52 protein-coding genes and 2 pseudogenes are annotated in these 51,377 nt (G+C 40.4%); 15 read left to right on the top strand and 39 right to left on the bottom strand.

Going from position 1 to position 51,377, the window contains the following annotated elements:
• Positions 1–42 precede the first annotated feature (42 nt).
• From OCV67_RS10005 to OCV67_RS09975, 7 genes are all read right to left on the bottom strand, one after another.
• Positions 43–255: a hypothetical protein gene (locus OCV67_RS10005; protein ID WP_147643842.1), complete on the bottom strand. Its 213-nt coding sequence runs from the start codon at positions 253–255 to the stop codon at positions 43–45.
• 467 nt (positions 256–722) lie between these two features.
• Positions 723–932: a response regulator gene (locus OCV67_RS10000; protein WP_178085088.1), complete on the bottom strand. Its 210-nt coding sequence runs from the start codon at positions 930–932 to the stop codon at positions 723–725.
• 184 nt (positions 933–1,116) lie between these two features.
• Positions 1,117–1,617, bottom strand: coding sequence for a hypothetical protein (locus OCV67_RS09995; RefSeq protein ID WP_147643840.1), 501 nt, complete (start codon positions 1,615–1,617; stop codon positions 1,117–1,119).
• Positions 1,618–1,633: 16 nt separating this feature from the next.
• Positions 1,634–1,918, bottom strand: a complete 285-nt coding sequence (locus OCV67_RS09990) for a hypothetical protein (RefSeq protein WP_147643839.1) — start codon at positions 1,916–1,918, stop codon at positions 1,634–1,636.
• Positions 1,919–1,923: 5 nt separating this feature from the next.
• Positions 1,924–2,694, bottom strand: a complete 771-nt coding sequence (locus OCV67_RS09985; protein ID WP_147643838.1) for an ABC transporter permease — start codon at positions 2,692–2,694, stop codon at positions 1,924–1,926.
• Positions 2,691–3,413: an ABC transporter permease gene (locus OCV67_RS09980; RefSeq protein WP_147643837.1), complete on the bottom strand. Its 723-nt coding sequence runs from the start codon at positions 3,411–3,413 to the stop codon at positions 2,691–2,693. Before OCV67_RS09980 ends, OCV67_RS09985 begins: the two co-directional genes overlap by 4 nt.
• A complete protein-coding gene (locus tag OCV67_RS09975; RefSeq protein ID WP_147643836.1) occupies positions 3,410–4,165 on the bottom strand; it encodes an ABC transporter ATP-binding protein in 756 nt (251 codons plus the stop codon). The genes OCV67_RS09980 and OCV67_RS09975 overlap by 4 nt, the downstream gene beginning before the upstream one ends.
• 155 nt (positions 4,166–4,320) lie before the next feature.
• Between OCV67_RS09975 and OCV67_RS09970 the strand changes: the two genes are divergently transcribed.
• Positions 4,321–5,025, top strand: coding sequence for a response regulator transcription factor (locus OCV67_RS09970; protein WP_147643835.1), 705 nt, complete (start codon positions 4,321–4,323; stop codon positions 5,023–5,025).
• A 1-nt stretch (position 5,026) separates the two neighbouring features.
• A complete protein-coding gene (locus OCV67_RS09965; protein WP_147643834.1) occupies positions 5,027–6,421 on the top strand; it encodes a sensor histidine kinase in 1,395 nt (464 codons plus the stop codon).
• A gap of 46 nt (positions 6,422–6,467) precedes the next feature.
• Here the strand turns inward: OCV67_RS09965 and OCV67_RS09960 are convergent, their stop codons facing one another.
• The 4 genes from OCV67_RS09960 to OCV67_RS09945 all read right to left on the bottom strand — a co-directional run bounded on the left by OCV67_RS09960 (position 6,468) and on the right by OCV67_RS09945 (position 9,649).
• Positions 6,468–8,042, bottom strand: a complete 1,575-nt coding sequence (locus OCV67_RS09960; RefSeq protein ID WP_147643833.1) for a hypothetical protein — start codon at positions 8,040–8,042, stop codon at positions 6,468–6,470.
• Positions 8,032–8,757, bottom strand: coding sequence for an ABC transporter ATP-binding protein (locus tag OCV67_RS09955; protein WP_147643832.1), 726 nt, complete (start codon positions 8,755–8,757; stop codon positions 8,032–8,034). The genes OCV67_RS09960 and OCV67_RS09955 overlap by 11 nt, the downstream gene beginning before the upstream one ends.
• A gap of 14 nt (positions 8,758–8,771) precedes the next feature.
• Positions 8,772–8,978 (bottom strand): DUF1648 domain-containing protein, encoded by a 207-nt coding sequence (locus tag OCV67_RS09950; RefSeq protein WP_147643831.1) that lies wholly within the window; start codon positions 8,976–8,978, stop codon positions 8,772–8,774.
• Between the two features lie 131 nt (positions 8,979–9,109).
• Positions 9,110–9,649, bottom strand: coding sequence for a helix-turn-helix domain-containing protein (locus OCV67_RS09945; protein ID WP_147643830.1), 540 nt, complete (start codon positions 9,647–9,649; stop codon positions 9,110–9,112).
• A gap of 86 nt (positions 9,650–9,735) precedes the next feature.
• Between OCV67_RS09945 and OCV67_RS09940 the strand changes: the two genes are divergently transcribed.
• Positions 9,736–9,891, top strand: a complete 156-nt coding sequence (locus OCV67_RS09940; RefSeq protein ID WP_178085087.1) for a hypothetical protein — start codon at positions 9,736–9,738, stop codon at positions 9,889–9,891.
• A gap of 112 nt (positions 9,892–10,003) precedes the next feature.
• On the opposite strand, the gene OCV67_RS09935 is transcribed toward OCV67_RS09940, so the two are convergent.
• The 5 genes from OCV67_RS09935 to OCV67_RS09915 form a co-directional block, all read right to left on the bottom strand.
• On the bottom strand, positions 10,004–10,558 hold the full coding sequence (locus tag OCV67_RS09935) for a hypothetical protein (RefSeq protein WP_147643829.1): 555 nt from the start codon (positions 10,556–10,558) through the stop codon (positions 10,004–10,006).
• 33 nt (positions 10,559–10,591) lie between these two features.
• Positions 10,592–12,403: an ABC transporter permease gene (locus OCV67_RS09930; protein ID WP_147643846.1), complete on the bottom strand. Its 1,812-nt coding sequence runs from the start codon at positions 12,401–12,403 to the stop codon at positions 10,592–10,594.
• An 11-nt stretch (positions 12,404–12,414) separates the two neighbouring features.
• Entirely contained in the window at positions 12,415–13,098 is a 684-nt protein-coding gene (locus OCV67_RS09925; protein WP_147643828.1) for an ABC transporter ATP-binding protein, read from the bottom strand.
• Positions 13,099–13,221: 123 nt separating this feature from the next.
• Positions 13,222–14,247 carry a sensor histidine kinase gene (locus OCV67_RS09920; RefSeq protein WP_147643827.1) on the bottom strand — a complete coding sequence of 342 codons (1,026 nt, stop codon included), beginning with the start codon at positions 14,245–14,247 and terminating at the stop codon, positions 13,222–13,224.
• Between the two features lie 8 nt (positions 14,248–14,255).
• The gene (locus tag OCV67_RS09915) at positions 14,256–14,942 is read right to left on the bottom strand and encodes a response regulator transcription factor (protein ID WP_147643826.1); all 687 of its coding nucleotides are present in this window, start codon (positions 14,940–14,942) and stop codon (positions 14,256–14,258) included.
• Between the two features lie 490 nt (positions 14,943–15,432).
• On the opposite strand from OCV67_RS09915, the gene OCV67_RS13730 reads away from it, so the two are divergent.
• Positions 15,433–15,624, top strand: coding sequence for a transposase (locus tag OCV67_RS13730; protein WP_147643825.1), 192 nt, complete (start codon positions 15,433–15,435; stop codon positions 15,622–15,624).
• Here OCV67_RS13730 and OCV67_RS09910 read toward each other — a convergent pair.
• From OCV67_RS09910 to OCV67_RS09865, 10 genes are all read right to left on the bottom strand, one after another.
• The gene (locus OCV67_RS09910; RefSeq protein WP_262644510.1) at positions 15,557–16,270 is read right to left on the bottom strand and encodes a zinc-ribbon domain-containing protein; all 714 of its coding nucleotides are present in this window, start codon (positions 16,268–16,270) and stop codon (positions 15,557–15,559) included. The two genes, OCV67_RS13730 and OCV67_RS09910, sit on opposite strands and share 68 nt — an antisense overlap.
• 142 nt (positions 16,271–16,412) lie before the next feature.
• Complete coding sequence (locus tag OCV67_RS09905; RefSeq protein ID WP_147643824.1) at positions 16,413–16,925, bottom strand: GNAT family N-acetyltransferase; 513 nt, start codon at positions 16,923–16,925, stop codon at positions 16,413–16,415.
• Positions 16,926–17,516: 591 nt separating this feature from the next.
• Positions 17,517–18,764: a tyrosine-type recombinase/integrase gene (locus OCV67_RS09900; protein ID WP_147643823.1), complete on the bottom strand. Its 1,248-nt coding sequence runs from the start codon at positions 18,762–18,764 to the stop codon at positions 17,517–17,519.
• Positions 18,765–18,850: 86 nt separating this feature from the next.
• Entirely contained in the window at positions 18,851–19,045 is a 195-nt protein-coding gene (locus OCV67_RS09895; RefSeq protein WP_178085086.1) for an excisionase, read from the bottom strand.
• Between the two features lie 380 nt (positions 19,046–19,425).
• The gene (locus OCV67_RS09890) at positions 19,426–20,322 is read right to left on the bottom strand and encodes a hypothetical protein (RefSeq protein ID WP_147643821.1); all 897 of its coding nucleotides are present in this window, start codon (positions 20,320–20,322) and stop codon (positions 19,426–19,428) included.
• 96 nt (positions 20,323–20,418) lie between these two features.
• On the bottom strand, positions 20,419–21,153 hold the full coding sequence (locus tag OCV67_RS09885; protein ID WP_147643820.1) for a hypothetical protein: 735 nt from the start codon (positions 21,151–21,153) through the stop codon (positions 20,419–20,421).
• 355 nt (positions 21,154–21,508) lie between these two features.
• The gene (locus OCV67_RS09880; RefSeq protein WP_147643819.1) at positions 21,509–22,483 is read right to left on the bottom strand and encodes a zinc ribbon domain-containing protein; all 975 of its coding nucleotides are present in this window, start codon (positions 22,481–22,483) and stop codon (positions 21,509–21,511) included.
• A gap of 62 nt (positions 22,484–22,545) precedes the next feature.
• Entirely contained in the window at positions 22,546–23,499 is a 954-nt protein-coding gene (locus tag OCV67_RS09875) for a zinc ribbon domain-containing protein (RefSeq protein WP_147643818.1), read from the bottom strand.
• 57 nt (positions 23,500–23,556) lie between these two features.
• A complete protein-coding gene (locus OCV67_RS09870) occupies positions 23,557–25,455 on the bottom strand; it encodes an RNA polymerase sigma factor (RefSeq protein WP_262644517.1) in 1,899 nt (632 codons plus the stop codon).
• A gap of 167 nt (positions 25,456–25,622) precedes the next feature.
• On the bottom strand, positions 25,623–25,796 hold the full coding sequence (locus tag OCV67_RS09865) for a hypothetical protein (RefSeq protein WP_178085085.1): 174 nt from the start codon (positions 25,794–25,796) through the stop codon (positions 25,623–25,625).
• 239 nt (positions 25,797–26,035) lie between these two features.
• Between OCV67_RS09865 and OCV67_RS09860 the strand changes: the two genes are divergently transcribed.
• Both OCV67_RS09860 and OCV67_RS09855 read left to right on the top strand, forming a co-directional pair.
• On the top strand, positions 26,036–26,395 hold the full coding sequence (locus tag OCV67_RS09860; RefSeq protein WP_147643816.1) for a helix-turn-helix domain-containing protein: 360 nt from the start codon (positions 26,036–26,038) through the stop codon (positions 26,393–26,395).
• 1,481 nt (positions 26,396–27,876) lie between these two features.
• Positions 27,877–28,104, top strand: coding sequence for a helix-turn-helix domain-containing protein (locus tag OCV67_RS09855; protein WP_178085084.1), 228 nt, complete (start codon positions 27,877–27,879; stop codon positions 28,102–28,104).
• Positions 28,105–28,942: 838 nt separating this feature from the next.
• Here OCV67_RS09855 and OCV67_RS09850 read toward each other — a convergent pair.
• From OCV67_RS09850 to OCV67_RS09830, 5 genes are read right to left on the bottom strand one after another with little or no spacing between them, the layout of a single operon-like run.
• The gene (locus tag OCV67_RS09850; RefSeq protein WP_178085083.1) at positions 28,943–29,611 is read right to left on the bottom strand and encodes an MAE_28990/MAE_18760 family HEPN-like nuclease; all 669 of its coding nucleotides are present in this window, start codon (positions 29,609–29,611) and stop codon (positions 28,943–28,945) included.
• Entirely contained in the window at positions 29,608–30,708 is a 1,101-nt protein-coding gene (locus tag OCV67_RS09845; RefSeq protein WP_147643814.1) for a DUF262 domain-containing protein, read from the bottom strand. Before OCV67_RS09845 ends, OCV67_RS09850 begins: the two co-directional genes overlap by 4 nt.
• 30 nt (positions 30,709–30,738) lie before the next feature.
• On the bottom strand, positions 30,739–31,398 hold the full coding sequence (locus OCV67_RS09840) for a GIY-YIG nuclease family protein (protein ID WP_147643813.1): 660 nt from the start codon (positions 31,396–31,398) through the stop codon (positions 30,739–30,741).
• A gap of 5 nt (positions 31,399–31,403) precedes the next feature.
• The gene (locus tag OCV67_RS09835; protein ID WP_147643812.1) at positions 31,404–33,032 is read right to left on the bottom strand and encodes an N-6 DNA methylase; all 1,629 of its coding nucleotides are present in this window, start codon (positions 33,030–33,032) and stop codon (positions 31,404–31,406) included.
• A 14-nt stretch (positions 33,033–33,046) separates the two neighbouring features.
• The gene (locus OCV67_RS09830; RefSeq protein WP_147643811.1) at positions 33,047–36,034 is read right to left on the bottom strand and encodes an Eco57I restriction-modification methylase domain-containing protein; all 2,988 of its coding nucleotides are present in this window, start codon (positions 36,032–36,034) and stop codon (positions 33,047–33,049) included.
• 102 nt (positions 36,035–36,136) lie between these two features.
• Between OCV67_RS09830 and OCV67_RS09825 the strand changes: the two genes are divergently transcribed.
• The 7 genes from OCV67_RS09825 to OCV67_RS09795 all read left to right on the top strand — a co-directional run bounded on the left by OCV67_RS09825 (position 36,137) and on the right by OCV67_RS09795 (position 45,165).
• On the top strand, positions 36,137–36,562 hold the full coding sequence (locus OCV67_RS09825) for a hypothetical protein (protein ID WP_147643810.1): 426 nt from the start codon (positions 36,137–36,139) through the stop codon (positions 36,560–36,562).
• 16 nt (positions 36,563–36,578) lie between these two features.
• The gene (locus tag OCV67_RS09820) at positions 36,579–37,319 is read left to right on the top strand and encodes a prolipoprotein diacylglyceryl transferase (RefSeq protein ID WP_147643809.1); all 741 of its coding nucleotides are present in this window, start codon (positions 36,579–36,581) and stop codon (positions 37,317–37,319) included.
• Positions 37,316–37,435: a DnaJ domain-containing protein gene (locus tag OCV67_RS09815; RefSeq protein ID WP_147643808.1), complete on the top strand. Its 120-nt coding sequence runs from the start codon at positions 37,316–37,318 to the stop codon at positions 37,433–37,435. The genes OCV67_RS09820 and OCV67_RS09815 overlap by 4 nt, the downstream gene beginning before the upstream one ends.
• A 211-nt stretch (positions 37,436–37,646) precedes the next feature.
• Entirely contained in the window at positions 37,647–38,669 is a 1,023-nt protein-coding gene (locus OCV67_RS09810) for a Wadjet anti-phage system protein JetD domain-containing protein (RefSeq protein ID WP_147643807.1), read from the top strand.
• Between the two features lie 4 nt (positions 38,670–38,673).
• Positions 38,674–40,200 (top strand): hypothetical protein, encoded by a 1,527-nt coding sequence (locus OCV67_RS09805; RefSeq protein ID WP_147643806.1) that lies wholly within the window; start codon positions 38,674–38,676, stop codon positions 40,198–40,200.
• Positions 40,197–40,889: a DUF6063 family protein gene (locus tag OCV67_RS09800; protein WP_147643805.1), complete on the top strand. Its 693-nt coding sequence runs from the start codon at positions 40,197–40,199 to the stop codon at positions 40,887–40,889. Before OCV67_RS09805 ends, OCV67_RS09800 begins: the two co-directional genes overlap by 4 nt.
• A complete protein-coding gene (locus OCV67_RS09795; protein WP_147643804.1) occupies positions 40,873–45,165 on the top strand; it encodes a coiled-coil domain-containing protein in 4,293 nt (1,430 codons plus the stop codon). Before OCV67_RS09800 ends, OCV67_RS09795 begins: the two co-directional genes overlap by 17 nt.
• Positions 45,166–45,212: 47 nt before the next feature.
• Here the strand turns inward: OCV67_RS09795 and OCV67_RS09790 are convergent, their stop codons facing one another.
• On the bottom strand, positions 45,213–45,425 hold the full coding sequence (locus OCV67_RS09790) for a hypothetical protein (RefSeq protein ID WP_147643803.1): 213 nt from the start codon (positions 45,423–45,425) through the stop codon (positions 45,213–45,215).
• A 102-nt stretch (positions 45,426–45,527) separates the two neighbouring features.
• On the opposite strand from OCV67_RS09790, the pseudogene OCV67_RS09785 reads away from it, so the two are divergent.
• Positions 45,528–45,986: pseudogene (locus OCV67_RS09785) on the top strand (DUF4368 domain-containing protein); the annotation flags it as partial.
• Between the two features lie 83 nt (positions 45,987–46,069).
• Positions 46,070–46,948, top strand: a pseudogene (locus OCV67_RS13725) (hypothetical protein); the annotation flags it as partial.
• A gap of 32 nt (positions 46,949–46,980) precedes the next feature.
• Here OCV67_RS13725 and OCV67_RS09775 read toward each other — a convergent pair.
• The 7 genes from OCV67_RS09775 to OCV67_RS09745 form a co-directional block, all read right to left on the bottom strand.
• On the bottom strand, positions 46,981–47,259 hold the full coding sequence (locus OCV67_RS09775) for a hypothetical protein (protein WP_147643801.1): 279 nt from the start codon (positions 47,257–47,259) through the stop codon (positions 46,981–46,983).
• Positions 47,260–47,278: 19 nt separating this feature from the next.
• On the bottom strand, positions 47,279–47,644 hold the full coding sequence (locus OCV67_RS09770) for a hypothetical protein (protein WP_147643800.1): 366 nt from the start codon (positions 47,642–47,644) through the stop codon (positions 47,279–47,281).
• Positions 47,645–47,890: 246 nt separating this feature from the next.
• On the bottom strand, positions 47,891–48,010 hold the full coding sequence (locus OCV67_RS09765; RefSeq protein ID WP_449580834.1) for a helix-turn-helix domain-containing protein: 120 nt from the start codon (positions 48,008–48,010) through the stop codon (positions 47,891–47,893).
• 894 nt (positions 48,011–48,904) lie between these two features.
• Complete coding sequence (locus tag OCV67_RS09760; protein WP_147643799.1) at positions 48,905–50,173, bottom strand: integrase DNA-binding domain-containing protein; 1,269 nt, start codon at positions 50,171–50,173, stop codon at positions 48,905–48,907.
• Between the two features lie 15 nt (positions 50,174–50,188).
• Entirely contained in the window at positions 50,189–50,452 is a 264-nt protein-coding gene (locus tag OCV67_RS09755; protein ID WP_262644506.1) for an excisionase, read from the bottom strand.
• A gap of 13 nt (positions 50,453–50,465) precedes the next feature.
• Positions 50,466–50,834 (bottom strand): excisionase, encoded by a 369-nt coding sequence (locus tag OCV67_RS09750; RefSeq protein ID WP_262644505.1) that lies wholly within the window; start codon positions 50,832–50,834, stop codon positions 50,466–50,468.
• A gap of 106 nt (positions 50,835–50,940) precedes the next feature.
• Positions 50,941–51,159 (bottom strand): excisionase, encoded by a 219-nt coding sequence (locus OCV67_RS09745; RefSeq protein WP_147643798.1) that lies wholly within the window; start codon positions 51,157–51,159, stop codon positions 50,941–50,943.
• Between the last annotated feature and the right edge of the window lie 218 nt (positions 51,160–51,377).

Here is a 51,377-nt window from a genome sequence, read left to right as displayed (position 1 = left end):
TATACTTGGTGTTTTCCATGTGTTTCTCTCCTTTTTTTATTATTATACCATCTTTCGCTTTTTGCTGTCCACTTTTTTAGTATAGCACCATACATCTTTCAATATATTATTATCGGGATCATAGACCGTATCAGCCATATCCTCGAATATTCTGCCATAATAGGTGTAACCAAGCCTTGTCAGATGAACAAGCGCAGGCATCTGAACACGAGTCATCTCATTAAAAAGGCTTTTGCCGTTACTTGCTTTTTTCATAGATACACTACTTTCTGCTAAATGCTTTATCTTAGCAATCAGCAAATATACTCCATAATATTATGCAACATTTTGCACAAATAGTCAATGATTCGATACGTGAATTTTTAAACATTTCACCGATATAGGCAAAAAAATAAGGCTACTGCACATACAGTAGCCTTATTTTGTTTTCATGATTGTTTTTCATCTCCTATTCGTATTTAGAAACAATGATATCAGATACTTATTTTTCAAACGTCTCATCAGACGTGCCATCCTGATAATAAGTGTTGATGCGGCATCGGTTATTATGCTGCACCGTGGTTATCTTGTAAGCGTGTTCTCCAGACGTATAATCGTCTTCGATAATCATATCTTCGCCGTTCTCGTTGACTGCATTTAAGGGCAGTTTTTTTCCGTATTTTTTTAATGAATTCTTTGATTGTTTGATAATTCATAATATAGTTTCATCTTTCTCTTTGTATTTAGAAATAATGCAGAACAACAGGGATTAACCTGTTGGTTCCATCCTGCATATTATAATCAGAACAAATCAGATCAACAGAAGTCGTTTCCAGCTTTTTCAATGCATCGCTAACGCCAGATGATTCCAAAACCTCAAATTCTTTGCTCAACAATTTCGATAAAGCATATCTAATGGCTTTGTCATCATCTACAAGTAAAATTCTTTTCAAAATAACACCTCACTTTCTGCGTAATCATAGATTTTCATATTTGTCACACCAACTAACAATTCGATCTATAATTCTATAAATGCAATAAATAAGTATTATGAAAATGCCTGTGGGTATCAGTAATATCCCTATAAGGATACCGTCGATACCTATTACGGCATATACTACAAATTTTCTGTACTTTTTAGTTTTCTGCATCTTTGACAGTCAGTTCAAGGCTTCCGCTGAAATTTTCACCTATGAGAACAATATAATTATCGCCAGATGAAATGGTGTACTCTTTCGTATCTTCTGAATCGACATTCGTAACCGAATATTCATCGTTACCTGCAATCCAATTCAGTTCCGCACTTCCATTCTCTATGGTAAGTTTATAGGTTACTTGTAGGTGATTACCATTTTCACGCTCCAAAGCAGTTCCGCCAAAGATAAATTCTTTTCCGTTAAATCCGTCATAGGTAGCCACATAAGTACCCGTATAGGCGTCATCATCTTTCGTTTTTTCTCCCTGCAAATCTTTTTCTTTTGTCAATGCGTGCTTGCTGAAAGACTGAATCCAACTGTCCCAACCATCAATAAGATTGTCTTTAAAACTGTCTTTATCGTGATTGGAACTACAGCCCGCAAAAGAAACTGTCAAACATAAAACCAAGAGCAGGGAAATAAATGCTTTTGTTCTTTTCATAGTCTGTATGACCTCCTTACATAATTTTCGGTAAAATCATCATCCCGAATACTGCAACACCGCCAACCGCATAAAGACCATTCACAATCAAGCAAATCTTCATCAAATTGTTTTGGGCTTTTGCCTTAACATAGGAAACGATTGTAAACACACCGCTGAAAATCATAAACGCCGCATAGCAGGAAATCATAATTTCAGTAACGGGCGACTCTAACGCCCAATCGAAAGTCCGAAGCGGTAGGATTGTCCATGGCACAAAAAGCATAATCGTGCTAATAGCAGTTAAAATTTTGTTTTTCATAATAATTATCTCCTTTCAGCCTGCCCGAAACGAAGGCAGGAAAAGCTTAAAGCTAAGATTGTTATAAGGATAGCGACAGGTATCCACGGTATTAGCTCAACCTGCGCTGTATCAAGATTTGCTGCAAGTTTTCCATATTCGGATGTGATAACGAAAAACGGATACGACATGGGATAAGCAAACCATGCTTTTGTATTGATCATCAATACGGACGGTACAATCGAAGCCAATCCGATACCGATAGAAAAAATCGGTGTCTGAATACATACTGACAAAAGCCAGAAAAATGCAAGCATTGGAATTGCTGCAACAAATATCAAGCCTGCCTCCTTAAAAACAAACAACGGCTGCAAAATGAAATTATAGTTCTGCGTACTGGAGGCTATTGCTGCACCTACATAATACATACCAACTGCCATACCGATTTGGAGGGCTGCCAGCGAAAGCAAAACGACGAACTTTGCCATACAGAGCTTCGCTGTACTGATTGGCAGGGAAAGCATTTTCAAAATTCCCTTGTTTGCTCTTTCTGTTTGGCTTAAAAGAACTGTCCCGACTACCATACTTGCTGGGAACATAAACCATGACATCCCCATAAAGCCCTGAATAAAGAAATTGTTTTCCGGAGAAATTCCCTCTGCCTGCATATCAAAATTCATTTGAGCATTCAAAATGGACGGTACCCATAAGATAACTGTCGCAACAAGGAGGATCAGTAGTATTTTTGAGCGTTTAATTTTCTTAAATTCCACGCCAACAAGTGATAAAAAGCTCATTCAAACGACCTCCTCACCTTTATAAATATCAGCTCTGCAAAGGCAAGAACTACAAGCTCTGCGGCTATCGCATAGATATAATGTATTGACTGTGTTACATCGCTACTCACAAATACCTGAAAAGGCATTGCAAAGGGGAAAAGCGAAAGGGCAAAGTTAGTTGTCGGCAACATTGTTGCGGTAAACACGCAGACGACACCGATCCCAAGAGATACCCACATATTCTTGCAGGCTTCCGCAATAAGAAGTGACAGGATAATGCAGGGTAACATCAGCAAAAATGAATACCCGAAGTATTTGCACAGTTCACCGAAAAAACCATTTCCGATTTCAAACCAATGATAGGTACAAAATGTGACTGCACCTGCTTCTATTACAAGCACAAAAAGGCTCATAAAGATTGTCAAAACTGTTTTGCCTAAGAAAATGGAACTTTCTCTAATGGGCAAAGACTTCATTTTTTGCATGGCATTGTCAGCGTATTCAGTATGATATAAAAGACATGCTCCGGCTACAACGAGCAGCACATTCAGCATTGTCATCATCTGCCAATTTGCGTCAAGCAAAATTTGTATTGGGTTTCCCGGCAGATTAAGATACATTTCCGAACGGACAGCCATATTGATAACAGGAACAACTGCGGCTAAAATACCACCGCCGAAAAACGCCGGTAAAAAGCCAGTTCGTTTTGCTTTTTTACATTCCAAAGAAACGCTCATCGTACCCCACCTCTTTGTCCGTTGTCAGCATCTATCAAGGCAAGGAATGTATCCTCCAAATTATCCGTAGGGTAGCCCTGTGACGCTGCACTGAATTTAAGCTGATCGAGTGTTCCCTCAAACAGCAAATGCCCGTGATTCAGGATACCAATGGTATCAGCCATTAGTTCTATTTCGGACAGCAAATGCGACGATACCAAAACGGTACAATCAAACTTTTCAGGTAAAGAACGGATCAGCGTTCGGATTTCGTGGATACCGACAGGGTCAAGTCCGTTTGTCGGCTCATCTAAAATGAGGATTGGCGGTTTTCCAATCAAGGCGCTTGCAAGACCTAACCTCTGTTTCATTCCAAGGGAATATTTTTTTACAAGCCGCTTCTTAAATTGCGTCAGCCCCACAATTTCAAGAGCTTCCGCTACGGAGGATTTGGGAAGTCCCAATATTTTACGGATAATTTCGAGATTTTCTTCACCGCTTAGGTTTCCGTAAAAGGCGGGAGCTTCAATAAACGAGCCTATTTCTTTCAGAATTTGCACTCTGTTATCGGGATACTTTTTTCCGTCAATCGTAAACGAGCCGCTTGTCGGTTTGGTAAGCCCCAAAAACATTTTCATAGTAGTGGACTTTCCGGCTCCGTTCGGACCGAGAAAGCCATAGACAGCACCTTTCGGAATATGCAGATTGATACCTGAAACCGCTGTAAAATCCGCATACGATTTCGTTAAGTTTTGAGTTTCAATGATATTCATTGTTTTTTTGCTCCTTTCTCATCATTGCAAGTACATTATAATTTATCAACCTTGTGCTAACCTTCTCGTGTCCTTACATTTGCCTTACATTTCATCGTATATTAGAAAATGACACATTTCTATGGTATAATAAGAAATATAAAGGAGGTAGACCTATGGACTTTGATTACTTGAAGCAAAAACGCATTTTGCTTGTCGATGATGAGCAGGAGCTTTTAGATATGGTTATTTCTATCTTAAATGAGGACGGATTTCAAAATATCAAAACGGCAAAAACGGTGGCTGAAGCGATTGTTATTTCTGAAACTTACCAACCTGAGCTTGCCATTCTTGATGTAATGCTCCCTGACGGGAGTGGATTTGATCTGATGGAACGGATTAAAAAAACGGCTGATTATCCTGTGTTGTTTTTAACTGCCCGTGGCGAGGATGACGATAAATTCCGTGGCTTTGGTCTTGGTGCAGACGATTATATTGTAAAGCCGTTTTTGCCAAAAGAGCTTTTGTTTCGTGTGAGCGCCATTCTTCGCAGGAGTTATAAAGCCGATAATCCCCTTGTGAAACTACATGACAGCGAAATTGATTTTGAGCGTGCAGAGATCATAAAAAACGGAGAGTATATTCCTCTTACGGCAAAAGAACACGACATCCTCTCTGCTTTATATCGAAACGCAGGACGAATCGTTACGATCGACGCACTGTGTGAAGCAGCTTGGGGCGATAATCCTTTCGGCTATGAAAATTCGCTGATGGCACATATTCGCCGTATCAGAGAAAAAATTGAAGCGAATCCCTCCCAGCCTGTTTCTTTAATAACGGTTAAAGGACTTGGGTACAAACTCATTGTGGAGGGCAAATAATATGAAAAGCGTACCGAAACTAATCCGGCGCTTTGTCGGTATTATGCTCTTGTCCTCGGTGCTGCTCATTATTCTAAACCTTGCTTTATTGGTGATATATACGCTCAACCAAGCACCAAACAGTTCCCCTTGGATGACAGCACAAAAAGTTGCCGATAATTTGTTGCAGGATGATAATGGATATGTTTTGACCGAAGATATAGAAATTGAACTCCAAAATACGAATGGTTGGGCAATTTTTATTGATAACGCAACAATGAATGTTGTATGGCAAACGGATAATCTTCCCGAAACCGTACCTATGTCATACACCGTTTCAGATATAGCGAACCTTACCCGTGGCTATATAGACGGATACCCCACATTTACAGGCGAGGCAGAAAATGGACTTGTGGTTCTCGGTTATCCGAAAGACAGTTTTTGGAAACATATGTGGCCGAGTTGGGATTATAATTTAATTGCCAACTTGCCCAAAACGGTTCTTTCTGTTTTAGCAATCAATATAGCCTTGATTTTTATAATCTATGTGATTGCCAATTCCAAGCTGTTAAAATCCGTGAAACCGATAGTCAGCGGAATACAGGCTTTGTCTACGAATGAAGAAGTCCATCTCCGAGAAAAAGGGCTTTTATCCGAGCTTGCGGTAAACATTAACAAGACCTCAGATATTTTGCAAACGCAAAACAGACAGCTCCGCAAAAAAGAAACCGCAAGAGCAAATTGGATTGCAGGGGTATCCCACGACATACGAACACCGCTGTCAATGGTAATGGGATATGCCGGACAGTTAGAAAACGATATGCAGCTATCAGAAGATAACCGCAAAAAAGCCACGGTTATTGTACGGCAAAGTGAGCGAATGAGAAACCTAATTAACGACTTGAATCTTGCCTCCAAGCTGGAATATAATATGCAGCCAATTAACCCTAAAAAGCAAAATTTAATTGCTGTTATCCGTCAGGTTGTGGTCGATTTCATCAATATGAATATTGATGAAAAGTACACGATTGAATGGGAAACGGACGAAAACTTAACCTCCTGTCCTGTGTGTATTGATAAAGACTTAATTAAGCGAGCAGTAAGCAATCTGATTCAGAACAGCATGAATCATAATGAACAAGGCTGTCATATCTTCGTTCGTGTTATATCTGAAGATAATGTTTGTACTGTCGTTGTTGCCGATGATGGTATAGGTGCAACAGATGAACAAATTGAAAAACTGAACAATACTCCGCATTATATGGTATGCGATGAAAAAACAACTGAACAACGCCACGGTTTAGGCTTACTCATTGTTAAGCAAATCATGGCGGCTCATAACGGCAAAGTAATCATAAGTCACAGTGAATACAATGGTTTTAAGGTAGAGTTATGCCTGCCAGCGGAATCATTTTAGTGCTACCCGCAGGGAATAAAATCTCTGCGGGTAGTTTTCTCATATCTCATAAAGCTGATATTGCTTGCAGCTTCCGGTATAGCAGGAAAGAAACTGTCAATAACAAAACAGAAGTTACCGCCATGAGCAAACTGCTTATATTCCGAAAAGCAATGCAAACAAACAGAGGTATTAAACTGCTTAACATACCTGATCCCATTGTTGCCAGAACAGAAATGGCACCCCCCTTTACCGCATAATATTCACTCGTCCAGTCATACTTTGGAAATTTCACATTCATATACATTCCCAAAACGGATATGAAGCAAGCATAGACCGCCGGAACGATGAACAAAAGAACTGCCTGCAGGAAAGAAACCTCCATTTTGAAGCCTAATAAAATAGCGCTTATCAGCACAAAGGGGCAAATAACCGTCAGATTGACCGCTATTTTAGAGTTAAATATATCAATGGCCCGTACAGGAACAGAACACATGATCCAACGGTTTTTCCCCTCTAAGGACAAGGACGCGGATGTGGTAGACGTCATAGTAACAAATACCGCAATGACCAACGGAAGCACCTGCCGCACTATTTGACCAAGACCAACAATGCCGCTCTGCTGTTCCACCAGCTCAGGGCTGACGAACATCAGTAACAGAGATACAACAAGCAGCAACACCATTCCAATCGTAGAATTAAGTGCGTAAATGGTGCAGGAAAAGTATCGGTCAAATTCCCGTTTATACATGGCTCTAAGCGGAGAGGAAACCTGTAAAAGTTTTTCATCCATTTTTGCAGAAGAATGATGATGCGCCGATGTATTCATCTTCTGGTAAAAATGCGCCACTATAACTGTATAGATGACGCTGATGAAAACAGACATTCCGACGAAGGCTAAAAAGTACAGCCCATTTTGTTGTTCTACTGCTTTTGAGATAAGCGCAACCGGAGGATAGAGTTTGTTTGCCATATTAGAAAACAAAATCCCTATATTCAAAATTTCACCCGTATCCATGCTCTGCGCTTTGGCAGAAGCAGCCACGATCAACAGTACAACAAGCGTGCTTAATACCAATGAAAAGATATTTTTGTGCTTTGACCGGGAAGATACAGCAAAAATCAAAACACCAAGCCCAAGGGAAATAATCATAGGAATTACAGGCAGAAAGAAAAAGGACAGAAAAAACATAATGGTTCCGAAAATTCCCGCTTCTGCATTTATTCCATAAATTACAACAGAGGGAAGCACTACAATCATGCTTATTAAAAGGTTGGTCAGATAAACCATTGTCAACCGGCTTAATACCACTTGCGAATTTTTTACTGGAAGCGACATGACCATATCGTAATCGCGTAGCCCAGTCAGGACGCCAGAACATTTCAGAAAAGTAAGTATCAACGTGATTAACGAGCATATCAGCGTTGAAATGGTCGGAAGGATATTTACGGCCCCCATACCCGCCAGACCGACGCTGATTGTTGTACTGTATGTAATCATCAATCCCACAGCGAATATGGCAAACAGCCCCAAAGCCGCACCACGCTGCTTTTCCTTTTTATTATGGGAATGAAGAATACGGTTCATGCCAAACAGATTGTAAAGCTGCATTTTCAAAAGAAGCAAATATCTATTTTTCATGTTCCACAACCTCCATGAAAACATCCTCCAGGCTCCCGGAACCACGCACCGCTTCCATGTTTCCGCTTATGATCAATTTCCCCTGCTTGATGATAGAAACTTTATCGCATAGCTTTTCCGCAACATCCAAAACATGCGTTGAGAAGAATATGGCGCTTCCCCCACTGCACAAGTCCCTCATGATTTCTTTCAGATGAAAAGCAGCTTCAGGGTCAAGCCCCACAAAGGGTTCGTCCAATACAAGCAGCTTCGGCTCATGTAAAAAAGCTCCGATTAAAGCCAGTTTCTGTTTCATGCCATGGGAATAAGAGCTGACCAGATTTCCCAAACTGTCAGTGATACCGAAAAGCTCCGCGTACTTTCTTATCCGCTCTTCCCGATCCTTTCTGCCAACGGAAAACATATCCGCCATATAGGTCAGATATTGAATTCCCGTGACATAATCGTACAGATCTGGGTTGTCGGGAATGTAGGCGGTCAGAAGCTTGCAGGTGACCGGTTCCTGTTTTACAGAGTGTCCGGCAATCGAAATCTCGCCCTCGTCAAAGCCCATGACACCGACAACAGCCCGGATGGTTGTAGTTTTTCCGGCTCCGTTATGCCCGATAAAGCCATGAATTTCTCCGGGCATAACGGATAGGGAAAGGTTATCCACCGCTTTCTTGCCCTGGTAATATTCTTTTGTAAAATTCTTGATTTCCAATACGGATTGCATAGTAGTCCTCCCCATTATTTCATTTTGCGGCAGATTGCCCAATACAGGATAGCCGGAACAGGCACAAAGGCCAGCAAAAAATACTTACTTGCGACGCTGCTCGCTCCCTTTACTCCAAAATGCAGCGGTATCTCGTCCGGAAGAAAGAAAAACACCGCCAGCACGCCAATCAACGTGACCAAAGTAAGGACCAGCATCATGATTTTTTGTTTTTTGCTCATAGGAAAGCTCCTCTCTGTTTTATCGTTTTGAGGACAATATGACCTATATCCTCATATAGATAATATTATCATAATGATAATATAAAGTCAATAGAAATCCGCTTCCATTTTGAGGGGAAGCAGAAAATCATTTATTTTGAGTTTTCCGGCGGGGATACAATCAACCCAAGCGTCCGTAATTTCCGCCCTAATTTTGGTTCATTCTTTTCCGCAGCGTGGATTATATTTGAAATGCTTTTTATAAGTTCCGTCAATTCTTCGTCTGATAAATAAAGATGTGAAAGAGAAAAGCCCGACATGTCTTTTTTGATATTGATATTCGGAGATTTACAATATTCCCGAAATTGTTTTGCAAATCCAAGAAAATATTGCGTGAACACCTGCATATAAACTGTCCCGGAGTTTTCGGCTAATATCGCTTCAAAATCTTCATTGAAGTTAAAAGCAAGCGCATATGTTTTTTCTACTGTACCGCGTATCTGAGTTTCTTCGACCACCTTCAAAATCCCATCGCTCAGCATCTTTTTCAAATTACGATACAAAGTAGCTTGCGGAATATCTCCAAGAGTATCTGATAAATGCTTTGCAGTTACCTGTTCCTTTGAATATATTTCAAGCAGTAATTTACATTTTACCGGGTTTGTAATACACTCCATAATTTTATCCGTCATGATCGATCCTCCCACTTAAATATATGATAATATTATCATAACGATAGTAAAAAGTCAATCGACGGTTTTCTGTTGGTGCTTTCAGAATGGAAATACGAATGAAAGCCCTCAAAAAAGCTGCTATTAAGGGTGGATCAATAAAACAGCATGATCAAAAATGTTTTTGGGAAACGGCATGGCTTGCAGGCTATGCCGTTTCCCTGATATCTTTTATCTTCTTTTTAGCAGTTTTAGAATTATAAGAAAGACTATAAATCCCAATATCCATTTTATGTCAACAAAAAATATAAGTATAATAAGCGGCAAAAGCAGCAGGGACAGTAATATAAGAAGAATCAGTTTTATCATTTGGCTTTAATCTCCTTTGGGGCTGTTCTCTTCGACATTCAGAGTCAGGATTCCTGTAAAATTTTCACCCTTCAGTACAATAAAATTTTTTCCCGCATGTATGGTAAATTCATATGTGCCAGCATCGGAAACCTCTGCGATCACAAACTCGTTATCCCCTTCCATCCAGCACAGGGTTGCTTTTCCGGACTGAATGGCAAGGGAATAAGTTGCTTTTAAATCGCTCCCTTCCTGGCGTTTGAGAGATGTCCCGCCAAAAATATACTCTTCTCCGTCAAAGTCCTTATAATCAGCTTTATACGTCCCAACATAATTATCAATACCTTTTTCCCGACTTCCAACTAAATCATGGTCATTTGTTATAGAATGGGTAGCAAATGACTCTGACCATTCATTGGCTTCCTCTAAGAAGCCGTTCCACAATTCACCCAGTTCCTGGCGGATGCCATCTTCATTATCTTTCAGCTCTTTTATCATTCCGGTTCCTAAATCAGTACCGCATCCGGCAAGGGTGACTATCAGCAAGACAAACGCCGTTGCAACAATTAACTTTCGTATCATATTGCATTCTCCTTTGCACTTACATTGTTCCTTTTACAATTCATTAATTGTTTCTGTCACTGCCATATGACGCATTCTCTTGGACGGCGCGTAAATCGCAGCAAATGTCGCCGCCAGGACGAATCCTACTACAATCAGAAGCCGTGAAACGGGCAATGACCAGACGGCATAGGCAAAATGACCCTGGATCAGAATATCAAAAAGCATTTTTTCAATCAGCAGTCCCATAATGCATCCAATCACACAGCCATACAGCGCATAGGTAACCGCCTCGGCGGAAATCATTTTTGTGATCTGTCTGGTGTCCATTCCTACGGCCCGCATCGCCCCATACTGCTTTGTTCTCGCAGTTACGCTTAACGAAATACTGTTCATAATATTCAACACGGTAACCAGCGCAATGATCGCCAGAAAACCATAAACACATGATACAAATGCGACATAAGTACCCGTAGTTTTCTGATCTCTCTGATCCTTCAATACACCGTTTTCACCCAACTTATCCTGAATGGAAGCTATGTCCACATCCGTCATATCTGACGACGCCTGTACCAAAACCATATAATAACCGGTGATGCCAGTAAGGCGTGTAAAGGTTTCATCTGATACAATAACTGAGATTTTGCCATGGGAAAGTCCGTCTCCACTAAAAATATCATATTTCAACATCCCTGCTATGGTCAGATTTTCTTCCTGCAGCCGTATGGAGTCGCCAACTGCAAGGGGCGTATTCTCATCACAAATAATCAGAGCGCCATCGTTATTCCCACAGACTTTGGAAAGGTCGCTGCCTTTTTTCAGCAAATTGTCTTTTTTCAATGCTTCAAGGTCAAAATCACCGTAAGAAATCAAATCAACCGACGCCGAGATGCTTTCCTGGCCCACCTGGACCGGGACATCAAATAAACTGCGTCGCCCAAATAGATTGTCAACACCGTTACTATCCCGAACGGTATCCATGAATTCACTTGGAATACTATTACCACTGTCTGCGCTGATAATCGTGATATCCGGAGCGCTGGCAGACTGAGGGAGCAGATAACCCACAAAATCCAATAGGACAGTAAATGTCAGAAACAGAATGATACTCAGGGCAAAAGATCCGGTCATCAGGAAAAGGTTCTTTTTCCCAGATTTGGCATGATGGACCCCAAGAGCCGTGTCGATAGAAAAGAGTCCTGTCTTAACACTCCGGCGAACCTCCTTTGTTTCATTTCCGTTCCCTGAAACTGCCATGATTGGGGATACCTTGCCCGCACGTTTCGCAGGAGCCCTTGCCGCAAGCAGCACCGTGACCGTTCCCATCAGGACGCCGCTGATCATACCGATCAGGCTGATTCCAAAAAGGGGAATGGCGGTAAATTCCTCCTTGACAATAAACCTTAGAACCGCACACAGAATCCATGTGCTGACGGTTCCCAATAGAATGCCGACCGGGATCGCCGTCTTACACCAGTTAAGGGCTTCCAGTTTCACAAAGCGAGCAAGCTGTTTACGGCTCATACCGATACAGCGCATCATTCCGAAAAATTTTGTCCGCTGCGCCACCGTACTATTGATGCTACCTGAAATCATCAGCACGCCGGCAATGAGAATCAATAAAAACAGCGCTCCGGCAATCAGGAACAGATTTTGCCCCATATCCGTATCCAGAATGGTTTGAAAGGTAAATATCTGGTCGTGCTTTTCCGAAAGCCTTGCCATCTCCATACGCATGAACATATCTGCCATACTGAATATGGTAGTCACTAAGAATACGGCAAGGATAATGCATAGAAGCGTCATACGGTTCTGGCGGCGGCGCACTTTGGCAGAGATGGGAATCAGGCTCAGATAGCTTTTCATGGTATGATGTTTCATTCCACGCACCTCCCCAAATCTTCCAACACTCCGTCCGATACTTTCAAAACCCTGTCTGCGGTTTGCGCAATGGCAGGACTGTGGGTAATCATAACGATTGTTTGTTCATATTTCCTTGACGCCTCTTTTAACAGGGCAATAACTTCGCCGCTGTTCTGTGTGTCAAGATTTCCCGTAGGCTCATCGGCAAGAATCAGGGAAGGGCGGGTAATCAGGGCACGTCCGATTGCCACACGCTGCTGCTGACCTCCCGACAGTTGGCTGGGCAAATGGTTCCGCCGTTCTTTCAGATTTAGAACAGCCAACAGTTCTTCCAGATATTTTTTATCTGGCTTTTGATAGTCTAACAGCACGGGGAAAATGATGTTCTGCTCAACGGTCAGTTCCGGAATCAGGTTAAACGCCTGAAAGATAAAACCAATATTCCGGCGCCTGAAAATGGTGAGTTTGCGGTCATTCATGGAAAATATTTCTTTACCGCCAATCGTCACCTTGCCGGAAGTTGGCACGTCAAGGGCTCCAATCATATTGAGCAGTGTGCTTTTACCGGAACCGGATTCCCCTACGATTGCCACATACTCTCCCTTTGGAACGGAAAAGCTGACGTTTCTTAAAGCGTGTACCGCCGCTTCGCCGCTTCCATATGTTTTGCTGATATGATTAACTTCTAATAAATTCATTTGTAAAATGCCTCCTTTTTTTATCATCTCAAGTATAACAGAGGAATCCTACAGCAGCATTACACTTTTCCTACAATTCTGTAGGGAAAGCAAAACATAAGAGGTTCTGCATCCCGGTAAAAACTACATTAAGAAATTTATTGTGAAAACAGTACCTCTGCCCAATTCGCTTCGGACGCCTATTGTCCCGCCATGCGCCTCTACAATCATTTTTGTCAGGGACAGGCCAAGTCCGATACCTTGTGTATCTTTCGAGAAACGGCTCCGGTAAAACCGTTTAAAAATATGGTATAAATCTTCCGGATGAATACCGCTGCCATTGTCTTTTATGTCAATCTGTACACCGGAAGCAAATGCCCGCCATTCTATGGAAACCGTGTCGCCTCTCCCTGTATGGTCAAGGGCATTTTTCACAAGGTTGCTAATTGCTTCTATTATCCAGTTCCGGTCGCATAAAAAATAGATTTCCTTATCCCCCGATAAATGGATTTCCTTCTCTTCCAGCTCGGCACGGAACTGAAAATGTTTTTTGATATCCTCTGCAATCTCAGATACATTTTCCGATGATTTTTCTAATACAATCGTACCTGCGTCCAGTTTTGTAATTTTCAAAAGGTTTTGCACCAGTGTTTCGATACGGTCAAGCTCCTGCTCAGAAAGGCGGCTCAGTTCCCCAATCGCCGGCAGCTCTTTTGCTTCGTCCTGTATCAGTCCATTATAAATATTAAGGGCGGCAAGCGGCGTCTTTAACTGGTGTGATATATCCGATATGGTATTACGCAAAAATTTCTTTGCGCTTTTTTCTTTCTCCGCATGGGCATTCAAAATAGTGATCAACGAATTGACTTCATGGAACAGACGATATAATTCACCCTCATCGTTGCACGCAATAGAAGCTTCTTTGTTGCCGGCTATATATTCTGAAATCTGCCTTATGGCATTTTCCATCATTTTATGCTGATCCCTGAAATATCCATAGCAGAACAGCAGGATGGCAGCCGCCATACACAGACCGCAGATGAAGATGTAAAAGGATGCATTTTTCACTTTAAATACTGCCATCAGAGCTGAAATCAGTGTAAAACCAGCAGCACACGATAAGATACTGCCAAAAAGGATTTTGATTTTTCGGTTTATAAATAGTTTCATCTGATACCTCAATCTGCCGTATTCCATTTATAGCCCATGCCGCGTACCGTGACAATCCGTTTGGGTTCTCCCGGATGATCCTCAATCTTTGTGCGGAGCCTGCGGATATATACGGTAAGGGAATTGTTGTCTATATAGCTTTCATTACAATCCCATAACCTTCCTAAAATCTGTTCGGGGGAAAGGATCTGATCCGGGTTTTCCAGAAATAAACACAGCAGTTTATATTCACTGGCTGTCAGGTCAATCTGCCGGCCTTGTTTATAAACCTCGCCTTTCAGAAGTTTTATATTGATATCGTTAGAGTTCAATTCCGTGACAGCGGTACTGAAATTTTCGCTCCTGCGTAGCAATGCGTTAATCCTCGACAGGAATACGGCTAATTTGAATGGCTTTGTAATATAATCGTCTCCGCCAATATCAAGCCCCATAATAATATCCGTTTCTTCATCAGCCGCAGTAAGGAACATGATCGGTATTTTTGAAGTCCGGCGTATCTTCCTGCAGAAATCAAAGCCGGAGCCATCGGGAAGCGATACATCCAAAATAACCAGATCGTATTTTCCGTCAGCCCATAACGTATCCGCTTCCAATGTGGTGCGGGCAATGTCTATTTCATACCCCTGCTTTTTCAGAGCAAAAGAGAGTCCGTTAATTAAACTCAGATCATCTTCCAGTAAAAATAATCGTTTCATTTGTTATTTTTCTCCTTTTTATGATTCACAAGGTTTTTTGACTCTTTCTATTAAAAAATCCAAACCAGAATAATGCACATGATATTTTAAAGAGGAATCGCAAGCGTAGCAAAAGATAGGAACCCTCTGCGTATGTGATAATATTATCACTTTGATAGAAAAAAGTCAACTAACGACCCTCTGCTGTTCCTATTGTTTACTTTTAAAGCAGTATAACAACAGGTAAAGACAGCTACCAAGGAAAAATAACTGCCCCTAATCAAATGAGTATGGCGACCTGATTTATCTGGAAGATAGAAACCGACATTCGTCTCCGAAATCTCATAAAAGAAACTCCGACGCTCAGTATAAAAACGGGTATCGGAGTTTTTTGATTATTCATGCTTTCTGAACAGGCTGCCAGTTATTCAGTTTTTTGGTGCTATACTAAAAAAGTGGACAGCAAAAAGTGAAAGATGGTATAATAATAATAAAAAAAGGAGAGAAACACATGGAAAACACCAAGTATACAGAGGAATTCAAGCAAAGCATAGTAAGCTTGTATGAATCCGGAAAAAGCAGTACGCAGATATGCAAAGAATACGGAATGAGCAGTTCCACGCTGCATAAATGGATCAAAAAATATACAAAAGTCCAGGTTTCAGAAAATTGGACCATTCATCTGCAAGCTGCGAGTGGGTAGTGGCAAAATCATTAAAACCTTTCAACAGAATTTGTCCGCTGCAATAGGGACATTTACTGCCGCCGGAGCGAGTGGAAATCAGCGTGTGCCACTCGTTGCCGCACTTCTTACATTTCCACCACGCCTTATGGTTGGCAAACGCTGTAACCTGATTAGGCAGCAAGGGAGCGTTCTTTTCCGACCATTCCTCCGCTATCTCCGGCATTTGTGAAGCAAGGTCATTGAAGCCTTCTAAGATTGCATTGTGTGAGCAATACGGACAGCCTGTGCCGCTTATCGCTCTGCTTTTAACAGTAGCTATCCACTCGTGACCGCATTTTCCTTTCCAAATCACTTTCTTATGAGAGCCGACCGTTAACATTGTTGGCTTTAAGTCTTTGTTTTTTCTAGACCACTCTGCCGCAAGCTCCGGCTTTACCGTCGCCAAATCATTTATACCCTCCACGACTCTTGCGCCTGAACAGATGAGACATTTTTCGCCGCTGGATCGAGCCTTAACGCTTGTCTGCCACTCGTGACCGCAGGCAGCTTTCCACCATACCAGCTTATTTGAACCATATGTAATCTTGTCCGGCGTTAAAGGCAGGTTCTTCTCCGACCATTCCGAAACCAGCTCAGGGTGGACTGCCGATAAACTGTTATTCATACCAAAACCTCCACTTCTTCTCTGATTAAATTATATGAAGTTTCGGCTTTTATTTGTAGTTTGCGAATGTATATGGAAACAGAAAAAGCCCTTTGAGAAAAGATTTCTTCTCTCTCAAAGGGCTTGATAAACTGGATTTTTATTAACGCATTTGTTTTTCAAACTCAAACATTCCCTCGTTGCCATCACCAACAAAATCATCCGGGGTGTCAGGCATAGGGTGCTTCTCATTGAAAAACTCCGTGATATGAAAGCCACAGACATTCACATAAAAATGAATGTTACGCCTATCAAAGTAAGGCGTACAGGTTTCCCATACTTTTGTGTTCGGATATATCTGCTCCAATTCAAACCATATCTTTTTTCCAATCCCCTTGCCCTGAATTCCGTTTTTTACAAACAGTAGGTCAAGATGGTTGTGTTGTGTATTCTCATTTATGACAACAACAGCACCACCCACCATTTCTCCGTCAACAACGGCTTTATAGGCGGCAGCACCCTCGGCATTAAGCGACTGTTCAATGTCCTTCTCAGGCAAAATGACGGCATCTGTTTTCCCGAATACATCTTCAAATCCCTTTTGAAAGGCTTCCTGCATATCCGACTTATATTGCTTTATTTCTTCCGGTTCTACCGGAACTAATTGAAATGACATCTTATATCTCCTCAAAATTTTGAATTTAACGGCTCCATATCATTGTAAATTCTTTTTCTGCTGTATTATCATCTATACCTTCGGATTGAATTTTAAATTTCTCTCTCAGGTAAAATCAGCTTCTTCTGAAAATGGGCAATCCCGCTATAGGACTGCCCATTCATACTATAAATTATGCGATTTTTTTGCCTCTGCACATTTTCCTGCACCGATTGGTGTAAGGTGTAAGATTTTCGGCTTCGTCGAACCTCGCAAACCCGCATAAATACGGGCTTTTTAGCCTTTTTCGCTCGGTAAAGGTTTCATCGTCGGGATTTCAAAAATATTAAATTCACATCTCTGCTCAAGTGCATAAAAGCCTTTTTTTCAGGGGGTTTTTATAAGCTTGTAAAAATATAATTCTTTACAGATTTTTATGAATCTTGTTTCGATTGGCTTAAGTTTAGGCGTAAGTGGCTTAAGCCGTTAAACCCGATGAACCCTTAAGAAATTCGTCTTTTTCAGGGGGTTTTTATAAGCTTGTAAAAATATAATTCTTTACAGATTTTTATGAATCTTGTTTCGATTGGCTTAAGTTTAGGCGTAAGTGGCTTAAGCCGTTAAACCCGATGAACCCTTAAGAAATTCGTCTAATTCTTTAAATTCATTTTTCTTGTGTTCGTTTGTTACGTCAGCATAAATACCCAGTGTTGTCGAAATATCCGCATGTCCGAGAGCGTCCTGAACCACTTTAACGTCAACGCCAGCTTCTACCATTCTGGTTGTAAACGTGTGTCTAAGCGTATGACATGAGAAATTCGGGAGCAGTACAGGATTTTTTTCTTCACGTAAAAGCACTTCGTCATTGCAGTCTCTTATAATGCGTTTTATTGCTTTATTCAGAGTTCCCTGATGCTGAACGTTTCCAAATCTGTTCACAAAGATAAAATCCGTGTATCCGTCGATTTCTGAGACGCATTTAATGTTCATCGTTTCCTGATAACTACGTTCGTCCATAAATGCTTTTTTCACAAAATCCAGCATGGGTACTGAACGTTTGCCTGCCTCGGTTTTCGGCGAATGCACATTAAAATAGCAGCCGTTTTCGGCATGATTATAGTAAACAAGCGTATGCGTAACATTTATTACGGAGTTTTCCAAATCAATGTCGCACCACCTTAGTCCCGTAACCTCGCCTACACGCAGTCCTGTGCCGAGCATGACTGCAAATATCGGATACCAGTGACTATACGTATGATTTTTTCTGAGAAAATTCAAAAACAAGTCCTGCTCTTTGACCGTCAAAGCTCGTCTCTTTTCCGTCTTGAAAATATGAGACTGCTTTAGTTCTTTAAGCACGTTATCCGCAACGTTATTTCTGAGAAGACAATCGTCAACAGCTAGTGTTAATACCTGATGTAATACTGTATGAACGCCGTCAATCGTAGAAGCCTGTAACCCGCGTTCGTCTGCCAAGTAATTATAAAAGCGTTTAACATCGCTTTTCTTTAATGCAGATATGCGTTTTTGGCCTAAGTTATTGTAAACGAAGGTCTTATACAGATACTTGTAATTACAAAACGTATTGTCTTTAAGACCGCGTTTCAACTCTATCCACATCTCGTAAACATCGTTGACGGTCATTGTCCTTGCTTCGGACTTTACGCCATCTATCCGGTCTTTGAGAATGTCTTGCTCTTTTTCTCTCAATTCGTCGAGAGTTTTGGCATAAACGCTCTTTCGCCCGCCTGTCTTGTCAGTCCACCTATATTGGTAAGTACCGTTAGGTCTTTCAATTTCGCCTTTGCGAAGAACTACTCTGTTTTTATCTTTTCTCTTTGTATGTCCTTTTTCTGCCATGTAAAATACTCCTTTCATAAACAGAAAAAGGGGCATTGTTCTAATGTGATAATTATATCAGATTGCCGCCCCTTTGTCAAGAATTATCAAATCGAATAAGCTTTTGCGATGTATTCGTCCAACAGCCTGCGCTTTATCAGTCGTTTGCTTCCTATCCAGAGGACAAAAGGACAATTTTCCTTATTGGTCATAGTTCTCAGTTTGTTGATTCCTATGCCTGAATATGCCGCCGCTTCTTCCAAAGTCAAATTTGATTTTTCCCAAATCGGAACTGTTTTCATAATTTATCAGCCTTTCTTTTATATTAATTTCTGATATTGATGTTTTTTATTGACCAAAGTCTGATTTTTCTTATTTCATAGCTGTAAAGTATCAACCCTCTTTTTTTATAATTTCAGAAAATTTCTTTTCCTGCTATTTATTTTATCAAAAAAGACCGGCTGTGCCAAGTCGATATTTACGTTCAAAACACAAAAATCCTTTCCGATTCTCCATAAAAACAGTTCATTTATGAGACTTTTTTTATTTACATGAGCAGGATTTTTTCTGTGAAAGCCTGCTTCTTCAGAGTTTTCAGCTTGTTGTTCTGAGATATAAAAATAACAGCAGCATCAGATATATCCGATGTTGCTGTTATTTATTTGCAATGACGCAACAGGCGTTAACCTGTTGCGCCGCATTCTGTGCATTCCTTGTGGTCATAGACCTGCTTTGTGCCGACTTTGACTTTTTCTGTTCCAACTTGTACTTTTTCAGTTCCGGTCTGGACTTTCTTTGTACCTGTCTGTACTTTTTCGGTTCCGACCTGTACTTTTTCATAGTGGTCAATGACATCTCTGGTTTTGAATCCGCCACAGTTAACATAATGGTCGGGGTCCCAGAATATATAGTCTGCCCAGTCCGACCATGAGTATGTTCCGCCTGATGCGATGTACTCTCTGTATTCAACTGTCATATCTCTGCCACAGTAGCAGAAGTCGTGTCTTTGATATATAGGTTCTTCTTCATATACAGGCTTGTTTTCATACACAGGTTCTTCTTTGTATACAGGTCTGTTCTCGTAGACAGGTCTTTCTTCATATACGTCCTCAGTTCTGTAGACGTTCTTCCAGTGGTGCTGATGTTTAGTCGTTTCAGGCTGTGACGGAGCAGGCGTAGGCGTCTGCGTTGCAGGTTTCTCTGTTGCAGGAGCAGGGGACTGCGTCTCAGGCTTTTTCGTTTCCGAGCTGTCTGATTTTGAGCTGTCGGAGTCAACAGGAGCGATAACAGGAACGTCGCCGGGCTTCTTAGTGGTAGTCGTCTTGGAATCAGACTGACTGCCGCTGTCGCTCTCAGAGGTTGTCTTCGTGGTCGTAGACGTTTTAGAGCTGCTGTCTGACGATGTGCTTGTGGACTCTGTTTCATCGTCTGTGGTTGTGCTCTCAGCGACATAGCTTGAGTTGTCGTCGGGCAGTGTGTAGCTGTCATTGTTATCTACATTGCCGCAGCCTGTGAACGCTGCCATCACAGTCGTACAGGCGACTGCGATGACTAAAATTTTTCTTGTAGTTTCTTTCATGATAAGTTCCTTCTTTCTGTTAATATTTTTATTTATTTCGTTCAGTTCGGGGTCGTGATTATAATATTCTGTTGTCAAGATGCCAAATAAGTATTTTTATGCGTTGACTTGTGAATTGCTGACGCAGATCTTTCCCGATTCGGGGACTGCAAGAGCGTCCGTGTCACAACCAAGCATTCTGACAACGGGGCGAACAAAGTAATAGCCGGACTGGTCGTTGCCTGCGATAATAGGAACAAGTATATAATCGCCGTTTTCGATATATGCGTAAGTAAAATATGTTACCTCCTCAACACCGGGTGTGTAGATTTCAGCCTCTTCAATATCTGTATCTGCACTGTCAGCTAACTGCACATAATAATTTTCGCTTTCGGTGTTAAATTCCATGGCATAAAATCCGTCAATTTCCTGTAGCGACCCCGGCTGTGAGAATGTAATAGGATATAATTTTCCCATGTCGAGTTCAGCCTCGATATTATCGTAACAAAGCTCAGTTACTTTAGCGTTACCGGAATTGTCAATCGCCTTTACGTTCTCAACATATGTCGGCAAAGCCTTACCGTCGTCGGATATAAACGGGAACAGTGTCTTTAATTCTTCGGGAATTTCAGCCGTTACATCGGTTTCAGGAACATCGGACGTTATGTCAGCTTCGGGAACGTCTGTATTTTCTGCCGGCTCGTCCTCCTGTGTGACGGATTCCGAAGCCGCCGATGTTTCCGCTCTGGACTGAGCTTTTGAGTCCTCCTCCGTTTTCGAGCCACAGCCTGCCAAACCCATAGCAGACATAACTGCCGCCAGTGCGATGATCAATACCTTTTTGTTTTTCATAATGAATTCCTCCTAAAAATTTCCGGTGTATTTTTTGCAGTGAATGTGATATTTTTGCGATTCGGCTCTTACGCTTTCGGCTTTCTGAATCCGAAGTACAAGAGAACAATGGCGATAGCCAGTGGGATTCCGTAAAACAATATCATAACAAACAATTTTATGAACAAGGTCCACTCAAAGAAGATATGCCATTTTCGGTCATAAAGCATATGAAAAGATAAAGATCAAATAGAATCAACACTATACCCACTATCCTCATTACCATTTTCGCTATTTTTGTTTTCATAATGAATTCCTCCTAAAAAATAATTTTTTGTTTTATCAATTGATCGGCGAACCGATAACCAACTGAATATTATGATGGGTCAACAAGTACGCCCTCTGCGTCCAGTCCGTCCAATGTTAGGAACAGACCGTCTCCTCTGTACCAGTAATAACAGTAGTCATTTCCGGAAACTGAGGTTAACCCGGTATAAGTCGAATCATATACAGTAGCCGTAGTCTGAGGGTTTGCATACAAAAAATCTATCTGATCGGTATAACTCTCTCTGTTTTCATCTCTATAGTTAATGCCAACAGCCTCGCTCTCAACGCTGTTTCCGGTATCGTCAGTGAAAACGCCGATTGTAATCGGTCTGTCCTCATACTTCGCAGTGTATTTTTCCTTTACCGCTTGCACTATTTCATCGTCATTCATTTTAGCAACATCTTTAAAGCTTAACGACCGACCTTCATATCTGGACATTTTGCCATCCTCAATAATATATATTTCACGGCAAGGTTCGTCTTTTCCGGGCATAGCGGAATATGATGTCTCATCTTCTCCGCCTTTGTCAAATGTTTGTTCTCTCATATAATACAGAATCACACGATTTTCGCTTCTGAAATATTCACTGATAGTATAAACTCCAGTTTTATTCACTCCCTCAGGTTCGTCTGCTTTATCGTTGTCTTTCTCAGCGCCCCCGACTTTTTCCGCTTTTACCGAACTATGCGTTTGCACAGATTCGGATTTTTTATCTCCGCTGTCGCCCGAACCTACCGCAATAGCAATACCTGCCGTCAGAACAACGACAACAGCCGCTATGATTCCCACCAGCTTTTTGGATATGCCCTTTTTAACTGCGCTCGGCGCTTGCACGGCGCTAACGGACAAACCGCACTTAGCACAGAACATTGCGCCCTCATTCAATTCATTTCCGCATTTTGCACAGCGGCGGACTTTGTTCTGCCCTCTGCCCACAACAGGCGAACCGCACTTATTACAGAACATTGCGCCGTCGTTTAATTCGTTTCCGCAGTTCTCACAACGAATACAGGTCTTATTCATAATAATTTCCTCCTAAAAATTTTAGTGTTATTAATCAATCGGCAAACCGATAAATAATTAAATCACCTGTAAAGTCGTTCTCGTATCACCTGCGTGTTTTCTTCAACCGCAGAAGCAACTCCGTGTACTGCGGAAGTGTTGTCATTGACCGCAGCCGTATTCTGGTGCACTGCGCTGAGCACCTGTCCCTGCATGATAACGGAACCAAGCGTAAGCAGGTTGTTGAGATCCTGCTTTTTCAGCATAGATTCCTGATTCCTCTCCACTCTTTCGCGATGCAGATATTCCTCGTAAAGGTTTATCGCTTCTTTTAAAGTATCCGCACGGTAATTTACAACACTGTCCAGAAAGAATTCCGTCGCCTCAATGTAGCAGTAATTCTGCGGATACCACGTCATCACTGTATTCTGATACCTCAGCTGAATCTCATGCAGTCTGCGGTTAAGCTCGTCCGCTTGCTGACGAATCGATTGATTGTACTCCGCAATCTTCTGATTCGCCTGTATGATCTCGACATTCTTGTGCCGAATCTTCTCGTTTATCTTAGGAATGATATTTTTGTTGAAATACACCCCTACGACTATGCCGAGAGCAATCGGAATTATTCCACTGATAACATAATAAAACAGCTGCACCAACAAAGGCATATTATTCGTACTTCCGAAGCCGTTCAAAATCATACGGCAGATCGAGCCAAGAATTGCCTTACCTATCAAAAATCCCACAAATCCTACCGCCGCTGAAAAAAGGACTTTCAGACCGCCCGTAATTTCATTGGAAGGATTTCTGCCGGTCGTCTGCTTACGAATCGTTGCAGCGCTACTTTCCTTGAGCGCCGTCGCCTGTTTCATCAGGTATATCGCATTCTGTAATCCGCTTATAAGGTCTTCCCTCGTCTGTATACCTGTTCGAGCGGAGTTGGGCTTGCTCTGTGCATTTGCGCTTATCGGAGTTCCGCACTTGCTACAGAATTTTGATTCTTCGTTCATTTCATTTCCACATTGTCTGCAAAACATAATAAATTCCTCCTGAAAATTTTAATGTTACTAATCAATCGGCGAACCTATTAATAATCACTTGCCCCCGAGATAATATCCCATTGTGCTTTTCGGATTTATTTCGCTCAGATCAAATTGGTGAACGCCTGCGTCATTGTCAACGGTCACATTGTTAAGTCCGACCTGCGCCTTTTCGACATCGGTAAGTGCAAAGGCTATATGCCTTTTCTCCCCGTCGATAGTCACATCGACAGAAGCGTCATATGTCGTGAAAGTAGCGTAAGCCATGTCGAAATCGCATACCTCTTTCAGCTCGTTGTAGGTCATTCCGATGGTTATCTTGTCGTTAAGCTTTCCTCCCTCAGTCACATTGATAATATCAACTTTATCGGGATCGTCATAGCATCCAAACTCACAGTACGGTAACTTCGACGGACTTTTGTACGAAAGAATATGTTCTTGTCCTCCGGAAATCTGACCGGCTTCGTATTCTCCCTCAAAATAATCGTTTATAAGCTCGTCCCTGCTCATGCCTATGAATTTGTTGAGATTATCGGAGCTTTCAGACTTTTCGGTTTTTTCTTCTTCCTTAGGTTTTTCGCTGACATAGTCGTCGATCAATTCGGTAACGTCGTCGGGAACCAGCGATTCGCCTGTATAGGAGCTGCCTATAAGAGTTATCTGAGGCAAGACCTTGTACGATTTTTCTTTTTCGTAGCTGCCAAGGTTGTCGGCTGATACGTCGGACTCCTTAGCAGATTGTAATTCGCCGTCGGAGATTCTGATTTTATAGTACGTCGTAGTGCCATTGAATGAATCGAACTCCGTTACCGCAAATTGTTCGCTATCTGAAAATTCGCCGATATTTCCCATATTAAGACCAAAATTGGAGAGTTCGTATGCCTTGCTGCCGTCCCATGAATAAACGATGCAGACTTTATTCCTGAAATAATCTCCCGTATCGTTTGCAAGGAATATCAGTTCGGGTACGGCGTCATGGTCTATATCATATAGAGCGTATGACAGCAAATCGGGCAAGGAACTTCCCGAATAAAGGTGATAATCAAGACTTTCATATCCGTTCACCAGTTCTCTGTATGCTTCTCTCCAGCCCTCCTCGGGTTCCGGTTCGGCTTCCGAAAATTCATCGGTAACGCTTTCCGCTTCGCTTGTAACGGCAGCTTTTGTTTCGCTTGCGACAGAACTTGTCACATCGGAATTCTCAGCGGATGTATCAGCTGTAGTATCCGAAACGGACGAATCGGCAATAGTCGGCTCTGCGTCGTCCTCGCCGTTTATCAAGTGAACAGCCGCCGCGATTCCCGCAACTGCCGCCGCACCGCAGATCAATCCTATAATAATTTTTGTTCTTACCGCAGAATGAGCCGCGCCTTTGGTAGCATTTGCCGCATGATATGCCCCTGACCCGTGAACGGCATTGGCAACTTCTTTATAAATATTTTCAAAGCCTATATCCTTTACAGGCGTATTTGTTTCCATATCGTTCAGGCAGCGCATAATAAACGGTCCGATAACAACAACTTTAAATTCATAACCTTTATTTTCCAGACGCTCGATTTCGGCTCTGATACGGTTACGTGCAAGGCGCAGCCTGCTTTTTACCGTGTTTTCCGAAACTCCTAATTCCTCCGCAATATCCCGAACCGACATTTCATCATAATAGTACATCAATACGCAAAGACGCTGTTCTTCGGGTAATTCTTCAATAATTTGACGTACAATGCGGTTTATATCCTCGTCTTCAGAATATATCTGAGGATTGTTTGCGTATCTGTCATCAGGCAATTCTTCCTCAAAGCCCTCTCCGTAAACGTCCTCTAAAAACATAGGGTTTCGGCGTTTCAAATAATCCAGACACTTATTTGCAACTATTTTATTAAACCACTTATCAAATTTTTTTGGTTCGGCGATTGTGTACAGATTTGCAAACGCCTTTATGTAGCAATCGTGCAGAATGTCAACCGCACTGTCTTCATTTTACGTCATTCTGTAAGCTACGAAGTATGCCGACTTATACGTTGCCGTGTACAGAGCCGACAAAGCCTCCTTATTCTTCAGAATAGCCTGAGCCGTAAGGAACTCATAATCGGGGGTAATGTCTGAGGAACAATATCGGCACCTCAGCGAGTAATCCGAAATTTCTTTACCGCATTTTTCACAATACATTTATTTCTGTCCTTTCCTGAAAATATTTTTAATAGTGTTCTTCGTTGTCTTCCTAAAGCTTTTTTCGGAGTTTTAAGCTCCTTTGACCATTCATATAGAATATCATGAATGTATTTATATTCGTCCATTATATCGCCTCCATTAAGTAAGACGATTGAGAAAATCATCAGGTTCACTGATTTTGAAAAATTTTTCGAGAAATTACTACATAAAATATAAAAAACATAAAAGATGATTATTTTTCAACATTTTTCTCGTTGAGTTTCTTTTATAGCTACTATTATAGCATAAAGTTGCCAGAATATCAAGTGACGAATGATATAATTTCCATAAAAGAAATTTATCATTTATAACGAGGTGAATCAAAATGTTTGATTTTGGAGAAAGATTGAAAGAACTGCGCAAAGATAAAAACTGGACTCAGCAGCAGCTTGCCAATAAAATAGAATTGAGTAAAACAGTTATAAGCAAATATGAAAATAACATTCAGATGCCTACTCTCGATACGCTCATAAAGCTTGCGGCAATCTTTAACGTATCCATGGATTACATGACGGGTCTTGAAAAGTCTCAGACCATATCATTAGTGGGTCTTACAGCGGAGCAATCGGAAATAATCAGCGGACTTGCGAAAATATTTCAGAATAAAGGGATAAGCCGTCAAATGAATTTTTCTTCCGAGCAATATGAAATTATCGGAAAAATAATTGTTGAATTCTCAAGATAGTCGCTGAACTTTTTAAGCGTTTCTTTAGTATCTGTTTTAGTAATGCGCTCGTCCGCCATTGGCGGAATTAAATATTTATCATAAATATTTATGATTTTTTCAGATGTCATTGCTCAAAAATATATGCGGCTGTGCCGCAGGTTGGACACCCGCAGAAGCGTCCTGCGGACGGTTCAAGGGCAAGGAGCGACAGCTCCGCAGTAAGGGCTTTCGGAGCGCAGCGGAGAAAGTGGCTTCGACAGCGAGACAGTGTCGTCGGCTATGCCGACCGCAACGGAGTGAAACGACGGTGCGTTAACACCCCTTATGCCCTTGTTAGTTTCGACCATAGAAAAATGAAATCTTGGGGCGAAACGTCAAAAAAGTACGCAGAATGGGAGCGAAAGCGAGTATACTGAGAAGCGTTTTTCGGGTTATTTTCAGTATGCTGGAGTATACTTTGTATACTCTATCGTAGAAATCGCCGTAAATTCGGGATTTTGTTTTCAAAAAAGTATACTCAAAATCACGTTGTTTGACGCGCAGTATACTGACGTTGTAAACGGCAGTTTTTCAGTATGCCGGAGTATATTTTATTGCAGTTCGGCATACTGTTGGGAAGCCGTCAGGCTGACTCAGGCGGAGCGTAATTCAGAATATATTTTGCGGCAACAGACGCGCGTCAGTATTGCTGCATGACGCAGTTCGGGGTGTTATTCAGAAATCTTTCCGATGGTCTTTTCATGGTCATAATTTGACCGGAAAGAGTCCACGATTTTAAGATAATTTTATTGCGTAATGCCGCTGCAGTCAGCAGAAAAATATCTTTGCTGCTATAACAAAAGGCTCTGTCCGGGATAGCGTCAGAGCGGAATATTATATAGAGATTCTGACGCATTGGTGCGTAAAAAATAAGAATGACGCAGCTGTGCTGCAGCATGGCATGGTCTTTCTTTGGTCTTGCATGAGACCAGAAAAAGTCCATGTGATTAAGTGAAAATATGAAGTGATTTCATTGTAAGTGGTCTTAAAAGATGATTACTTTGGGCTTTGGAAAGACCTGATATTATAACTGGTTCTTTTCGTGTCATTTTTGGGTCGCTGAATGGTCTTGTTGGGGGACTGAAATAGTCCACTTATGAATATGATGTTGTGTAAGTGGTCGTTTTAGTGTCGGGGGAGAGCCTTATATCAGACCAGTTATGATTCAGTATATTAAATATGGTCTCTTTAAGGTATTGGAATGGTCTTTGTTCGGGTTTAAAATGGATGCGGAATGGGCTTTGATGAACGAATCATGTGAGGCTGTTATGATAAATGGCTTGATTCACGCCCGTTTAAGACCCCATGCAGGGCAGAAAACAGACCCTTTTTAGCGAAGTCGTGGTCAACAGAACTATGAGTTTTTATTCACTATTAATCATATGCATCAAAATATCTGATTTTAAGATAAAAGTCAACATCTGATAATCAGATATTGTATAATGATATTGGTTATGTATATGATTTATGAAAATATCCGAAATCTCCGTGAAGATAATGATAAGAAACAACGTGAGCTGGCAGAATATCTGTATGTAAGTCAAAACACATACAGTAAATATGAGAACGGAGTTCTCTCACTTTCTCCCGAAACTCTTATAAAGCTTGCTGAGTTTTACAATACAAGTATTGATTATCTTCTCGGACTGACAAATGAAAAAAAGCCATATAAAAGGGTAAAAAAATAAGACGGCAACCTTAGTCATTTTAAGGTTGCCGTCTTTTATATCAGCATAAAATATTTGGAACAATGCCCTTTTTCAGTTCGTAATTAGTTGCATTAATTGGCTTAAGTTAGATTTAAGACCTCACAAAAAGCCCGTAAATGCGTTGTTTTATTCGTTACCGTTCGGTATCGGCTTTATCGTGGGGAATTTAATACCCAATTTTCCATGTCCCTTTATTTTTTATTATATCCCGATTTTTCGCTATTTCACTGCACTCCTGTTCGCTCATATTTGCACATAACTTGCCGTACAACACACTAAAGATGGTGTAAGTTTGGTGTGGAATGGTGTGAAAATAAGCTTCACAAAATCAGCTTTGAATTTTAATTGAGATATAAAACGCACAGGTACAAAGCACATAAAGATAGCTACTATCTCCTTCTCAAAAGTGAGGTCTTCATTTGCAATATATCCAACAAATCGGGATATGGTAATGAAATATTACGATCAACTATTTTCGATCACATATAAAAACATTTATCCAAACTCAAAACAGGGGTGAAGGGGTGTATCTGTTATCTGTTCAGGCGTAATAATACAGCCCACTAACGCACTGTTTTTTTATTCGGCGGGCTTGCCTACCTTATAGCTATATAAAAATGAGAGCCTAAAAACTGTGATTGCTCCAGATCGAGAGATGGAAGCAGTCTGATAAGGAGTATAAGACCGATTTTCTCGCAGAAGTTTTAAAGAAAGCCGTTGGGCTTAAAACCATCTTGTTTATATGATGAAAGAAGTTATCTTGGAGTGTATGGTTTGTATTTGAGAATGACGGTTGTGCTTTATGGGACAGTTGTTTTTATATGGACGGTTCTTCATTTTCTGCAAGATATATATTTAAGCAAGCGGCATTCAACACTTGGACAGAAAAATGATTGATTAAATCAAATATTATATCATGGATTTCATTATAACGTTTTTCATCTAAATCTATATTTTCAAGCCGTTCTCCATGTGCTATGTTATTTCTCATATTTAATAATACCTCGTCAATCATCTTATAAGATTGCTCATAATAATCTGTTTTTAATCCTATAGTACACATTATTTCATTAAAAATAGCAGAATTTAAATTACTGTTGGTTGAGATTATTTTTTCTGTTGGTATTTGAGAAGGTTCATTACTAATTTCAAATATACTATTTATTATTGCAGTTTGCAACGTGGTTTTATTTGTTTCTTCAAATTGCAATAGTTTTTGTTTAAGCGTAACTGCTAAAAAATTATTCTTTAATTTATTATATGGCACTTTTTGAAAAGAAACATAAACAAGATAATAGTATGCAATGTTTTTAATAGCACCTTCCCAATGAGCATATAACAATGCTATGCCAGCACGAAGTGCTGTTTCTTTTGCAAATGATCTAGAACTTTGAATATTGCTTTTCAGTGCAGATAGTTCTTTTTTTCTCCAAGCCATCTCTGAATCAATGGCATCTTGTAAATTATTTATTGTGCGTATTTTCATGGCTTAAAATATTCGATTCCAAATTCAGATAAATCTTTATATCTGGGAATTGCTCTTACGCCAGGAATAGTATTTTTTTTGAACACTTCCTCTTCGTACATTTTTTTGACTTTTTCTTTAATCCAATCATTTCTGTCATCACGTGACATAATTTCTGAGATATTAATGAAAACTCCTGTAGCAATGACCTGAAAAGCTGATGCTAAAACCGGACCCTGATATTTATTGTTAGAATACTTTTTGAATGTGTTTTCACCTAATAAGCCATATAGCAAATTAAATGTAGTTGTAAATCTTTCTTTAATTGCTTCATAATCCAAATCATTTTCACAAAGACCTATTGTCTCTTTGTCTAATAATTCTGAAAACTCCTGATATTGGGATATTTTAGACCAATTAATATGTTCTGCAATTAATAGTCGAAGTAAAAGTTCCATTCTATACTGTTCATCGGTTTTGCGATCTGAGATTGGTAAGCAATTTCTATATGATTCGCTCATCTCAAGCTCAGTAACAAATTCATAAAAACACTTATTAGTCATTATCATCAGACAATTTCTGACTTCCTGATCACTAAGCAAAGAGCCACCTGTATTTAATCTCTGAAAAAGTTCATACTTTGTGTTGGGATCACTTTCTTTTTTCATTATAATAATATCGATTCGGGAACGTTTGAAAAAAAGCTGTTGCTCTTTTGTAAAACTTAGCTCCTTTGAATCACCATTCCACTGAACTCCCGCAAATGAAGGTAAATAATCAGTTCTTTGCAATGTTAGAGGGGGCAATAGGTTGTCGTTTTCATCTCTAAAAACGCCAACGAACTGGAAAATAGTTGAAAGCCGCTGAACTCCATCAATCACATCCCAAATGCCATCTTCGTTTTGACTTACAAAAATAGAAGGGATAGGAATATTCAGCATAATCGATTCAATTAGTTTGGTTTTTTGGTATTCACTCCATCTAAAAACTCTTTGGAATTCAGGGTGAATATCCATTTCGCCATCCCTATATAGGTTTATTAATTCGCCAATGGACATTTGATATGATTCTCTAAAAATTTTACTTGAACGTGCGGTTATTTCATCCTGTAAAGACATAACATCTTCTTCCTTTCTTGTGTATAATTATTATACTCCCAGCCTATGTCTGATATCATTCAAAAACTCTCCCTTATATTTGAAAAACCTTGGTCCAGCAATTGAATACTTTATGCCCGTTAGGAGTTTTGCAAGAGCGGTCATGGACATAATTTCCCCATTATATTCCACGTACCTATCATCAACTACAATTGCAGTAATACTGGGATTATCACAGAACTCTATCTTAGCACCAATAGGAATCTGGCATTTACTAAATGAGAAGTTAGATGATCTTTCAGCGCTTTCTGTATCAATATCCTTTGCTGTTTCTTCGTCTTGCTGCTCTGCTTCATTTGGTCGTACCAACTTGAGTTTGTCCGAACAATTATTTATCTCAGCTATGGCTTCTAAGATGGAATAGGCATCTTCGGGAGACATAGCATAAAATTCTCTCACACGCTGCTTGCCGTTGAAGCTCTCAACAGACCTAAGATTAGGATTGAGCTTGTCAATAATGGAATGGATTTTTAAGTCAGATAGTCGAGAGCTAACTTCATAGGTTGCGTAAACTCTAAACGCAAAGGGAATACACTCGCTTCTATTGAGTTGTTTGAGTCTTTTATCAATATCATCGGCATAGCCTATCTTTACATACTCAGGAAATGAGGGATTTGTGAGTATATATATTACGCCATTTTTCTCACTCATAATTATTACTCTCCTCTCCCAAGTCTACGCTTCTGCATTTTTTTCCATATATTACGACAAGTAGTGCAGACTTCTTTATTAACACCTAACACTTCAACAAGCAACTTCTGATCCACAAGATCAAGAGCTTTTTCTATATCTTCGTCCTTGCGAACTATGGAATCAATCTGCTTTAATAATTCAATTCTTAGCTTGTTACCTATATTATCAATAATCGGCAACATTATATTACCGACTTCCCCGGGGAGAATCTCAAGCACCCCACCGCCATAGCTTCTTCCGCAAATCTCGGTGAATGCAAATGAGATGCTATTATAATATGATAAAAGGACATTCTCAACATTTACACCTTTATTAAACTTAATTCGATGCATTGTATCAGTAGATACAGCATTGCATCGGTTTAGCACAAACTTGGGATAAAGATTATTTCTTCTGAGGAAAAAAGCATCGGGTATCCATACTGACGGTACAATATACCACCTATCACGAATAGAGCATTTGTATCCTTTGTGTTCTTCGTTTTTCTCTCCAAGCTCTATATATTCCTTGTGTTTATCAGGATACTCTTCATAGGGCGTATCAGGAAAGCTGATAAGCATTGCTCGTTTATTGGCGTTAATATTCTCCTGCCAATCATTATTCGTAAAGTAGATACCATGAGCGTGGGAGCTTCTTCCGATAAGTGGGAGTGTAACCGAAGATAAATCATATTTCTCGGTGGTTTCTTTATCAACAGAAAAAAAAGTATTGTTTCCTGTTGTTATGCCAATATTAATAAGAGCTAAGTCTGAAAACTTCTTAAATCTCTTATCATCACGAATTGATTGGATAACTTTTATTTCTTCTGCTGATACAAAGTACTGAGTCCATTTTTCCTTAACGTGCTTCAATTTCTGAAATCCATTGGAATTAAGGTCAAGTTTCTTAAAATCTTCAAGATTACTTAGTTCGATTATTTTTATGCCTTTTTCTTCCTCGCCTTTTTCGCCAATAAACACAAGTACCTCCTGTTCAATGTCAGGAAAAACAAGCTGTTCAAAGGTAAGTAAAGTAATTTTTGAAAGTTGATTAGAGAGGAAGAGCCGAAGATCCTCAGCATATGCCACTTGGAGTATTTCAGCAGGAATAACAAATGCTATCTTTCCGTTATCAGAAAGAAGCTGAACGCAGGCAACCAAAAAAGCGACCCATGCATTAATCAGTTTGTTTGACTTCATTCCATGAGATGTGAGTATGCTTGACTGTATCTCACGCTGTTCTTCTGTAAGATACTGATAGCGAATATAGGGAGGATTGCCCAGAATGAGATCATAGGTGTGTTTTCCATAAACTTGCTGATAAAAGTCTAAAAAATCTTCGTTTAGTACATGAACGTTATCATTATCTATGTAGTTGATGCTGACTTTTTCTGCCTCATCAGGTTCTATTTCAACAGCAGTGACATTTGGTATGTTATTAAGCAGTTCCAATGATGCAAGGCTGTCAAGAAATACACCGTCACCACAGCTCGGCTCTAATACATTGGTTATGTTCTGTGACGCAACAAGATTCACCATTGCATTTGCAAGCGGCAATGGCGTATAGTATGCTCCTCTTAATTTCTGTTCGGAACTATCCTTTTTAAGTCTCATAATAATTACCTTCTTTAGAACTCTAACCTGTAAACACGGGAAATAAGGTCATCTATTTCCTTGATCAGAGATGCTTTCTGACGTACAAGTGTCGTTTCGATTTGTTTAGACGGCTTCTGGTCAAGCTTGTCATTGATAGCATACACCCCTCGACTTGCTTCAACAACTCTGTCATATAGAGCCTTTTGTTTTGAATCAGCAAAATTGAGTTTTACAAAAGGCAGAGAGGACAGCACAAATGTACCTCTTGAAATGAATCCGCCTTCAAAGTCGCTGCCGACAATATTGAATATCTTTTCTGTGTAGGGATTGGCAAGCCAAGCCTGAATATATTCCAATTCATATGGACTACCAACTTTTTTAGCAACTGCGCAATAGCCTGCCGTTCCACCGGAAGCAATAAGCATATCAGCATTATCCATAGCGTACATGGGGTTATCCTTAGACATGACCTTAACGATCAGCTTAGGAGTATTAATAAACGCCGTTAGTGCCTGCGTTCTGCCATACTGATACCAGGTTTCTGCCGTGGCATTTGTAACGTCTCTTATGCCAGAGTTTGATACGCACTTAGGAACTAACCTATCATAATAATCTAACAGATAAGCGTATGCTCCAGGATAATCTGACTTCATAATATCAATCGGTATCAGATGTCCTTCTCCGTCATAGGGGAATATTATCTTCTTATCTGTTGAAAGACTATCGTATGTTGTTAGTCCCTTTTCGGCTTTTTTAGTAGGTTTGAAATAAGGTTTCAATATCTTCTTCTCGATAGAATAAACCTTTTCTTCCTTTTTAACCGTTATAGTATCATCATCTTCGCTTATTATTTCTTCGCCTGAGAACCAATATATAGGCTGAGGTCTTTCGGCGCTTGTTTGAATACCATTGAATATCTCTGCAAAGCAATCAAGCGGAGCAGATACAGGCTCTATCTTCTTGAGTATCTCTAAAAATTCAAAATCAGATGTGAGCTTCCACGGAAGTTCGTCAAGCAATGAACAGCTAAGCTTGATACTGTCAGTAGGTTTACCAATCCACAAGTTATTCGCAGAATCTACGTTTGTGTATTTAAAACTATCCTGTGGTTTCTTCTGCATAAGAATGATAGAGCTGTAAATTGTCTTATCTTCAAAGAGCTGCGCTGCACCGAAATCATCAAGATTTACGAGATACTTTTCCTTTGCAATAAGTTCACGAAGTTTAGCGCCTGCACCGATTTTGAAGAACTTGTTAGGAATAATGTAGCAAACATAACCGTTATATTTTGTTTTCTGCAAAGCTCTTTCAAGGAAGATGAAATACTTGTCAAACTGCTTGTGTGATGTCTTATATTTCTTCTTGTAAATATCAAATTCGGGTGCAGGAATAAGAGAATGGATATCTTCAGTGGTAACATAGGGAGGATTGCCTACAATAGCATCAAAGCTGTTGACCGCAAGTTCGTCCCAATTAAACGGAACTATTTCCACAAGCTGTTCTTCTGTATATTTGATGCCTTTCAGCTCCGCATCGCTGACCAACGAATTACCGTGAAGAATATTGGTACTAAGATCAGGCAATATAGGTGTTACTGCTTTAACAGAGGGGGCAGTTTCATTCTCTATCAGCTTTATAAGCAAAGAGAATTTTGCTACCTCAACAGCGTGAATATCAATATCAATACCAAAGATGCAGGAACACAATATCTTCTTCTTTTCTTCAAGCGGAAGTTTGTATCCTCCATTGTCAATCTCAATTAGGTGTGTCTTATCATTTTCAAGATACCATTCTATGCAATATGACTGTAAATACTGGAACACTTCCTCTAGGAAAACACCTGAGCCACAAGCAATATCTGCAATGTGAAGCTCGCATACCTCGTCAGGTGTTTTGTCCTTGCAAAGACGAGAAAGTGTTTTTTCTACCATGTACTTGACTATTTCCGTAGGTGTAGTTACAACAGAACGATTAAGACAGTCCTTTTTTTGAGCCAATCCAATCTTACCGTTCTCAAGTACGGTAAGCTGTTCGGTCAGGAACATTTCATATATCTTACCGAGCATATTAGGCTCTATAATGCTGAAAATATACGGACTCTGCGGGTAATATAGTCCATTTATCATGTCAGCAATAACACTGTTGTTGAGATCAAAAATGATATAATCTCCGGAGAACATACCTGAGTTATACCTTTTATCAGCATCACGGAAAAGAGCTTCCAATTCTTTATGAAGCGTAGCAGGATCAGTGATAGTATCTTTCAACTTGTGATAAAGAGGAAGGTTCTTGTCCTCACATGTTCTGATAAATACTATCTGGTTGATAAATGCTTGAACAACATCATTCAAAACGTCAAGAGAAGTGTAGCGTCCGCCTTTTGAATACAGCTCATTACTTAAAGCAACTCGCCAATCATTGATCTGTTTGAGGAAGAGAATGTCTACTTGCTGTTTCTGACTTCCAGCACCGCTAAAAGTTTCGCTGAAATACTTATCATAATCACCGCTATATACAGAGTCTCTTGATACAAGTTTGGTTATCTCATCGAGTTTATCGACATATTCTGTGTACTTATAGATGCGGTAACGTGAAACAGAGCATTTATCATTATCATTTGGAACCGTTGTAGTATCATAAATAATGAAATACTCAAAATTCGTGAGAACGGCTATCTTGTGTTTTGCGTTCCAACCATATTTTCTCGTCTGCACAGCAGGTGAAGGATCTTTGCTGATGTCTACATGAGGCTTCTTGGCTTCAACAAAGAATTTTGATACACCCCTAAGCGTAAGAGAGTAATCAGGGCGGTCACTTGAACTTGCGTGATACTCAGCTATTACTTCTCTATACTGCGGAGCTAACCCCTTTTTATTTGTAACATCCCAACCTAGTATTTCAAGAAAAGGGTTAATGAACTCATCACGGCAGGAATGCTCGTTATAGCTTTCCTTCTTATATTCCTTTATGCTATCATCGAAACGTTTAACAAGCTGTTTCAGAGCATCTATTCTATCCATAGCAGTTTCCTCTCACATAAGTAAAAAACATATAAAATAACATATTTACTCATAATAATTATACCACATGAAGTAAGCTTTTGTCAATCATATGAAGCACGTTTGCTTGTAGCAAGCGGAATTGATGATACAACAGAGGTTGAATACACTAGTTGTGTAGGACCGGCCGGATGTCTTGGCTGCGGTTTAAATACCAGTTGTTGGCCTACCGAATGTTTATATGTTGAATTCTCTGATGATGACGTACAATATTCAGGAATAGTCTATTACTACGAGGATTGCGGTTGTATCGGAAATGGCCCTGTAATGTCATCAGGCAAATATGATTTAGGTACTGATTGCGGTTTCTTTAACTGCAATTGTCAAAAATACAATGAGCAGGTGACCAGTGATAAAACGCAAGCTTATACCGGACCATCTTGCGGTGGAATATCATGCAATAAAAAAACTGATGAAAGCAAGAACTTTAATAATAATATGCCCAGAAAGTTCCCGCATGGTTGTGTATCTGCATGCTATGATGAATAATTAGGAGGAATATAAAGTGTTTCCGTTAGTAAACATTACTATACCAAGTTATGTATTTTTCTCTACATTGGGCGCAATATCCGCAATAATTCTTCTGTTTTTTCGCATGGAACGATTTGACATAACTTTCAAGCAATTGCTTTTGTATATGTTTGTTTCGGTTATCACACTGCTTATTGGCAGCCGTTTGTTGTTTTTTCTGACTATGATTCCAGAAATCATCAGAGACTTTTCTGTAAACAAAATGCTTTATTATATGTTTAATGGCGGCATTGTTTTTTACGGCGGATTACTAGGAATGCTGTTTGGTATATGGCTTTGTACAAAAATAAAGCATGATGATAAAGGAAAGTTATTTAATTTTGTTGCACCCGCAATTCCTCTGTTTCATTTCTGGGGTAGAATTGGATGTTTCTTTGGAGGATGTTGTTATGGGGTAGAAAATAGTTGGGGATTCTCAATGGCTGCTTCACCTGAAGTGATACGTTTTCCTGTTCAGCTTTTTGAAAGTTTTTTTAACTTGCTTATTTTTATATCATTAATGATAATTTCAGAAAAATTTAAGTCTCAAAGACTTATTATAATCTATCTAATAGAATACTCTTGTTGCCGATTTGTATTGGAATTTTTTAGAGGTGATTCGGTAAGAGGAATATGGGGAGTATTATCTACTTCTCAAATAATATCCCTGATCATTTTATTCTTTTGCATAATACATATTATTAAATTCACCAAAAGGAAGAAACCCATAGGATGAAAGATTATTATAATATATTAGGGGTAAATGTGAACTCCCCTAATGAAGTTATTAAAGCAGCGTACAAGGCATTAGCAAAAAAATATCACCCCGATATTAGGTCGGTACTAATATAGAAATTTTTCAACAACTATTATGTAAAGGCCTATACAGCGGGCTATGAAACAAAACAGGCAAATACTTCATTGAGAGGTATCTGCCTGCTTTTTGTTATGAAAACGCTCAATCTCCGAAGAATTTCTTTCGTACAACTGACAGCTTGCTTTTTCGACCAAATTATGCTACAATATATATACTATTTTATATTTTGTTCAGAGGGGGCAAAGTATGAGTAAGCCCAATAATACACTATATAAAGCATTGCAGGATTTTCCTCGTAAACGAATCACATTGGAGGAACTCAGCAGGTTATGTTCAGATCCAGAGCAGCTTAACGAACAGATTAAAGAGCTTAACGATAAAGGCGTATTAGTGCCTGTCAAGAGCAGCGGAACAAATGGAAATCGAAAAAATCCATTGTTTATGCGATATACTATTTGCATTGAGAACACGATACAGGTATCACCGGATGAGATCTATGCACTTCATCCGAGACTTTTAGCGAATGGGTATCTGCTTCGTAATCGAATGCAATTTGTCAACAATAAGGCATTTTTGCGCCGTTTGAGTGAATGGTTCACTAATCACGAAGGCAATGATATGATGTCGAGGCGTGAGCGTTCTTTTTCCATCTTCGGTGAAGAGAAGGAATTGGATAACCATTTAAGATTATTAGAGGCTATCGGGATTTCAGGGGACACGCTTCGATATTATGAAACGCCCGAACAGTGTTTTTCAGATTATATCCCCGTCCGGAAACCGACTATGACATTGCTTATCTGCGAAAACAAGGACATCTGGTTCAATATCCGCAGGCTGATGTACGAATCCGAAGCTAACACATTATTTGATACTCGAATCGACGGCGTGATCTTTGGGCAGGGCAATGACATCACGGGTAGAGATAAATTCCGTTCCTATGCCGCTTATCTTGGGGCTGATGCAGTTCATTTTCTGTACTGCGGAGATATTGACAGAGCAGGATTTGACATTTTTCTGCGACTTTGCAAAGCGGCAGAAGAACTGCATATTGAATTGTTTCTTCCTGCATATCAGAAAATGCTGGAGCTGAGCCGTAACATTCAGCTGCCTGACAGTGAAGACAGACGATGCATCATACCCGAAATGTCCGGAATACTGCCTATGTTTCAGTCTGGCGAACAAAAACATATCACACAGATACTGCAAGATAATAAACGTCTGCCGCAGGAGATTCTCTCCTACCCTGTGCTGGCAGAAAACATGAGGTAAGAATATGATTTCAGCAGAATCCAAAGAACTATTACAGGATTTTGAGAAACGTATGCGATTCGTGAATCTTATCAAATACTGGCTGCAAAGAAGCAAGCCAAGGGAGATTCATGAATTGTTGCGTGGCGATGATGATAAAACCGATAATCTGATCCTTATGGTAATGGTTTTTATCATGGACAGTACGCTCCGTTACGGTGAGCGCTGCACGAAACAGGATATCACAGCATTTTTGCGAGAGCTTGCCGATGTGTACGGTTATGAATCGGAGTCAGCAAAGATGCTTGCTGATTATATCGTAACAGATGTCCTGCAAAGCGGCGGTAAGAGACGCTTATTTGATACGTTTCACAGCGGAGATGAGAATTTCAGAAAGCAGAGTTCGCTTATCCTGATCGAACAGAAAAGCGGAAGCTATGTTTTGACGAATGAAGCGTATGAGTTTCTGTTCCGAACCAAAGAGATCGACAGCGAATTGGATTTTTCTGTCAACCGATTCAAATTACAGGAATTTATCAAGCGCGGCAACTATGGCAAAGCACTTCGGGAGAGCCGTGAACTGGTCAGCAGGGTCAGGAATCTGAAAACAAGAATGGATGATTTTATGCTTCGGTGCAGAACCAATATCTCCGAAGTATCTATTGACGAATATGAAGAGATCGTCACGCAGGTAAAGGATTCCTTCGAGGACGAGAACAAACAGCTCAGTGATATCCGTACTCTCGTATCAGCGAAGCTGCAAGCAATCGCAGATGCCCAGATCAATCAAAATGACAATATAGGTCAGACAGAACAAGAGATACGGGAAATACTTGAAAACATTGATACGGTAATAAGCGAGCAAAGCTGTGTCTTCAATCAGAAATTTTCGCTTTCCGATCTATATGCAAATCTATTAGATGATAGCTTTTCTTATTTGCAGGCAGGTCGCTTTGACCTGAAACAGGAATTATTACTCCCATTGCAGAAAATGCAGTTGCAAGATACCAGAGATGTTGGAAAGCTGTTTGCTCCGCTGTATCGTCCTTCATTTCCACATCTGTTTGGTCTTGATTTCTTTTACAGCAGGCAGAATACTATCAGGGAAAACAGCAGAGATGACGGCATTGATATCATAAGTGAGGAAAATGCCGAAACTGCTGCTGATATCAGAAACAACAGATATGTTGAGATCATAAGAGGATTGCTTACCTACGCCAAAAGCACCCCGGAATTCTATTTTAGTGATTATCTTGCCTTTGTATCAAAAGAGCAGCTACAGGAGCAATTACAGGAAAAATCGTTGCCTGATGTCATGTTGAAGCTCTACGGACTGGGAGAGATCGATGTAGTGGGCTGGCGTTCAGAACAGCATGATGTCATTGTGCCCGTTGGTGAATTTGACCTTTCCTACTGCCTGAGCGAACTTCCGGAAGAATTGGTGCAGATACAGACAATACTGATATATAAGCTCGATGAAGTGATCACATTATCTGATGATGCAGGGAACCGTATCAAAATCAATGATTTTAAGATCGAGGTGAGACGATGAGACCTGAAAGTCTGAGACTATTTGCAAAGCTAATGGAAAAGGGATATATCACCCGTGAACAGGATTCTTCCTATTATGAAGATTACTGCGATGCTGAAATAGCTGCCGAGCTTGCGGTTATGGAACAGGAGCTTGATTTTACGCTTTACAGAACAAATGGTAGGCTTTATCTCCTGCCGAATCCGAGCAATGAATTATTCTCACAGGATAACAGCGACTTTCGCCGCAGTGTCGGCAATGAGAAGCTGGAAGAACTGTATTTGCTGAATTATATGGCGATTTTTCTTTTGCATGAGCTGTACGGTGGAGAAGACAATACACTGCAAACGAGGTCTTATATCAAGGAATCTGATTTTCTGGATGAGTTCACGCAGCATTGTGAACAGGTGCGATCCGAGGGTGAAGCCCTAAAAAATGCCGCTGCTCAGTACAGTATGGATTTTCTGCGCCTTGCAGACAACTGGCTGGCAAAGCGTGGTGATGAATCGAATTCAGTGGATACAAAGCACGGCTGTTTTATGAAGATCATCAGAAAGTTCCGTGATGAGGAATTACTGTATGATGCTGACGGGGTATGGAAGCCGACGGTAAAACTTAACGACCTGATGCCGTATTATTTATCTAAGAATCGCATTGCGGAGATACACACTATTCTGGAGGGAGGTGAGTCAGATGCCGGCGATCCGTAAGATCAGAATCGTGAATTTCAGGTTCAATGACGGTGTAAAGCTGATACCGGACGAGATATTCTGTACTGAGAACGCCGAAGGAAAGCCGATCGACACACTGCTGAATCTGGATAACGGCGGCGGTAAATCTGTTATCGTTCAGTTGCTTCTCCAACCAGTCTGCCCGAAAGCAAAAGTGCAGAACCGAAATATCAGCGATTATTTCCAGAAAGGCACTGACCATGCGTTTGTTCTGATAGAGTGGGCATTGGACGGCTCATCTAACAGTCTGCTGACAGGTATTGCATTGGCGGCAAGCCGGGCAGCAGATGATGAAAACGAAAGCAAAACAGTTCGTTTCTACACATTTATGCATGACTATACAAGAACTGGTGATAAACTCGATCTGATCAATCTTCCTCTTACCGAACGGACAGGCAGTCATATCCATCCCATGTCTTTTGATGATCTGCGTAAATATCTGCAGAGCAGAAAGGTCGAATACTATCCCGCTGATTCTTTGCGTCGTTACCAGAAACGTTTGGAAGAATACGGGATCCTTCATACCGAATGGGAAAATATTCTTGTGCGTATCAATGCGGTAGAAGGCGGCATTACGAAATTCTTTGAGGAATACAAAACAGCCGACAGACTGCTCGATAAGTTCATTATCCCCGGTGTCATGCCGAATAATACAGCATCAGCGGAGGCGTTGGAAGAAATGTTTGTCCATTACGCTGACAGCTATGCAGGGCAGGAAGAAAATCTCCGCTTGCAGTCACAGATCAAAGCATTCACCGAAAAACTGCAAGGGATTCTTCCCCTCATGAAGAATATGTGGGATGCCGAAGATGCAAGAATTCAAGCAATACACATATTGGCTGACCATTTGTTTGCGCTTGACCATAATATCAAACTGGAAAGCAACAAGAAAGCACAGCTCGAAAAAACGATATCCGAATTAAAAGCAAAACTTCATCATATCAAAGCGGAAAGGGCTTCGGAAGCCTATTATTTTGCGGAGGAGAGCTTTGACAAAGCAGATGTGCAATTATCAGAGTGCAAACGTCAAAAAGAAGATGCAGAAAACCAGCGTGACAAGTTTGCCCATCTGGTCAGCGTATTGAATGCCGCAAAGGAATATGCTGAACTTCTTGAACAGCAGAATGAAGAGAAAGCGTTGACTGCACAGATCAGAGAGTTGGAGCAGGGAACGCAGGATTCCCGTATTCTATCCTTGAAGTATTCACTCTCCTTGATGGCAGCCGAATTGAAACAGCAGACTGACAGGGATTTGATTCAGGAGGAATCAGCAAGAAAAGAACAATCAGATGTACTTTGTGATACACAAAAAAAGATTAAACTGCTTACAGAACAGCATGAGGAAGAAAACAATTGCTTGCATCAGGCGACAGGACGCAGAAATTATCTGCTTGAACAGATCAATCAAGGATTAACAGAGCTTGCTTTGCATATAACTGTTATGCTTGACGGAAGCTACTCCAAGGAGGATATCGAGAATATCCGCTCGGGCTATGATAATCAGCTTAAACTGGGAAATGATACGATAATAAGCTATCAAAATGAAGAAGAACAGTTTGGACAGGAGCTTGACAATCAGGATGCAGAGCGCACAGAACTGACTCAGGCGCTGGCAAATTGTGAAGTCTGCCTGCAACAGCATAAGTCTGCATTGGAACAGTACAGGAAAGCATACAATGCCGTTATTCCTGTACTGAAACATCTGTCTATACCTGCAAGCCAGCTGTTTTCAGATGAACCGATAACAAGCCTTGATAATATACTTGCGAAGCTGAAAGAACAGCTGAGACAAGCAGAGCGTTCAGCTGAATTGCTCACAGAACAGGTACGGTGTATCGAAACCGGACAGCTTCACCTCTCAAAAACCGCAATCGACTTCTTGCAGGAATCAGGTGTTTCTTACCAGACAGGTGAGCAATATCTGAATTATCAGTCCCCAAAGATACGAGAAGATATCATTGCAATCAATCCGCTTGTTGCATACGCTGTTATTGTCGATTCAGAAAAAGAGCAGATAAAGCTGCTGTCTCAAACAGCAGATTCATGGCTGTCGGCTATTGTTCCGGTATATACACGTTCTGAGCTTGCTGATATGGCTGATGGAAAATGGAGTGAGCATAACCGTTTTCTTTCTGCGTTCGATAGAGAATATTTCAGCGATGTTTCTGCTTACAAAGATGTCATTCAGCAAAGGCTTGATGAGGAAAAAGCTGAAATAGAGCGGCTTCGGCATCAGATCAGCGAATGGGAAGCAGAACGCTGCATACTCTCTGCGTTTACATATACCGCTGATGATGAACAGCATTTTCAGGAACAAATCATTTCTTGTCAGTCAAAACTCCAGACAATTCAAGATGAGCTGTCAACACTTGATAAGCGAAAAGCAAAGATAAAAAAACGCACCGAAGAACTTCGTGAGCTCATAAATTCTGAGCAGGAAATTCTACACCAAACAGAGAATCATCAAAAAGAATTTGGGCGTATTTGCGGTACTATTTCACAATATGAAGAACTCAGCAGGCAAATATCGCAAATGGAATCTGCTTGCAAACAGCTTGCTGCTCAGATTGAGTCAGAGCATAAGAAAGAAAACCATCTTTCAGTTCTTATGCAAGAATGCGATGATAAAATCAAGCTGTTAGGTGATAAACTGATAGAGTATCAGAATTTGCTCGGCGAATTAGAAGATACACCGAAAGCCGAAATACTCTCAGAGGATTATTCTGCAATGCTTGCAGAATACCGTTTATATCAGGAGAATTATTCGGCAAATCTTCAGGAGTTACATAAAAAGCTGCAAAAAATTCAGGAGAGCGTCAGAAAAACAGCTAAGGATATCGAAAGATTTCATATTGAATCGTCAGAATATGAAAACATATCATATACGGATGACGCTTATCAGCATGCAGAGGAACAACTTTCTCAGGCGAAAATGGAATGCAATCAGGCTTCCGAACTGTATTCAGGTGCTGTGGAGTGTCACGCTAAAGCCGAAAAAACGTTGGAACTGGCTAAAAACAGACTATCTGAACTACATACTGAACTTCTCTCCCGCTCGGAGGTCGGCTCGGATTTTGAACGTCGTATCAGAGAATGTCAATCTGTTTTAGAGGATTCTGAAAACGAGATGCATAGATGTACTGAAAAGCTGACTGATTTGAATGCAGACCACAGATATACATCTAAATTTGCAGAAAGATTTACAGCAGAAAATGCAGAATACATACCAAAGTTATCAGGGACTCCGCAAGATACGAATAAACTGCGTGATACCATAGAGAACTGCATTGAAAAATTGAAACAAGCCGAGAACAAAACGAAGAAATATCATAGCAGTGAACTTGAACCGTTCAGAAACACGCACACCTTGTTTACCGGAACGCTTGACGGCATATTATCTGTAATTGACAATCATAATATCACAGGCGATAAATACTTTACACTTTATGAGCGTACAGAAGGCGATATCAAACGGTATCAGAAGCGTATCGCTCAGCTTGCTGTTTTGCTCAAAGATGTCGAGGATAGCAGAAAACAGCTTGTGACCAATTGCCTCCAGCGCGTCGGGCGGCTGTATGAAAACCTTACAATTCTATCAAAGAAATCAATGATACAGATCGGTAATACAAAAAAACAGATGATACGCATTGAACTGCCTGATATTGAACCCATGAGCGAACAGCCGGCTGAAAGGATCAATCAGTACATTACAGAACAAGTAAAGAAATATTTGTCTGAGCAGGATTCTTCAACAAAAACACATCACGGTCATCTGGAAATCAGGCGGCTGCTGAATTGCTATATCGGCAAAGAAATCATTCCAATCACTGTTTTCAAGATTGATAAGAATATCCAGAACAGTCGCTATCGTTCATGGCAGGATGCTCTGAAAGCAAATTCCGGTGGAGAGCAGTTTGTTGTATTGTTCTCACTGATCGTTTCCGTAATGAACTACACACGGAGTCTGACAAGCAGTTTGAATACTACAAGCGGTGTGCTGATCCTTGACAATCCTTTTGGTCCTATCTCATCGCCGCATCTTCTTGAACCAATGTTCCGTATCGCACGGCATTTTCATATTCAGTTGATCTGCTTGACGCATCTTGGTACAGCTGCTGTAACGAGCTTTTTCGATATAGTGTATCAGCTTCGCTTCAAAAGCCTTCCTCTGTCAAATGTAGAAATACTAGAAGCCGAAGCAAAACAGCATATGGAACACGCATATTATCTGTCAGAACAGCTATCACTTTTTTGATAATTACAACAGAGCATTGTCAGTCAGTGGCAATGCCCTGTTTGCGATTATTCATCTTCGTCCGAACATTCTTCAAGTCCATGAAGCAGTTGAATGTATACGCACTCCGCACGTTCATGTTCTTCACCGTCCATAGACATCATGAGTTCAAGAAAATATGCCTTTGCTTCTTCGTAGTCCGTCCAGATCTCACGCTTACCGCTGCAGATAGTCGTGACCTTGCTCGTTCTCGGCATTGCCAATTCAGGTGTTTTCAACATAGCTATTACCTCCGAAAGTTTTATTGTAAATCCATTATAGCGGATAATCCTTCCGGAGTCCAGTTTTGCAGAATGATTGTAACCATTTTTGTGAAGTGCGCAGTTTCCTTTGTCAAGGAGAACGAGGACGAGTTTGTGCAGGCAGCTATGGACAATTCCGTTCAGAAGCAGTCCTCAGAGCTTGCCAAGTCCAAGAAAAAGCTGAGAGAGGCGGAGAAGCGTATAGCCGAACTGGAAAGGCTGTTCACAAGGCTTTATGAGGATAATGTTTCAGGTAAGATCTCCGATGAACGATTTGCGATGATGTCGGCAGGATATGATGAAGAACAGAAGTCAACTGATGTGACTGCGTTCATCAAGGAAGTACAGAAGTATGAACATATCACGGAACTTACACCTGAGATCATGCACGAACTGATTGAGAAAATCGTTGTTCACGCTCCCGACAAAAGCAGTGGGCATCGCACTCAGGAGATTGAGATACACTATCGCTTTGATGTTGCCGTAGCTACTGCTGTCGCTGATAGTATGAAGTACGACAAGAAGAGAAAGGCTGCGTAACCGCCCAGGTTACGCAACCTTATCTTCAAATCATAAAAACTTCTTTATGAGTACCCGTCTTTTATCAGGGTGATAAGTTTTTTGCTGAACAGAAAATGAAAGAAATAAACGAAGCCTACGATATTCTTTCAGATAAAGCTAAAAGAAAAGCTTATGACAGTAGCTATAGTCAAGCTGCTGCACAAGATCGTTCTAACTTTAAACAGTCATATTCCGAAGCTGAAACGCAAAGCGATGAAATTGTTTATTCATCTGACGAATACTCCAAAGAACTCCGTAAGCCTAATAAATTCATAAAAAAGGCTTTTGAATTAATTATAATTTTAGGATTAATAGGATTACTAGTCTTTGGTTCTATACACCTGTTCGCCATGTTTAAAGGCTTTTTATTTCCCAATAGAGAAAATAATGAAGAAAATTCATCGATTTCTTTTTCAAAAGCAGAGTATGAAGAAGATTCTCCGGAATATGTTGTAAACTCTTTGGTAGATGCAATATTTAATAAAAAAGAGGAGGAATTTTTTAACGAGGATTGTCTTGAAGAGTTAAGAAACATTTTGGACTATCAAGAATATCCCGATATATTTGTGTATCTTGTTAACGATGAAGAGTTTTTCATGGATGCCATTTACTCTTCAATCGAATATAGTATAGAAAATGTAGAATATATTGATGATGAAAATGTAACTATTACTCTAAATCTAAAGACAATCAGTTTTTATGAGTTAAGCCAAAAAGCAAAAGAAAGTGCCGATAAAGATTACGAAAAGCTTAATGCCCTTGATAAGAGAAGCAATTATAATACAATATTCAACGAATATGTGCAACAGTATTATTCTGATATGGATAAAAATGTAGAAATAACTTCTGTCTTTTCATTAAGAAAAGAATCAACTGAATGGAAAGTTATAAAGTGCAATGATCCTGAATTCTTTATAAATGTATTATCCGGAAATACATAAAAATACATTTGATATGCTCATTCCAGTGTGATTCAAAGAAAAATATTATTCTGCTGATAACTCATCCTGTTCCTCGTAGCTTTTACCAAGCTGTGCTCTTCCAATATATGTACATGAAGTCCACATGTTTTGGTGTTATGCGATCTGTAACCAAGCTCAGCAGCCTTCCTCATTAGCTTCTGCCAGTTCATACCCTGTCGGTAATATTCAAGTGAACACGAGTGTGATACAAGCTCCATTCCATAATCAAGAGAACCGTCAGATTTAATGTATAAAACCTCATCATCACTGTTCACAATATCATAGAGCATTTCTGCTTTTTCCTCATCGTTACCCCTTATCTATTTCACTCTCTACACCGTAATATCTCACGTCATCTTCACCAGTTCTTTTGTAAAATAAAGGCTTAGGCTTGTAATAATAATCATGGATATACCCGCTGTAATCATCATCACTGGGACAGCAGTCATCACAATATGGATCATCATTATTCCAGCAGACATCATTATCACTAAGCAGTCGATCACATCTTGTACAGTGATAAAAATAATTATCATAGCACCTTCCGCAGACACACATTTCTTCATCTCCGTGATCATCGCTGCATGGAAATCTTTCATGACACCAGTCACAGCTAACGGTCTCTGAGTTGTAGCAGTCCTCACAATATACATTTCCGTTTACATCATAAAACACTTCATTCTCATCATCAATTTCACAGCCGCATCAGCTGCACATTATTCTTTCAACCATAAAACTTTTCTCCTTAAATAAAATTTGACCGTCGATGATTAACCCACCGACGGTCATTGTGTTGTCATGCCAATTTTACTGTTCGTTTATGCCCGCTGTACACTATCTCTCCGCTGTCTTTAATAACGATAATTAATCCCAATATTCACGCTTTTCATTATATGAAATATTGCTAACAAAAATCTCTTTTTAACAAGCGGTTAATTTCTTATTAAAATTCTGCGGCGACTGCCCAATGCACCTTGCAAGTTCCGCAAGACTGATATTCTGTTTGTCACACAACTCTCTTATCATGTCCGATGTAGTCATGATACGCCACTGCTAACATACTTATTATAAACCTTTTAGTTGATAATTTCAATATATTTCCGCAAAAAATCACTAAAAATTTATTGAATCATTTCGTAGCATACAATATCATAGGACGCTAAAACTCAATTTATTTACTTGATTCTTCTTATATTTACTGAAAGCTCCTCCGTTCCACTTTAAATTTATCATCATATACCATGACCTTCATTGTTAATCGTCTAACCAGCTATTCATAATACTCTTCAATCTATGCTATTTGACTGTTCAGGAAAGCTTTCATGTTGAAAATGCTTTGTTTCACACTTTTCATTTCAGTCTTGCAGCTTATATATTTCTTATACCATGTCATCATATTTTTCAACGGCTGATGGATTCCATTACAATCATATCTACGTTATTAAAATAATAAGACGGCAACCTTAAAACAAATAAGGTTGTCGTCTTTTGTATCAGCATAAAAATATTTGGAACAATGCCCTTTTTCAGTTCGTAATTCGTTGCATTAATTGGCTTAAGTTTGGCTTAAGTTAGATTTAAGACCTCGCAAAAAGCCCGTAAATGCGTTGTTTTATTCGTTACCATTCGGTATCGGCTTCATTGTCGGGATTTCCGGGGGAGAAACGATACCCCCTGATTTATCCTGCTTTTCCCTGACTTTGTTTATCCAAATTGGCTTCATTGTTCTGCATAACCTTTCATAAATCAGCGTATTCTGATTTGGTTTGTCGTAAAATCTGTCGTAAAAATCCGGTGGTGTTTACATCGTCCAGCAATGAAGCACATCTCAGTTATGACTGCAACACACACGCCGTACCGTCTGATTTCTTATATAGTATAGCATATTTTTTCACAAAAATCAAGGAGCCTGCCCATTGCGGCAAGCCCCTCCGTTTATCTTATCTTGATTTTTCCTTCCAGTCCGGCGAAGGATTCCATTTTCTTTTCCTTTGTCGCTTCATTATATATGTCCATCGTCGTTGTAATGTCGGCGTGTCCCATAATCTCCTGAATGACCTTGAGATTCGTTTCATTCTCGCAGAAGCGTGTGCAAAAAGTATGGCGGAGATTGTGGCAGCTAAAGTGCGGAAGCAACTCCGGTTTTCTTCTCTCTCTTTTTGCCATCTGCTCCTCCTGCGTGTTATACGCCTTGATAATGCGGTCAAGCACCCTGTTTACTCCGTGCGGGGATAAAACCGTATTATATCGGGATTTGAAAATAAACCCGGAATACCCGTCGATTACGCTCTCATTAAAACCGTCCTCAATCTGCTGCTTATATTCCGTTTTCAATGCGTCCTTTACATCTGCAAGCATAGGGATAATCCGTTCTCCCGCTTTCGTCTTTGGCGTAGTAACCGCATAATGGCAAGGCTCGTCCGTAAATTTGCGGTAAATCAATGTGTGGTTTACGCTGATGATATTCTGCTCAAAATCACAGTCCTCCCAGCGCAAGCCAAGAATTTCGCCTATGCGGCAGCCCGTTCCCAACATTGTCGTTATTAGCGGAAGCCAATGGCTATATTGGTGAGACTGAGCCGTAAAATTCACAAATAACTCCTGCTGCCGTTCTGTAAGTGCGTGGCGTTTCGGCTTTTCCCAAGCGTGGCTCTTTTTAATTTCCGCCATCACGCCGTCGGTAGGATTGAGCCGGATATATCCGTCACGAACCGCCGAAGTAAAAACAGGGTGCAAAATTGTGTTGACGATTTCCATACTATTTGGCTTAAACCCCTTTTCGTAGATCAGCGTCATATAAAACTTCTTAACATCGCTGTACTTAATGCCCGTGATATTTTTCTGCCCGATTTCCGGTCTGACATACTTATCATACATATAGATGTAATTGCTTCTCGTTGAGTCTTTAAGTTCGTGTTTCAGGGCAATGTACTCGTCCCAAAAGGAATTGAGCGTCATCTTCCGTGTTTCGTACACGAGAAGATTATCCTCCAAGTCCTTTTTAATCTGTTTTTCCATTTCCCGAAGCGATTCCGTTATCTGCTTGCCCTCCGGTACACGGTCAGTTGCAACGAGCTTCCAGCTATACACTGAGTGTCGCTCTCCATTGTTATCGGCGTACTTAAACTCATACTTCCCATCGGGACGCTGCGATTCACCTGCCCAAAGAACTCTGCCTTTGGAATCACGCCTTTTTTCTGCCATAGCCCATACCTCCTTCTAAATGACATTGGTGCGATCCAAGAACTTTTCAAATTCCTCCCGCCTAATAAACACACGGGAATCTTTCCATTGTATAAAGTCCTCGTCCTTATGTTCTCTTGTAAGTCTTCTGATATTGGATTCTCCGATTTGAAAATACTTTGCCGCTTCGACCACCGTCAACAGCGGCTTTTCCCATATCGGCAATTCCTTGAGCTTTTGATTACACATTTCAGCATTTGGAAAACTTCTCTGAAATATTGGATTGTCCTGCTTACCCATTGCTTCCTCCTTGTCAAATGATATTGTTTTGGTCTAAAAACGCTTCAAAGACCTTACGCTTCACTAACAATCTTCCCCCGGCTTTCAGTACAAACGGCTTGGTTCGATTGCTCATTACAAACTCCCGCAGTCTCGTTTCGGCAATATTGTAATACTCCGCTGCTTCCTTTATTGTCAGGGCATATTTCTCCCACAAAGGAATCCGAAAGCTGCGGTCATCAACCTTCTTATTTCTTACAACGCCGTTATCGTGCGTTGCGACAATCTTTTTAGCTGCGCCTGTTGCTGTAATGAACTTATCATCTTCCGTTCTGCTTGGCTCTTTTTTTCTTTCATCTTCCACAACCTCGCTAAGACCGGGAACATAAACATAGTTTTTCATTGCGGCGTCCTCCTTTTCCATTTGTCCGGCTCGTGCCTTCCCCTCAATCATAGTCAGACACGAGCCTTTTGACAAATGTGCGAAGGTTGAAATCGCATACTTGACATTAAAGTGCGTTTATCTCGTTCAGAAACTTCTCAAACAGCTTTCGCTTAATTTCAACCTTCACTCCGATCCATAGCACGAAATCCGCCTGACGGTTTTCTCTTACCAATGTTCGCAGCCGATGTTCACCAATCCCGAAATACTCCGCTGCTTCATAAATCGTGAGGGCATATTTTTCCCAAACAGGCACATACGGCTTCGTAGTATTTGTATCTGCCATATGCGTTACCTCTTGGAAATACTCTTATCGTAAATCAGATAATCGTACCCCATATTCAGGCACTTATCACATTTGCGTTTTTCTTTCGCAAACGGATCAAGCCGCCTTACGATATAACCGGGATTGGATTTTGGTGCTATACTAAAAAAGTGGACAGCAAAAAGCGAAAGATGGTATAATAATAAAAAAAGGAGAGAAACACATGGAAAACACCAAGT

Origin of the sequence: Porcipelethomonas ammoniilytica (assembly GCF_025567485.1) — a bacterium.
In the GTDB taxonomy this organism is placed as follows: Bacteria; Bacillota; Clostridia; order Oscillospirales; family Ruminococcaceae; genus Porcipelethomonas; species Porcipelethomonas ammoniilytica.
The sequence above is the reverse complement of the archived record's forward strand: the minus strand, read 5'-3'. Positions and strand labels throughout refer to the sequence as shown.

What these genes read in the sequence shown, in the direction of transcription:
- OCV67_RS10005 (WP_147643842.1), bottom strand. Translation starts at nt 255, where the DNA reads ATGAAAAAAGCAAGTAACGGCAAAAGCCTTTTTAATGAGATGACTCGT.
- OCV67_RS09995 (WP_147643840.1), bottom strand. Translation starts at nt 1,617, where the DNA reads ATGAAAAGAACAAAAGCATTTATTTCCCTGCTCTTGGTTTTATGTTTG.
- OCV67_RS09990 (WP_147643839.1), bottom strand. Translation starts at nt 1,918, where the DNA reads ATGAAAAACAAAATTTTAACTGCTATTAGCACGATTATGCTTTTTGTG.
- OCV67_RS09985 (WP_147643838.1), bottom strand. Translation starts at nt 2,694, where the DNA reads ATGAGCTTTTTATCACTTGTTGGCGTGGAATTTAAGAAAATTAAACGC.
- OCV67_RS09980 (WP_147643837.1), bottom strand. Translation starts at nt 3,413, where the DNA reads ATGAGCGTTTCTTTGGAATGTAAAAAAGCAAAACGAACTGGCTTTTTA.
- OCV67_RS09975 (WP_147643836.1), bottom strand. Translation starts at nt 4,165, where the DNA reads ATGAATATCATTGAAACTCAAAACTTAACGAAATCGTATGCGGATTTT.
- OCV67_RS09970 (WP_147643835.1), top strand. Translation starts at nt 4,321, where the DNA reads ATGGACTTTGATTACTTGAAGCAAAAACGCATTTTGCTTGTCGATGAT.
- OCV67_RS09965 (WP_147643834.1), top strand. Translation starts at nt 5,027, where the DNA reads ATGAAAAGCGTACCGAAACTAATCCGGCGCTTTGTCGGTATTATGCTC.
- OCV67_RS09960 (WP_147643833.1), bottom strand. Translation starts at nt 8,042, where the DNA reads ATGAAAAATAGATATTTGCTTCTTTTGAAAATGCAGCTTTACAATCTG.
- OCV67_RS09955 (WP_147643832.1), bottom strand. Translation starts at nt 8,757, where the DNA reads ATGCAATCCGTATTGGAAATCAAGAATTTTACAAAAGAATATTACCAG.
- OCV67_RS09950 (WP_147643831.1), bottom strand. Translation starts at nt 8,978, where the DNA reads ATGAGCAAAAAACAAAAAATCATGATGCTGGTCCTTACTTTGGTCACG.
- OCV67_RS09945 (WP_147643830.1), bottom strand. Translation starts at nt 9,649, where the DNA reads ATGACGGATAAAATTATGGAGTGTATTACAAACCCGGTAAAATGTAAA.
- OCV67_RS09940 (WP_178085087.1), top strand. Translation starts at nt 9,736, where the DNA reads ATGGAAATACGAATGAAAGCCCTCAAAAAAGCTGCTATTAAGGGTGGA.
- OCV67_RS09935 (WP_147643829.1), bottom strand. Translation starts at nt 10,558, where the DNA reads ATGATACGAAAGTTAATTGTTGCAACGGCGTTTGTCTTGCTGATAGTC.
- OCV67_RS09930 (WP_147643846.1), bottom strand. Translation starts at nt 12,403, where the DNA reads ATGAAAAGCTATCTGAGCCTGATTCCCATCTCTGCCAAAGTGCGCCGC.
- OCV67_RS09925 (WP_147643828.1), bottom strand. Translation starts at nt 13,098, where the DNA reads ATGAATTTATTAGAAGTTAATCATATCAGCAAAACATATGGAAGCGGC.
- OCV67_RS09920 (WP_147643827.1), bottom strand. Translation starts at nt 14,247, where the DNA reads ATGAAACTATTTATAAACCGAAAAATCAAAATCCTTTTTGGCAGTATC.
- OCV67_RS09915 (WP_147643826.1), bottom strand. Translation starts at nt 14,942, where the DNA reads ATGAAACGATTATTTTTACTGGAAGATGATCTGAGTTTAATTAACGGA.
- OCV67_RS13730 (WP_147643825.1), top strand. Translation starts at nt 15,433, where the DNA reads ATGGAAAACACCAAGTATACAGAGGAATTCAAGCAAAGCATAGTAAGC.
- OCV67_RS09910 (WP_262644510.1), bottom strand. Translation starts at nt 16,270, where the DNA reads ATGAATAACAGTTTATCGGCAGTCCACCCTGAGCTGGTTTCGGAATGG.
- OCV67_RS09905 (WP_147643824.1), bottom strand. Translation starts at nt 16,925, where the DNA reads ATGTCATTTCAATTAGTTCCGGTAGAACCGGAAGAAATAAAGCAATAT.
- OCV67_RS09900 (WP_147643823.1), bottom strand. Translation starts at nt 18,764, where the DNA reads ATGGCAGAAAAAGGACATACAAAGAGAAAAGATAAAAACAGAGTAGTT.
- OCV67_RS09895 (WP_178085086.1), bottom strand. Translation starts at nt 19,045, where the DNA reads ATGAAAACAGTTCCGATTTGGGAAAAATCAAATTTGACTTTGGAAGAA.
- OCV67_RS09890 (WP_147643821.1), bottom strand. Translation starts at nt 20,322, where the DNA reads ATGAAAGAAACTACAAGAAAAATTTTAGTCATCGCAGTCGCCTGTACG.
- OCV67_RS09885 (WP_147643820.1), bottom strand. Translation starts at nt 21,153, where the DNA reads ATGAAAAACAAAAAGGTATTGATCATCGCACTGGCGGCAGTTATGTCT.
- OCV67_RS09880 (WP_147643819.1), bottom strand. Translation starts at nt 22,483, where the DNA reads ATGAATAAGACCTGTATTCGTTGTGAGAACTGCGGAAACGAATTAAAC.
- OCV67_RS09875 (WP_147643818.1), bottom strand. Translation starts at nt 23,499, where the DNA reads ATGTTTTGCAGACAATGTGGAAATGAAATGAACGAAGAATCAAAATTC.
- OCV67_RS09865 (WP_178085085.1), bottom strand. Translation starts at nt 25,796, where the DNA reads ATGGACGAATATAAATACATTCATGATATTCTATATGAATGGTCAAAG.
- OCV67_RS09860 (WP_147643816.1), top strand. Translation starts at nt 26,036, where the DNA reads ATGTTTGATTTTGGAGAAAGATTGAAAGAACTGCGCAAAGATAAAAAC.
- OCV67_RS09855 (WP_178085084.1), top strand. Translation starts at nt 27,877, where the DNA reads ATGATTTATGAAAATATCCGAAATCTCCGTGAAGATAATGATAAGAAA.
- OCV67_RS09850 (WP_178085083.1), bottom strand. Translation starts at nt 29,611, where the DNA reads ATGAAAATACGCACAATAAATAATTTACAAGATGCCATTGATTCAGAG.
- OCV67_RS09845 (WP_147643814.1), bottom strand. Translation starts at nt 30,708, where the DNA reads ATGTCTTTACAGGATGAAATAACCGCACGTTCAAGTAAAATTTTTAGA.
- OCV67_RS09840 (WP_147643813.1), bottom strand. Translation starts at nt 31,398, where the DNA reads ATGAGTGAGAAAAATGGCGTAATATATATACTCACAAATCCCTCATTT.
- OCV67_RS09835 (WP_147643812.1), bottom strand. Translation starts at nt 33,032, where the DNA reads ATGAGACTTAAAAAGGATAGTTCCGAACAGAAATTAAGAGGAGCATAC.
- OCV67_RS09830 (WP_147643811.1), bottom strand. Translation starts at nt 36,034, where the DNA reads ATGGATAGAATAGATGCTCTGAAACAGCTTGTTAAACGTTTCGATGAT.
- OCV67_RS09815 (WP_147643808.1), top strand. Translation starts at nt 37,316, where the DNA reads ATGAAAGATTATTATAATATATTAGGGGTAAATGTGAACTCCCCTAAT.
- OCV67_RS09810 (WP_147643807.1), top strand. Translation starts at nt 37,647, where the DNA reads ATGAGTAAGCCCAATAATACACTATATAAAGCATTGCAGGATTTTCCT.
- OCV67_RS09805 (WP_147643806.1), top strand. Translation starts at nt 38,674, where the DNA reads ATGATTTCAGCAGAATCCAAAGAACTATTACAGGATTTTGAGAAACGT.
- OCV67_RS09800 (WP_147643805.1), top strand. Translation starts at nt 40,197, where the DNA reads ATGAGACCTGAAAGTCTGAGACTATTTGCAAAGCTAATGGAAAAGGGA.
- OCV67_RS09795 (WP_147643804.1), top strand. Translation starts at nt 40,873, where the DNA reads ATGCCGGCGATCCGTAAGATCAGAATCGTGAATTTCAGGTTCAATGAC.
- OCV67_RS09790 (WP_147643803.1), bottom strand. Translation starts at nt 45,425, where the DNA reads ATGTTGAAAACACCTGAATTGGCAATGCCGAGAACGAGCAAGGTCACG.
- OCV67_RS09775 (WP_147643801.1), bottom strand. Translation starts at nt 47,259, where the DNA reads ATGCTCTATGATATTGTGAACAGTGATGATGAGGTTTTATACATTAAA.
- OCV67_RS09765 (WP_449580834.1), bottom strand. Translation starts at nt 48,010, where the DNA reads ATGACTACATCGGACATGATAAGAGAGTTGTGTGACAAACAGAATATC.
- OCV67_RS09760 (WP_147643799.1), bottom strand. Translation starts at nt 50,173, where the DNA reads ATGGCAGAAAAAAGGCGTGATTCCAAAGGCAGAGTTCTTTGGGCAGGT.
- OCV67_RS09755 (WP_262644506.1), bottom strand. Translation starts at nt 50,452, where the DNA reads ATGGGTAAGCAGGACAATCCAATATTTCAGAGAAGTTTTCCAAATGCT.
- OCV67_RS09750 (WP_262644505.1), bottom strand. Translation starts at nt 50,834, where the DNA reads ATGAAAAACTATGTTTATGTTCCCGGTCTTAGCGAGGTTGTGGAAGAT.
- OCV67_RS09745 (WP_147643798.1), bottom strand. Translation starts at nt 51,159, where the DNA reads ATGGCAGATACAAATACTACGAAGCCGTATGTGCCTGTTTGGGAAAAA.